The following is a 57,671-nucleotide window of genomic DNA, read 5'->3' as shown; positions in this document are numbered from 1 at the left end:
GCAACTCCAGAGGATGAGACAAACCGGAATTTGTTCTCTCCTTCGCTGAATGACACGACTGTACCGTCCGCCGCCACATCCATATGAGTTGAGGTGTGGCGGAAATCGGACCTGGATTTGATCCCTTCACTGTTGAAATAGAGGATCTCCTGATTTTTGTATAGCTGTGCTCCGGTATAGTGTTTCACCACCTGGGCGGAAAATTTTGGCGTAGAACCATCGAACTCCACATGAATACTTTGAATGTCTTTGTGGCTTCGAACCGTTTGATTAATGGATTCGAATACGGCGTCGAGATATTGGCGAAGCGAATTGGACGCAGCAGTGTTCTCAACGAAATTACCGGAAACCGGGTCATAAATCTGCAGCGTGACATTATTTGGATAACCGGCCCAGTCGAGCTTGATCAATTGGCCATCACTATTGGTCAGGTAGCGAATATAGTCTGTCATTTTGTAACTCCCGAATAACTAAAATGGTATTTCCGGGGGCTGTTGACGTTTCATGAGCATCATATGAAACGTCAACAGCCCCAAAGATCTTGTATTTATTTTTTGAAAACATTTAGATCCAAGCGCCAGCTATCATCGTTAAGATGCGACCTGCAAAGCCCAAAGCTTTGCGTATATACCTCCTTTATCCAGCAACATGTCGTGGGAACCCTGCTCAACAACCTCACCGTTCTCCAGCACCAGGATGCGATCCGCATGGCGGATGGTGTTGAGTCGATGAGCAATACTGATCACGGTTCGTCCTTTGGTTATGGCGTCCATATTGGACATCACTGCGGCCTCAGACTCGTAGTCCAGGGCACTGGTAGCTTCGTCCAGCAGCAATATGCCGGGTTGGGTGATAAGAGCTCTGGCCAGGGCGATTCGTTGACGCTGCCCGCCAGACAGTCGATTGCCGCGTTCTCCCACCTGGGTGTCATATCCCTGGGGGAGCTGAGAGATAAATTCAGTGGCGCCGGCCAGCTCAGCTGCAGTGAAAACTTCTTCATCAGACGCTTGCGGGCGGCATTGACGGATGTTGTCAGCTACCGTCCCGGAAAACAGATAGCTCTCCTGCAGCACCACACTCATATTGCGACGCAGTGCAACGGGATCTGCGATCGCCAGATCGATTCCATCGACCAGCACCTGCCCATGTTGCGGCGCATACAGTCGCTGTAACAGGCGGGTTAATGTGGACTTGCCGGAGCCAGAGGACCCGGTAATGCCGACGAATTCCCCTGGCTGGATCTCAACATTTAGATTGCGCAAAACTTCCGCATCATCTTCCCGGTAACGGAAGCGAACATTCCTGAACGACACTCCGCCCTGTAACGAAGGTACCGATGCCAGCCCTTCCGTACCGCATTCCGTCGGTTCATCAAGGATGTCGCCGATGCGGCGCAGAGAGATCAAGGTGTGTTGAAAGTCCTGCCAGATCTGCGCAAGTCTCAGGATAGGCTGGGTCACGTGGCCTGAAAGCATATTGAAGGCGACCAGACCACCAGGGCTCAATTCTCCTTTCATTACCAGATTGACGCCCCACCACAGCACCAGTGCCGAGGCAAGTTTCTGGATCAGCCCAATCCCCTGCCCCGCCCAAATACCCGTCACTTTGGCGCGAAAAGAGGCTCGCACGAAGTTCGCCAGTTGAAACTCCCAACGACGCAGGAATGATGACTCCACCGCATTGGTTTTAATGGTCTCAACGCCGGTGACCGCTTCCGTGAGAAAGGCGGTATTGTCAGCTCCCAACTCATATTCGCGAGTCACTTTTGCACGCAGTACCGGACCAACTGCCAGCCAGAACACGAAGTAACACACCAGAGAACCCAGCACGATCCAGGTGAGCAGCGGCGCGTAATAAAACATGACCGCCACGAACAAGAGTATGAATGCAAGATCAATCAGCATGGTGAGAGCCGAGCCGGTGAGAAACTGCCTGATCTGCTGCATCTCCCGGCATCTGGCAATAATTTCACCGGTTTGTCTTTGCTGGAAATAAGCCAGCGGCAATCCAATGAGATGCTGGTACAGACGAGTGGAAAGTTCTGAATTCACCTTTGAGGCTAAATTCGTAAACAGCCAGGAACGAATAAAACCGTAAAGAGGATCGAATATCGCTAATGCAAGCATTGCGATGCCCAACACCTGAAGACTGGAAACACTGCGGCTGGACAACACCTTGTCGATAACGTTTTCAAACAACATTGGCGTTACCAGTGCGATCAGTTGTATCACCAATGACACAGCGACCACTGTCCGAAACTGGGCCATATGTTTTCGAATCGAGGGCAAAAACCAACCGAAACCAAATTTCTGATTAATCGGAGGCTCATCTGTCACAGCCAACAGAATGGCCTCGCCGGACCAGTTTTGGTGAAACACCTCCAGGGGATATTCCCGATCAACACCTCTTACTGGGTGATAGAGCTTTGCCGTTGAATCCGTCACCCCCTCCAATACCAGCCAGCCCTGTTCTGTCGCGACCATAATCGGCATTGGCAAGGCACTCAGACGCGATATGTCTGACTGCACAGCTCTTGCACGTAATCCACTCCACTGCGCGCAACGACAAAGATCCAGGCTGTCGACTCTGCCTTCCACTTTGCCCAGCTTGTGTATTAATTGGGCGGTCTCCACAGCAATCTGAAACCCGGCCGCAGCCCGGCTTAACGCCTTCAATGACAGTTCGTTGTACGCTGCATCGGTAGAAATGATGGCCTCTTCATTGGCCGCCGGAATGACGGCGTCCTGGAGGTTTTCGCAAGGCCGGGTCACGGCAGTCATTATCTTTCCCTCAGCGCTTCAGATTTGTACTGCATGAGCGGGCTGAGGAGATAATCAATCACCCGACGTTTACCGGTATGAATTTCAGCGACCAGGCTCATTCCCGCTTGCAATGGCACCCGCTGGTCTTCAAGGTCAATATCGCTCCGGGATAATGCGACGCGGGCCGGAAACACCAAACCCAACTGTTCATTCTGAACCGCATCCCGGGAGATATGCTGAACTCGCCCCGAAATCGTGCCGTAACGCGTGTAGGGAAAGGCATCTACCTTCACTTCGACATTCTGGTCTGCCTGTACGAAACCCACGTCTTTGTTAAGAATCATGACTTCCGCTTCCAATAGTGCCCCTTCAGGCACGATCACCATTAACCCCTGAGCCGCCTCGACCACTCCGCCGATCGTGTGCACCGCCAGCTGTTGAACAACGCCGTTCACCGGCGCTCGTAGGGTCATTAGTCGCCGACGTTCCTTTACCTTGATCAGTCGTTGTTCCATGGCCGCGATTTCCACATCGGCAGCGGCAAGCTTGTCGTAGTATTCGCGCCTGATACCCGCCACGTAGCTATGCTTTTGGTCTTGCAGGTTTTGGTATCGGGTCTGAAGGACGGCCAGCTCGGCTTTTTGCCTATTCAGTGCCCGCTCCCCCTCCAATTGCTCCTTCAGCTGTTCCAGCAACTGCATTTTGGGATGGAGTTTCTCCGCCGCGAGAGTTTTCCAGGCAGAGAGACGTTCCTCAATATTGCTGGTCAGTTTCTCCATGGCGGTGATTTCTGTCTCCAGCGACTGCTGACTGGCCAGATTGATTTCCATGTCACTATCCAGCTTTCTCAGATTGGCCTGGGTTTCCTCCCACTCAATCACTAAATGCTGTAGCGCGGCGCCAGCCATCTCAGGGGGAATGTCAGCCGGTGGATCAAAGCGATTCATCGGTTGTTCTGTCAGCAAAGCTTGCATTCGCGCTCGCAGGAGACGCTGTGAACGAAGCTGACCTTCCAGTTCCGCTATTTCGGCATCCACACCGATGGGATTCAGGCTGATCAAGGGGTCGCCAGCTTCCACTCTCTGACCTTCTTTAACATGGATGGTTTTGATTTCACCGGCTTCTATGGATTGAATTTCCTTTGAATGACTGGAAACGATCAAACGCCCTGTGGCACCGGCATTAATATCCAGCCGGCCGAAAACAGACCATGCCAGGGCGATTAACAGAGTCAGCGTTAGAAGTGCCGCAATTCGTCTTGCCCAGGGTGCTGGCGGTCGATGGGCAATCTCCAGGTAACCAGGTTGGAATTCGTATTCCAGGCTTGAGCGTCCGACATGTGTCTCTTTGGTTTTCTGGTGATCTCTTGATTCAAGAATGGCTTTGACATGCTTCAGAAACATCAGGCGACCTCCCGACTCAAATCCTGCTGCAACCGCCAAAGCCGTGTGTAACTGCCATCCAGTGACAATAGCGCTTCATGGCTGCCGGATTCAGCAATCTTCCCCTGCTGCAGCACAATGATCTGGTCACACTGACGAACCGTTGAAAGACGGTGGGCAATTGTGATGACCGTTCTGCCTTGCGCTATTTTGGCCATATTGCTCTGAATCAACGCCTGGGATTCATCGTCCAGGGCACTGGTGGCTTCATCCAAAATAAGAATGCTTGGGTTTTGCATCAGGGCTCTGGCTATGGCAATACGCTGCCTTTGCCCACCGGAGAGAGAAGCGCCCCCTTCAGCCAGCACGGTGTCATATCCCCTGGAAAGCTTGAGAATAAATTCATGGGCGCCGGCGAGCTTTGCTGCTGCAATCACCTGATCCAGTGAGACGGTTGGATCTTTAATGGCAATATTGTCCCGAACACTGCGATTAAACAGGTAGTTTTCCTGCAGGACGACACCAATATGTTGACGAAGGTATCCGGGATCGACGTCCTGTAGCGGCTGCCCATCGATGAGTATTTCTCCACTGTCTGGAACATACAGCTTTTGCAGTAATTTGGTCAGCGTCGATTTTCCTGAGCCTGACGGCCCCACGATTCCCAGCGTCGTACCCGCCTCGATCTTAAGGTCAATTCCTTTCAACACAGGGTCCTGGTCGGGTTGATAGCTGAATACCAGCTGCTTTAATTCCAGCTCTCCGGTCATCTCATAGTCCAGCAGCAGGTCTCCATTCTCCTGTTCTGCCGGCAGGTTAAGCATGTCCCCCAGTTTGTCCACGGCAACTCTCGCCTGGACAAACTGTTGCCAGAGCTCAATTAATTTGGCGACCGGCTGGCTGATATGAGACGCCATCATATTAAAAGCAATGAGCTGGCCGATAGTCAGTTCAAGGGCCATGACGAGATTGGCGCCGACCCAGATAACCCCCACCCCAGTCAGTTTTTGCAGCAGCGTGACGCCATGATTCACCAGACTGTTGAGGGTCTGGGTAACGGAACACGGCCACCGACATATCCCGAGTCTGGGCCTCCCAGCGCCGCTGCATGCGAGGCTCGATCGCGAGACTTTTAACGGCTTCAGCACCACTGACAGATTCATTCAGGAAGGCGGTATTGACAGCCGATGTCTGAAACTGTTCTTCGATGCGGGATTGCAGCGGGGCCGTGGTGTATCGTGCCAACAGGAAGTAGAAAGGAAATGATGCCAGTACCAGCCACGTTAACAGTGGAGACAGCCAAAACATCACACCAATGAATACAAAAGAGAACAGCACATCAACGCACAAAGTGAGAATAGAGCCGGTCAGAAAATCCCGAATACTATCCAGCTCCTGCACCCGGGTAATGATGGCGCCGACCTGGCGATGCTTGAAATACAGCAAGGGAAGTCCGAGTAAATGTCGGAATAGCTTGATTCCCAGGGCAATATCAATCCGATTGGCGGTGTGGGCAAACAAGTAGTCCCTTAAGCCTCTCAGAACGACTTCAAACAATCCCACAATTACCAGGACAAAGACCAGGACGTCGAGTGTGGACAAAGCCTGATGTACCAAAACCTTGTCCATGACCACCTGGAAAAACAATGGCAGCATCAACGCCAGAAATTGCAGCATCAACGAGAACACCAGAACTTCGCCGATCAATTTCCGGTGACGCATAAATTCCGGAATAAACCAGGTAATATCGAATTTCAGTGCCGGTCCCTGAACCTGAACAATCCAATCGCCCCATTCCTGTTGAAATGCCTTGGTGCCGACCACCATCGGTGCGGGCTGATCATACTCCTGAATCAGCGCCTGCCCCTCGTTCATTTTTGCCAGTAATGCGTACCTTCCCTCTTGGTTTTTGAACACGAGAGGAAGCATATTTAGATTGAGTTTTTTCCAAGCCAGGCGCCTGAGTCTGAGCGTTACACCATGAGCGAGTCCCAGCGCTCTCACCCGCTGTTTATCAGATCGGTAATCCTGATCGAGAATAGCATCGGTGTTTTCCTTTCCTTCAGAACAGGAGGTTCCCGCCAGCTGCAACAGTAGACGGCAGCTACCAAGTAACGATTCACTGTCGGTCGATGTCGATTCGTGGCTTACGGTGTCTTTGGTCAAGCCTCTCTCCTGCAGCAGAAGTAAATCCATTAACGTTCGCTTCTTTACAGTCTGGATTTGCAACCATTATGCCACTCCGAAATACTCTTAACCTTTTGTTTTATATAGATAATATTTTCATGCGGAAGTTTAAGGGGTATAACCTGGGTTATGGCTTTTTTTCCCAAAAGTATCTTAGCGTTATGTTTTTCAAACACTTAGAGACGCATTATAAAAGTTATAACTATTCCAATAGTTATGGGCCTATAGAACACTTTAAGCGGGCTGATTGACTTGCGCTCACGCCGATAAATTTTTCTCCACATGCAAAAGCTATCGACTCAATCAATAACCTAAATTGGTCATTCATTCGTATCGAAGACTATAAATAAGGAACAGAAAGACACTCGTCTTGAGCACGAATGGAGATAGCACAATGTCTGAAAGTAAATGCCCTATGCACCACACTTCAGGTGGCGGAACCACCAACCGGGACTGGTGGCCTAATCAACTGCGTCTCGGCATCCTTCATCAGCACTCTTCGCTGTCCAACCCTATGGGAGAGGAATTTAATTATGCTGAGGAATTCAAGAAGCTGGATTACGACGCCCTCAAGGCAGACCTCACCGCATTAATGACAGATTCCAAAGAATGGTGGCCAGCAGACTTCGGACATTACGGGCCATTGTTTATTCGTATGGCCTGGCACAGTGCCGGCACTTATCGAACCGGCGACGGCCGCGGTGGTGGCGGAACAGGCAACCAACGATTCGCACCCCTTAACAGTTGGCCGGATAATGTTAATCTGGATAAGGCACGCCGACTTCTATGGCCAATCAAGCAAAAGTACGGGCGAAAGATTTCCTGGGCCGACCTGATGATTCTGACCGGCAATGTAGCGCTCGAATCCATGGGCTTCAAAACATTTGGTTTCGGAGGTGGACGCGAGGATATTTGGGAACCTGAAGAAGATGTCTACTGGGGTAAAGAGAAAACCTGGCTGGATGATGAACGCTACTCAGGAGACCGGGACCTTGAAGATCCTCTGGCGGCAGTGCAGATGGGGCTGATCTACGTCAACCCGGAAGGCCCTAACGGTAACCCTGACCCCCTTGCTGCGGCTAAAGACATTCGCGAAACTTTCGCACGCATGGCAATGGATGACGAAGAAACGGTAGCTCTCATTGCAGGTGGACATACCTTTGGTAAAACTCACGGTGCTGGCGATGCAGCCAATGTGGGGCCAGATCCCGAAGCCGCTGGAATCACTGAACAGGGCTTGGGTTGGAAGAGTCGTTACGGTTCAGGCAAGGCCGGTGATGCCATTACCAGCGGCCTGGAAGTCACCTGGACGACAACGCCGACAAAATGGAGCAACAATTTCTTTGAAAATCTGTTCGGATACGACTGGGAGTTGACCAAGAGTCCTGCCGGTGCCCACCAATGGGTTCCAAAAGGTGGTGCCGGAGCGGGACAAATTCCGGATGCGCACGATGCCTCCGCAAGTCATCAACCGACCATGTTAACGACAGACCTGTCGCTACGGTTTGATCCTGCCTATGAAAAGATTTCCAGAAGATTTTATGAGAATCCTGATCAGTTTGCCGACGCTTTTGCCCGCGCCTGGTACAAACTGACCCATCGGGATATGGGGCCTGTAGCTCGCTACCTAGGGCCGGAAGTGCCACAGGAAGAACTTATCTGGCAGGATCCGATTCCGGCAATCGATCACCCTCTGATCGACGATCAGGATATCGCTAATCTGAAGAGTAACATTCAGGCGACAGGGCTTTCAGTATCAGAGCTGGTGTCCACCGCTTGGGCATCTGCCTCGACCTTCAGAGGATCGGATATGCGTGGCGGCGCCAACGGGGCTCGTATCCGTCTTGCCCCCCAGAATGAATGGGAAGTTAACGAACCAGGGAAATTATCAAAAGTATTGAGAGCGCTGGAAGGCGTTCAAAGCAACTTTAACAACGCCCAGCCTGATGGCAAGAAAGTGTCTCTTGCAGACCTGATTGTGCTGGCTGGCGGTGTTGGTATTGAGATCGCCGCCAAAAACGCCGGCAGCAATATCTCTGTGCCTTTCACGCCGGGTCGGATGGATGCCTCCCAGGAGCAGACTGATGTTGACGCCTTCAATGTACTTGAACCAGTCGCTGATGGATTCCGTAATTACCAGAAGACCAAGTACTCGGTCTCAGCTGAAGCGTTACTAGTGGATCGCGCTCAGTTATTAACGCTGACCGCGCCGGAAATGACTGTGCTCATTGGCGGAATGCGGGTCCTGGATACTAATGTTGGTCATTCCAGTGACGGCGTCCTGACCAAACGCCCAGAGTCACTCACCAACGACTTTTTCGTCAACCTGTTGGATATGGGAACTAAATGGAAGCCGACTTCGAAAGATGAAGATACTTTCGAAGGCAGGGACCGAATTACCGGTGACCTGAAATGGACCGGAACCCGCGTTGACCTGATCTTCGGATCAAACTCTCAACTCCGGGCTTTGGCAGAAGTTTACGGCAGCACGGATGCCCAGGATAAGTTCCTGAAGGATTTTGTTGCTGCATGGACCAAAGTAATGACCCTGGATCGTTTCGATCTGGCCTGAGATAAAACAGGGCGTTGACCGACCCTCTCCGGGTCGGTCTTTTTTCGGGTATACAGATCGGAACCCTTAACGACTTCAGGATAACCACAGCCTCAGAGAATACCAATGATTTTGTCTTCCAGGGATGCCAGAGAACACTTCCTGGGAAGCCATGTCATTCTCAGGCTGTCCCCCTTGGTTCTCTTCAGTTTTGTGCCACGCCGGACAGGATAGCTCCACTTTTGATCATCCCGGCTATCAGCACCAGAAAAATGAACTCTCTTCACGAAATTCTCCTCTCTCACAACGTGGGCAAGTCTAAAAAAGGACTTCCTTGTCCCACTTACGAAGAAGACGAACGCTATTACGAGTTACCGTTGCCCCTGTTAAAAGCTATAGCGGGCTGAGTACATGACCCGGCTGGCGTCAGCTGAACCTGCACCGTAGAAGTCCGTCTCAAACCGTGCCAGCTCCACACCCATCATGACGTTATCCATGGGTTTCCATTGGTAGTTGATGAACATGTTGGTATTGGTTTCATGAGTACCGACGGCAACTCCGACATCGTTGTCGTAATCATCCAGATCCATGGTGGCCATGCCATAGGCAATATTCAGACTGCCTGAACCAATGCTGGTGGACACACCCAGCGTGCCGCCATATCCAGTGACGGTCTCCAGACTGCCATTGAACACGTACGCATCTATACCACCAAAATCATTTCCTGATCGATAAAGATAAGCGTTAGCTCCATCAGAGTAGTTAAAGGCGCCCTGAATACTGAATTCGCCAAGTTTCACTGAAGCGCCAGCGAAGGTGCCGTACCCCAGTGCCGACTCATCGGTCATTCCATCATCAAACGACAGTCTGCGCACCAGACCGGCAACCACAACATTTACGCTGTCACTGATAGATGATTCATAGCGGGCAGTAAAGGTGGGAACACTGGTCTTGGTGGATGAGGAGTAGTTGTCGATATTGGGGAAGTAGTCTTTTTCCGCCGATACTGAAAACGCTCCCCGGGTGTATCTCACCTGCTCGGTTCGATCCTGCACACCGGGACTCCCAGCCAGGGAATCAAAGTCCAGTGTTGGGGTCCATCCGGTCCAGCTGTTATAGTTCGACCAGGTCTTCCCTATAATCCAGTTATTGTAGCTTCCATAGGCATGTCGCAATCTGAGATTACTGGTTCTGAAGTCTCCCTCCACCACAGCTTTAACACCGTTTTTATGGGTCACCGAAACGCCAAGTCTTGACTGTAGTGCATCGGCGTCGAAATGCCCTTCCACATCATTGTCACCATCAGTCAGCGAGCCAAAGCTGCCGGCCTGGGTGGACGTTCCTATGTCTTCATTGATGTCATATACGGCATTGAGCTGCGCGTAGCCGTATATGCTTGCCTGGACATCCCCCGCGTCAATATCAAACGCGCTGCTCAACTGGGATGTTCCCGACAAAACGCCTACAGCGACTACCAGAATGGTTTTCTGCATGAAATATCTCCGTGTGTATATTTATTTTTGTTTGACTAGTTCACAGAACTAATTTGAATTGAAATATCGATCCGGAGTCTGGTCTTTCGACGTGACACCATCTCTTCATATTTCAGGGAACCACACTAAAGCTTATGCTGGTTAAGACTTATTCAATTGAGACAATGCTTTTCCTATAAGCGACAGAGTGTCACCATGAGTAGCGTTGAAACGCTTGTTTGGACGTGACTTCCATGTAACGTCACAAATCAGCGGAGAGAAGGGATTATTTATCAGCGGCTTTTCGCGCAGCTTCAAGCCAGGAATCGAAGGTGTCACGATGTTCTGCTATCCACTCCTGAGCATGGCGTTTGATATCCTTCACTGAGCTTTCGCCATTCTGCATACGTAGATTCTGAGCGCTTTCATCATCGGCAGTAATCTGCAGGTGAGACAGAAATGCCTGCGCCGATGGATGATCCTCGGCAAATTCACGATTCAGCACGGTCATGACCTTATCAACCGCAAATCCCAGATTGATCCCGTTGAAGGATGTATTCACATCGTTGTTACCGTCAGGCAGGCTGGTGAAAGGAACTTCCAGCCAGACAACATCTTTTCCGGGAACCAGAACACCGGAAATCCATTGTGGTACCCAGGTGTAGTAAAGTATTGGCTCTCCGGCTTTATAGCGTGCGATCGTATCGGCCATCAGTGCGAAATAGGAACCACGATTATGAGTTACCGTTTTCCCCAGATCGTATGCTTCAATATGATGATCAATCATCAGTTCACAACCCCAGCCAGGATTACAGCCGGTTAAATCAGCTTTACCATCGTCGTCAGCATCAAACAGCTTGGCGATTTCAGGCTTTTTCAGGTCAGCCAGCGTTTGAATGTTGTATTCTTCGGCGGTCTTTTTGTCGATCAGATAACCTTGCAATACGCCAGGAATGACCTGACCCACTTTTCTCAAGGCCTGGTCTCCGCCTGCTTTCTCATAAAAGGTCTGATGCAGGTGATCCCATAGATGCACACTGAAGTCCGCGTCGCCATAGGCCAATGCAAGCATCATGGTGGCATATTCGGTTTCCTTGGGTTCTTTCACTTCAAAGCCCAGTTCTTTCAAGCCCTCAATGGCAATCTCGCCGCGAAACCGTTCTTCAGCGATGGAGGGAAAAATTGGAGTGATCGTCTCTCCGTCCCCCGGCATTTCCTTTGCGTGAACGCTAGTCACAAGAGAAACACTGGCAGTTAAGGAAACACTGAAGATGAGTGATGCGCCAGTGAGAAAAGACGTCAAGAACCGCCCTGATGCGAGGCCGCTCTTCACTCGACTATTCAGATACGTCTTAAAAGTGGACATGATGTGGTTACTCCTGGGTTTGGTGTGATCTATTGTTGTTGTATGCTCTAAAAGAGCGTTTGACTGCTCCGGTCAGCGGCTGTTAGCCGCCTTACGGAACAAAGAATAGAAAAATCCAACGGGTCCTGTTTCATACCAATGACAAGTGATACCGGCTTCAGAACGTTGCCCCATGGCCTGGGTCAGACGATCAAGCAGGATCGCCAGCAATACCAGTCCGACACCACCTACTGTGGCCAATCCCATATCCAGACGCCCGATACCTCTCAAAACCATCTGACCCAGTCCCGCCACAGAGATCATGGAGGCAATGACCACCATCGACAGCGAGAGCATCAGGGTTTGATTCATTCCCGCCATAATGGTGGGCGTCGCCAGAGGTAACTGCACTTTGTAGAGCATTTGTTTCGGGGTGGCCCCAAAGGCTCTGCTGGCTTCTATCTTGTCTTCAGGTACTTGTCTGATACCGAGATTGGTCAGCCTCACCAGAGGTGGAAGTGCAAAGACAATGGTGACCAGAACCCCTGGTACGTCGCCGATACCGAACAGCATGACGACAGGAACCAGATATACAAAAGCCGGCAGTGTCTGCATCGCATCCAGTAAAGGACGAACCATCCTTTCCACTTTGTCACTTCTAGCACAAACAATACCCAGGGGAACGCCGAAAATTACGCAGAAAAATACAGACGTCAGTACCAGGGACAGTGTTGTCATGGATTCTGACCAGACGCCGATCAGACCCAGACAGAACATAACCACTGCACAGAATATCCCCATCCTGCGACCGGCAATCTGCCATCCGAACAGGGAGACCAGAACAATGATCACCATGGGAGGCATTGCATGTAGGGCGGAATCGATACCCGAGAGGACCTGATCTATTGGCCAGCGAATGGCCCGGAAGAAATCGCGAAAGTTCTGCACCAGATAATTCAGGGCACTTTCAACCCAGTCTCCCAAAGGGATACTCAGGAACTGGAAGGGATCTAGAAGATTGAAGTCTGACATGGGCTTTGCCTTCTATCTATGTCTTGTCAATATCAGGTTCGATAACCACCGGTGTTACTGATAACGGCCGGTATTACCGTTGCCGTATTTAGTTCCTTGATTAAGGGGGTTACCTGCTGAGCGTCTGTAGCAACTGACTTTTAGAGATCGCCCCTTTGAAGACACCTGCAGCATCAACAACAGGTACCGGATAAGGATTCTTCGCCACGATACCCAGAAGCTCGTTAAGGGATCTGCCACTTTCTATCGACTGGTAACCGGCGCACTGAGCGTCTTCCAATGCATCCGGGTTGGGGCTGCTGCCCATCCTGGTAAGCTCAAGTACACCTTTCAGGCAGCCATTTTCGTCCACCAGATACCCGTATTCATGATTGGCGGGATTATTGGGCATCTGAATTCGACCGTTAAGACGCACAATGCTGGAGGGATCTGGTGCCGCAATGTCACCAGCCTTCAGCACTTTCGACACATCCACACCTTTGAAGAATGAACGAACATAATCATCGGCGGGGTTCAGGAGAATATCGACGGGTTTGCCGACCTGAACGATGCGCCCCCCTTCCATGATCGCGATCCTGTCACCGATATGAATGGCTTCATCCAGATCATGGGAGATGAAAACAATCGTCCGTTGCTGTTCCCGCTGCAGCTTGATCAGCTCTTCCTGCATTTCTGTACGGATCAGGGGATCGAGGGCAGAGAAGGCTTCATCCATTAACAGAATGGTTGGATTACTGGTCAGTGCCCGCGCCAGTCCAACCCGCTGCTGCATGCCGCCGGAGAGTTGATGGGGAAAGCTTGAGGCATGTTCCCCCAGCCCGACCTGCTCAAGTGCGGCCATTGCCCTGCTCTCGCGTTCCTTTACCGGAGTACCGGCGATTTCAAGACCAAATGCCGCATTCCTCAAAACCGTCATATGCGGCATGAGGGCAAATGACTGGAATACCATGCTCATTTCCTTGCGGCGGACTTCCAGCAGATCCTGGTCAGCCAGGCTGGTGATATCCTTTCCGTTAAGCTCGATGGTATCTGAGGTGGGCTCTATAAGACGGTTCAGCAGTCTGACCAGCGTGGATTTTCCAGAACCGGAAAGCCCCATGATGACAAAGATCTCGCCTTTCTTTACTGAAAAAGAAGCATCCATGACACCAACGGTCTGATGGTTTTTTTCGAAGATTTCGTCCTTGTGCAGGCCATCTTTCAGCATCTGCATGGCCTCTTCCGGTTTATCGCCGAAAACCTTGTACAGGTTCCGGATACTAAGAATTTCGTTGGAGTCTGTCATGACACCCTCGGTTATTGTCTTTGTTCTTGCGTTATTCTTGCGCTCGTACCCGACTGAACATGTCTTTATGAGAGCATGCAGCGATGAGAAGGGAGTTTCATCGGTCTTTTGTATGTGACGTCTGATCTCCTCTACAGCTTTAATTCACTCTATTGAAACAACGAAAAACCGTCCAACGACATTTGGTGGCGTCAATTCATAACGAATAGTTATGATAAAAATGATAAAAACAGGTCGATAAAAGCACTAAAAACAAGACAACCATCTTCTGAACATGGCCCGAAAACCTCTCCGAGACCCCAGACGGAAAAGGTCGACATGGCAGTTGACTGACCGTCGCAGATGATAAGCACAAGTTATTCAACCGGAACGCCACAGTTCGCTGAATGAACACAGAATTCACATCGCTGATGGCGAAAAGAAGGAAAAGAGAAAAGAGAAAAGAGAAAAGCTGACTACCAGGTTCTGTCAGCAGTTTCTAAAAAATATATGCACAGAACCTGATGCGAGATTGATTATCCGCCTTTCACCTGCTTTTTCATGGTTTCGCAATACCAGTCAACAAACTGGCAGACACCATTTTCGGCGACTTCGGAGAAATATCCCGGCGTATAGGCCGGTGACCCCACCCCGATATAGGATTCCTCTACCAGCCGCCTGTCCTGATCATTGGTCGCCGGCCACACCTTGGTCAGGTGGTCCAGATCGTAATCCTTGCCTTCTTGTGCATCCTTGTGTATCAGCCACTTGGTCGTCACCAGCGTACTGTCGACACCAAGCGGTAATACCCTGAAAGTTACCGCGAAATCGCCCAGAAAATGATTCCAGGTGGATGGGTAGTGGAAATACAGCAACGCCCCGATGTTATCCACCCCGGACTTATCAAGTCGATGGTTGACCGCCGCCTTACCATTCATGGTATAGCTGACCGCCCCCTTGGAAAGCGGAATGCGGGTCATCCGGTATTGTCCGTCTTTATCCATCACCATATGGCTTGGTAACCCGCCTGCCTCGCATTTGTTCCAATGGTCCTGCAATTCAGGATCGACAGCTCCCGCCACGCCAGCCACTGACAGATTCTCAACAAAAGAATTGAGCAGCTCCGGGTGATTGCCGTTGCAGTGATAGCATTCCCGGTTATTCTCGAAGACCAGCTTCCAGTTCCCTTTTTCCACCAGGTTGGATTCATAGGCGACTTTGCAATCACGGAGATTGTGGGGGCTGATAAAGGGGGTTACAGCGTCGCGAAACTGGTTAAAGTCCGGAGGTGACTCAGCCACACAGATGTAGACATAAGTTTCCACCACCTGGCAGTGAACCGGTATCAGGCCATGTTCGTCACTTTTGAAACTGTCACCCATATTGGCGGCAAACAGCAGCTTGCCATCCAGATCAAACGTCCACTGATGATATGGGCAGACCAGTTTGGCCACTTTCCCCTTTTCCGCCGAGCAGATTCTGGATCCGCGGTGTCGACAGGAGTTATGGAATGCCCGCACTATATTGTTCTGATCTCTCACCACAATGACCGGGTACTTTCCCACTTGCAACGACAGGTACTGCCCTGGTTTTTCTATCTCGAATGTATGTCCGGCAAATATCCAGTTCTTATGCCATATCTGCTCCAGATCATCCTGATACACGTCGACATCGTGATAAAGCTTCCCGGATAACGCCTGCCGCGGCATTCTGGAATTTATGAGCTCCAGCGTTTTAGAGAATTCGGACATAAAACTTACACCTCTTATCGTATTGTTTTAAATTGCGTTCTATCGATTCCTTTTTATTCTGAAATAAGCCGGTTATGACATTCTCATCAGATTTAGCTTGAGTTTGACGGTGTTGTGAGCTGCTGATGACCGACCATAAAACTATTTCACGTCTAAAAACGTTATTTGCTAAAGTCTAGAATCTATTTGGCTGGCCAGAAAGTGACTTTTTCTGGCTAGTATGGACAACCGCAGGTTATGCATTCAGGATAATCTGTCCCCATGGCTTAGATCTGTCTGTGCCCCAGAACGCAGACTCGACAAGTGCCGCCACAATCTATAACGCCAGAATTGGTAATACGGAAAACTTATGGTTAAACAGGTAGAGCCGGACAAAATCCTGCTGAAAATGCCCTCTCTGAGAGCGGTAAAGTCGTTTGTGGCAGCGGCCAAGTACCAGAGCTTTACCAGAGCTGCCGAAGCACTCTGCGTTACTCAGGCTGCCATCAGTCGCCAGATTCGGGAACTGGAAGCCTCATTGGGTGTTGAGTTGTTTAAAAGGTCTGGCCGTGCGGTTGAACTCACTGAAGCCGGTACCACTTTCTATGATGCGGCTTACCTGTCTTTTGTGAACATTGCGCAGGCTGCGGACCGCATTCATGCCCAGAAAGCCAGTCGCCGGGTTCTTACAATCTGTTGCTCTCCCGCATTCTCTGCACTTTGGCTATCACGGCGCCTACCAGGATTCTTCGCAGCTCATCCGGACATTGATATCAATGTGGTGACCACAGAAAACTTCCTGCATATGGAGCCGGGGGTTTACCCGGATATCTATATCAATAAAGTCACAGAATCGCCTGATGGCTACTCCTCCATCACCCTGTTCCATGACGTCATCTATCCGGTGTGTTCTCCCGAATATCTGAGACACCACCCGGAAATTGCCACTCTGGACGGATTGACCAAGGGGGTTCTACTGAATCTCAGCCCTTATGGCCGTGGACAGATCGCGGAACATGTGGACTGGAGTGTCTGGTTTGCGTTTCAGGACATCGAACTTGATAAGCAGAGAGCCCCCCAGATCCATCAGTTTAATGCCAATGATTACAACATGCTGATTCAGATGGTCTTGAATCATCAGGGCATATCCCTGGGCTGGCATCACCTGGTGGATCCTCTGGTGGAATCAGGACAGTTAGTCAGGCCCGTCAGCGAAGAGGTGGTGTTTAAAGAGAAAGTCCATTATCTGACCTATGCCAATACCAAGGAGAACAACGAGGATTTCAATCACTTTAAGAATTGGCTCTTATCCTTTACCTGATTCTTTGATTCCCCTCTGCCTACTGAGTTCATGAAATCCTTAACATTTCTCAGCTTCCAGGCAAGACATCTCCACTGATTTACCGGCTGCCGTTTGCTGGAGATGCACTCTCCGGACGCGCGTCTGCCGCTTTCAGCGGCCTGTCGACTTTTGCTGATCACACCCATAGAGACGTTCCTGTCATTCGAATCAATAACCTCTCGTTATGTTTTTTGCGGACTAAATATCGCTGTGGTCCGTCACTCTTCCAAGATACTCTTTAAATGACTCGACACACTTTCAACCGATATTCGCCGGTAACCATGTGCAGGCTGAGAAGAAGACAGCCAATGGCGACATCAAGTAGCCGGTATTTATCATCGTTAAACAACAAACGTAGTGCAGGTGGTATAAATGCGATTCGATGGAATCTTCACGCCGATAATTACACCTTTCAATGATGACTATTCCATCAATTATGAGCTGTTCGACCAGATCGTTGACTACCTGGTTGGGTCTGGAGTCCAGGGTATTGTCGTAGGAGGCACAACGGGCGAGTACTATGTGGAGTCAGAACAGGAACGCCTGAATCTTTTACAACGAACCATGGAGCGGACCCAAGGAAAGACACCTGTTATCTTTGGTACCGGAGCCCTGGATCCCATCGCTTCCGTCAGACTTGCCGAGGCGGCCGCCAAACTGGAAGCTGACGCCATTCTGGTTGCCACACCTCCCTATTCATTGCCGACTGAACGGGAACTTGCCATACATGCGCTTACCGTCGACCGGGCAGCCAATCTTCCCGTCATGCTCTACAACTACCCGGACAGAATGGGCGTCATGATGGGAGCGGAGTTTCTCGATCGCGTGGGTCGCTCATCGAATTTTCAAGCCATCAAGGAGAGTTCTGGCGACATCAACCGGCTGCACCTGCTGGCCCGGGATTATCCGCATATTCAACTGACTTGCGGTATGGATGACCAGGCCCTTGAGTATTTTGCCTGGGGCGCTTCAGGATGGGTCTGTGCCGGCTCCAACTTCCTTCCTCAAGAGCATATTGCCTTATATGAAGCCTGTGCCGTGGAAGGAAACTTTACCAAGGGACGCCGAATCATGTCCGCCATGATGCCCCTGATGCGTGTACTGGAACAGGGCGGAAAATTCATTCAGTGCGTCAAGTATGGAGTCTCGATGCAAGGCTACCCGGCCGCCCTCACCCGAAGACCTCTGCACGGGCTGACCAAAGATGAAAAACGGTCTCTTGAGCAGGTGGTCAGAACCGTTAAAACAACCATTGCCAATATCCTCGCAGAAGACTCAGGAAAAGGGGAGTAAACATGTCAGATTTATTGACTCACCATGAATATCTTGCCATCGCCGAAAACCTGGATTTCCCCTCTAACAGCTTTGTGGACGGCGGTTTTCGTCCGTCGGTTACAGGAGAAACTCTGCCAACCATCAACCCTGCCAGTAAAGCCGTACTGACAGAAATTGCCGCGTGCAACGCTGAAGATGTGGATTTTGCTGTATCCAGGGCTAGAGAAGCCTTTGAAGACGGTCGCTGGAGAACTCAATCACCGGAATGTCGAAAAGATGTTCTGATTCGTCTTTGCAAGCTGATATCCCGCAACGCCAGAGAGCTTGCCGTGCTGGAAAGCCTGGATTCAGGAAAACCCATCCGGGATTGTGAACTCATTGATATTCCCGAAGTCATCCATACCCTTAAATGGCACGCCGAAGCGATCGACAAAATCTACGATCAGACGGCTCCCGTGGGGGATGGGGCTGTCGCCATGGTGGTGAGAGAGCCCATCGGTGTGGTCGGAGCTGTATTGCCATGGAATTTCCCGCTGCTGATGCTGGCCTGGAAAATTGCCCCTGCCCTGGCGGCAGGGTGCAGCATGATTATCAAACCCGCGGAGCAGACGTCCCTGACGGCATTGCGAGTGGCAGAGCTGGCCGTGGAAGCCGGTTTACCTCATGGGGTGCTGAACGTGCTGACCGGCACCGGTCCTAATGTCGGAGAGCCCTTGGGTCTGCACGCTGATGTGGATATGGTGACCTTCACTGGCTCCACCCAGACCGGTCGACGATTTCTTCATTACGCCGCCGACTCCAACCTTAAAAAAGTGGTACTTGAGTGTGGTGGCAAAAATCCCTGCATCGTGCTGGAGGATGCCGAGGATCTGGATTACGTCGCCTCCCAGGTGGTGGCAGCGGCTTTCTGGAATATGGGGGAAAACTGTTCCGCCGGATCCCGCCTGATAGTTCATTCTGCCATCAAAGCGGAGTTGCTTGAACGAATCGTTGCCCACTCCAGAGAGTGGCGCACCGGCGATCCTCTGGACCCAGCCAACCATCTTGGCGCCCTGATTGATGAGAACCACTTCCAGAAAGTGGCCAGCTATATCGATCATGGGAAAAGTCAGCAGCATACAGTCATTCTCGGTGGCAGTACCATCGACGGTATTTACGTGGAACCAACAATTTTTGATGATGTATCCCCTGATGACCGCCTGGCTCAGGAAGAGATTTTCGGGCCGGTACTGTCAGTGATTCCCGTCAACAGCTACGACGAAGCACTCACTGTGGCCAATAACTCCGACTACGGTTTGGCCGCGTCTGTTTTTACCGCAAATGCCAAACGGGCTATTCGTGCGGCCCAGGCCATCCGCGCCGGTACAGTTACCGTCAACTGTTTTGGTGAAGGTAATATCACCACTCCGTTTGGAGGTTATAAGCAATCCGGTTTCGGTGGCAGGGACAACTCTATCCATGCCCACGACCAGTACACCGAACTGAAAACCATCTGGATTGATCTCTCTGACAAAGAAGATCAGGCCAACGCTGAGTAAATTCCGGAGTCGCAGTGAAAAGCCGTCATTCAGAGACCGCTCCCCCGTCTTCCAGCTTTAACCGACAGGCCGGAGCGGATAGCCTGTTCAACAAGGACCGACCGGCTCACCATGGGTCGCCGTCCACGCACAGGAAACCGGCAGGTATCATCAAAACGGTACAGGTTAATAAGGTTCCCCGGGATCCGGGACCTGCCGCCTGGAACCAAATCATTGGCCCGGCCCGGCCCTATCCGGAACTGGAACACAATATTACGGCCGATTACCTGATCGTCGGTGGCGGAATGACGGGGCTCGCAGCCGCCAAGCGCCTGACGCAACTGGCTCCGGGAGCCAGAATCGTGCTGCTTGAAGCCCGACGACTGGCCCAGGGACCAGCTGGCAGAAACAGTGGCTTCATGATTGATCTGCCCCATGACCTGAACTCGAAAACTTATGCAGGCGGACGGGATCAGGACATCCGGCAAATTAGGTTCAACCGCACTGCGATTCAGTATGTCCGTGATATCGCCGCTGAGCTGGATATGCCAAAGCAGGTCTTTGATGCCTGCGGCAAATACACAGGAGCAGCTTCTGCCAGAGGCCAAAAGCATATCGCCAGCTACATCAAGCATCTGGACGCATTGGGTGAGGAATACCGTCTGCTGGATCAGAAGGAAATGAAGCGACTAACCGGTACCGACTATTACCTGGGTGGTTTGTACACCGCTGGTGCAGCGATGATTCAACCGGCAGCCTATGTGCGACGATTGGCCGAAGACTTGTTACCCTCCGTCAGCATCTATGAGAACAGCCCGGTAGTGGAAATGGTGACCACCGACAATGCGGTAACGATTGTGAAAACGCCCCGAGGGGGAGTAACAGCGCCCAAGGTCATCCTGGCGGTTAACGGCCACGTTCAGTCTTTCGGTTACTTTAAACGGACGCTCATGCATGTGTTCACCTACGCATCCATGACCAGAGCGTTAACGTCTGCAGAGTGTCAACAACTAGGTGGTGAGAAAGACTGGGGGCTGCTGCCGGCAGACCCGATGGGCACTACAGTGCGCCGTACTTCAGAGTACAGTGGCAGCGGTGACCGAATTACTATCCGCAATCACTTTACCCTGAATCAGTCCATGGAAGTTTCTGAAAAACGCCTGTGGTCTTTCAGCAAATATCATGACCAATCGTTCAAGGCCCGGTTTCCCATGCTTGATGGTGTTCCTATGGAGTATCGGTGGGGAGGCCGTCTTTGCCTCACCTTGAATTCGGTACCTGCTTTTGGCGAAGTGGAGCCCGGCGTGATCTCAGCGGCCTGCCAGAACGGTTTGGGGACCGTCAAGGGCACCATGTCCGGGCTGATGGCAGCCGAACTAGCTACGGGTCAGAAATCCCCGATGCTGGATGCCTTTATGGCTTATGACAAACCCAGCCTGCTGCCGCCGGAGCCATTTCTCTCTCTCGGCGCCAATGCAACAATGCAATTCAAGGAGTGGCTGGCAGGCGTTGAGCTTTGAGTCTGAACTCTGCACGGACAATCAGAGAGTCTTTAACAATAACAAAGATCAAGTCACCTGGGGCATTGGATAACTTTCCTGCCTGCAAGTGGCAACCCGGAGGTAACCATGAACACCCTGGCCTTTCACATAGACAAGAGCGTTCACTCATCTGCAGCACGCCTGAATACAGGGCAGCCGGGTAATGCGTCTTTACAAAACAGCCTGACAAAACAAGGCCGGGGATCATCCAGCCCGCGAGCCAAAAAAGTCGGCTTTATTCTCTTCAACCATTTTTCAATGGTTACCTACACTGCCGCTATCGACACTCTGGTAACCGCAAACCTGGTGACCGGAGACCCGCTATTTGAGATCACCAGCTATGGTGTGGCCTCCACGGATGTTACCTGTGATCTGGGTGTCACCGTTTCAACGGATGGCAATCTTCGGGATCTGCATACCGAAAGTCTCGATATGATTCTGGTGTGCGGAGGATATCGTTCAAGCCTGACGGAACAACCCCTATTGTCCAAAAAACTGCGGATGGCCAAATGGCAGGGTAAGATTCTGGGAGGCCTGTGGAATGGGGTCATTGCACTCGCCTATGCCGGCGTGACAGGCAGCGGCGTCATTGCTCTTCACCCCAGTAGCCTCAGTTTTATGGCGGAAAGGTTCAAGGATATTAAAACTTCCGGACGAGGTTTTCAGATTGACGAGCAAATTATGACCTGCTCTGGTCCTAACAGTGCCATTGACATGCTGCTCTACGTAATAAAAAAGAACCTTAATTCCAGAGTTTCCAGGGAAATCACCCGCATCCTCCTTTCCGACTGTCTTCCGGAGATTGAGCCCGCTCTTGAAAGCCGCGATGATCGTTCGTTATTGCCCGAATCCCTGAAGACCATGATTCAACTCATGCACAGCAATATCGAAGAACCGCTGACCCTTGATGAACTGGTGGCCTACTGTCATACCTGTAAACGAAAAATACAGAGACAGTTTCAGAAATATCTGAATACTTCTCCCTGCAATTATTACATTCAGGTACGACTGGAACACGCAAGACAACTGCTGATGCACAGCAATTACTCAATCACCATGGTGGGTATGGCAAGTGGCTTTACCAGCCCGTCACACTTCAGTCGCAGGTTTAAACAGATGTTCGGCATCTCTCCGGCCGAGGTTCGCAAGAAATATCTGCTGGAACTGAGTGAACAACCTCATGAACAGAATTACCCCAGACTCAGCTTCAATGACGCCAGAATTCCGGTGGAAACCGCAGTCTGACCCCCAATCCTCTCGGTTGGGTATTCTTTGCCCCAGGATCCCCGGGGCTTTTTTTAAATTCCTTTAACGATCCGAACCTACGGGGATGACAGGACACACGGAAAATGCATCACGATAAAAGTTATTACCTCAATACCTCCGGTCAGAACGTACCATTGCAGAATCCGGTGTCCCCGGCAACCGAAAACAAAGTGCGACACTACCGGCTTGAGCGGGTTCGCCAACAATTGAGATCCTCAGGTACCACCGCCATTCTACTTTACGATCCGGTCAACATCCGTTATGCCACGGATGCCAGCAATATGACGATCTGGACCACCCATACGCCCTGCCGATATCTCCTGGTCGTAGCTGACGGTCCCGTCATCTTGTGGGAGTTCCATAACTGTAGCCACCTCGTTGAACATTTGCCTACGATTGATGATATTCGTACTGCCATCGACTGGACTTATTTTGGCGCTGGTGATCGTGCCGGGGAGAAAGTCGTCCTTTGGGCGCAGGACCTGTCCGAGACCCTTCAGGATCTGGGCCTGGCAAACGAAATACTGGCGGTCGATAAGCTGGAACCGGTGGGTGTATTTCAGCTTCAGCAACAAGGCATCCGGATCACCAGCGGCCAGTCGCTGATGGAAACTGCCCGTGCCATCAAATCACAAGAAGAGCTGTCACTGATTCAATGGACAGTGGAGGTGTGCGACAAAGCCATCGCTCGAATGTACCGGGAAATGACTCCTGGAATGACAGAGCGGGAACTTTGGGCTTATCTGCATTTTGAGAATATCCGCCATGGCGGCGAATGGATCGAGACCAGGTTACTGAGCAGTGGTCCGCGCACCAATCCCTGGATGCAGGAATGCGGTCACCGGGTTATGGAAAAAGGCGATATGATGGCATTTGATACCGACATGATCGGCCCCTACGGCTATTGCGCCGACATTTCCCGAACCTGGACGGTCGGACACACAACGCCGACGGCAAGCCAACGTCATTTATATCAACAGGCCTACGAACAGATCCAGCATAATATCAGTCTCATTCGCGCAGACCGCACTTTCGAAGACTTTACCCGCCAGGCATGGCCCATTCCAAAGCACTACCATAAGAACAAATACGGTTGTACGATTCACGGTGTCGGTATGGCCGATGAATACCCATATCTCTGTCATCTCAGTGACTGGGACCGGAATGGCTTCGACGGTCGGCTTCAGGAAAATATGGTGGTCTGCGTAGAAAGCTATATAGGGGAGGAAGGCGGCATTGAAGGTGTGAAGCTTGAAGAGATGGTGGTGATCACCAGGGATGGCTGCCGGCCCTTGAGTAAAACTCCATTTGAGCAGCATTGGTTTTGATTGCAGGTATCTTTTCCGTCAGTTTGCCAGATAATGGCCCGATCAGGCATCCAAGTGCGAGTGGTAAGAGGCCTGACTGCACGGAATCTGTTGTGAAAGTCACAGACACAGCTGCTGGCTACAAGAGAATATGCGCAGAGGAAGCAGATAAGAGGTCCCGGTCCACCTTATGACAGAGTCGCAGAATCCGCCCCTTGGTCCCCAGAAAGTCGCGATTATTCTGATTCCCGGCTTTGCGCTGACCTCTTTCTCTCTGGCAGTGGAAGCGCTCAGTGTGGCGAATCTTCTCGGCAATGCGGAGTTGTATGATTACCGAATCTATGCGGGGACCAACAACACAACAGACCTTAAGGCGCAGGGAGAGGTGCACAGCTCCAATAATGTACCGGTCAAAACATCCGGGAATTTCCGGGAAATTGAAAACGCCGATATCATTTGTCTGTGCGCCTACCAGAATGCGCCTCTCCATAACGACCCGCATCTGTTCAAAATTCTGACAAAGCACTACAAACAGGGCAGCCGCCTGATCTCACTATCCAGTGGCAGTTTTCTGCTTGCCAGAGCAGGACTGCTGTCAGGCCTGAGCTGTACTGTGACGGCTGAACAGGCTTCTGTATTTCGGGAACTCTATCCCCAGATACCGCTCCAGGAAAACCTGTATTCCATTTCTGGACGCATCTTTACCTGCGGAGGCGGAGCCACGGCACTGGATCTGATGTTGTACATCATTGGTAAAGACTATGGCCGCGACTTTGCCTTCCAGGTATCTGAACGGTTTCAGCTGGACCGGGTCCGCAGCCATGAGGAAATCCAGGCCAGTCACAAGTATCTCAGGCTTCGCATGAAGTCGGCCACGCTTGGCGCTGCCATTGAGATCATGGAAAACAATATTGAGCATCCCTACAGTATCGAACAGCTCGCCAACAGGATTGGCTCCACCACCCGGCGACTGGAAATCGCCTTCCGCAAGCATCTCAACACCTCACCAAACAAATATTACCTCAAACTACGCCTGGAATTTGCCAGAAAACTGATTGAAGAAACCTCTCTGTCCATGGCAGCCGTTGCACAGGCTGCCGGCTTTACGTCGCAAAGTTATCTGGCCAGATGTTTCAGGCAACAATTCAATGTCAGTCCATCATCCTTCAGAGTTTCTGACAGAAACGTCTGAAAAGTACTAAAACTCTTCGCTTCTGTTATATCTGGAGATCGGCCCACTCCCGGATACTTAGCCTCACAAACAAACGTTCCACTTAATCTACTTGACCAAGAGGCAGTCGATGGGTCTAACAACAAATCTACACGGCTATCTGAATGCGAAAGAAATTTCATTCAACGAAATCCCCATAATCGACATCGGTCCACTGTTGGACGGTACGGACCCTGAAGGAGTCGCAGAACGGATAGGTAAAATCTGCGAGGATATCGGATTCCTCTATATCATCAACCATGGCATTGACGGTAATCTGATCGCGAAAGTCAGGAACCTGACAGAACAATTTTTTGCCCTGCCCCTGGAAGAGAAGCAACGGCTGAATATCGTCAACAGCGGTCCTACTCTACGCGGTTATATTCCAATGTATGGGGAAAATGTCGATCCGAAACACACCAGGGACTTTAAAGAATGTTTCGATTACGCGGCACATGAAAACGAAGTTTCCCCGTTTTTCGGACCGAATCTGATGCCGGAGGGTCTCCCCGAGTTCAAAGAAGTGATGGAGCAATATCATCAGGCCATGGTGACGCTGGCCCATCATCTGATCGGCGCTATTGCCTTGAGCCTGGGTCTGCCGAATGACTTCTTTTATCAACGCCAGCGGCACCCGATCTCAATACAGCGACTTCTCCACTATCCGCCTCAATCGGGCGATATCAATCGCAATGAGATAGGTATCGGCGAGCATACCGACTATGGTTTTCTGACCATTCTGGCGCAGGATGAAGTGGGCGGACTGCAGGTTAAAAATCGCAACGGCGAATGGGTCAGTGCGCCACCGGTAAAAGACAGCTTTATCGTGAATATCGGAGATCTCGTACAGACCTTCACCAATGACCGTTATATCTCAACCCTGCATCGGGTGATAAATATAAGCGGAAAAGAACGATATTCACTCCCGTTTTTCATGGATATGGATTTTGATGCTGTCGTGGAGCCTCTGGAATGCTGTATCACTGAGGATAATCCTGCCAAATACATTCGTTATACCTGCGGACAACACAAATATCGCCGATTTCTGGATAGCTATACCCACCTGCAGGAACTGGACAGCAGTGGGAGGAAAAAGATTAAGGCAAGTGGTGAGAGTTAAAAGCCGTATCCAACTGACAGAAGTCAGAAAAGGGGCTCAATCAAAGGGCAAGCCGTAAATAACCTATTGCCCGGTATATTGCCCGAACCGTTTCAGAATCTCGGTTTCGGTTCCGTCTGACTGAATGCTCAAAAGCCCCTGGTTAAAGCGTTCAATCAGCTCGGAGCCCTTTTCTCTATTATGGGAAATGGTGACGAAAAGTTCATAGGTTTTGAAAGGAGGCAATACCACTTCGAACGCGCCCTGGAGGCCTTGCAAGGCCGGTTCATTCTGAATTTGAAACAGAAATTTCTGACGGCTCATAACCACCAGGTCCACCCGAAACTTTTCAAGCATCTTCAGGCTGGAGATATCATCATTATTCACCACAACATCAAAGCCCGCAGCTCTTAAGTCACCGGCTTGTGCACCTCCGCGCAAAGTAGCGATGATATAGCTCTTAAGATCATCAAGGGAGGTATAGTGGATATTCCGCCCGGCATTCTGGATAAAGACTTCTTCAGCCTTCCCTATCGGATGACTGTAATAGAAGGATCTGGCCCGATCTTCGTTGTAGTAAGCCCCCAATAAACCGTCATATTTGCCGCTACGGGCCATTTCCAAGGCTCGCTTCCAGGGTAGAAAGGTCACTTCAAGCTGATAATCTTCCCGCTTAAACGCCTCTCTGACGATTGCTGTAATAAACCCTTGCTCTGACAGGCTTTCCGCATAATAAGGCGCCCAGTCCACGGTCGCCAGTGCCACTGTTTCGGAAAACGATCGCGAAGAATGCAGGGTCAGAATCCCAACCATTAGCCAAAGTACAAAACCACGCATACTGAGCCCTCCTGAAGGCTCTTAGCCCTCCTCACTTCTGAACAGTATGACACTTTTTTGAAAAATGTCCTGAGCAGAACTGAAACTAAGAACCCGTGTGCGGTGAAAAATTGCTGGCCAGGAAGTTCCTCCACCTATCCAAGTGAGACCTGTTTGGCCTGATTCTGTACAAAAAACGACAAAAAATTACTGGTCAATTGTCAGCCATCCCATGACCAAGTAATAATCCGCCCATTGTAGTCAGGCTTGGCCCCTTATCCCTCATTTGGGTCGTCAATGCCCGCTCTTTAATGGTCTTCCTTTTGGAGGTCATATGAGAAAGATTCGGCAGCAAAAACTACCGCCAACTGATTGTTCTGATCAAACAGATGTTGCCTTAAGTACGTGCCTGTATCCCAAGCTCAAGTTGCTCTCCAAACCGTTACATCTATTTCCTTGAAAGGAGATGAAATGAAAGGTACAAGCATTGCCTTCGTGGTGCTGGCAGCACTCTTCTGGGGATTGTCAGGCGGTATCGGCGGGATTCTGATGGCTGACGGGTGGGATCCATATGTCGTATCTTTTTACCGGGGAGCCATTGGCCTGGTGTTTGTCCTCATCTGGTTAGTCGCGCGCTCCAGCGGTAGCGGATTGAGAAGCCGGGCATTATGGTTCTGGTCTGCTGTAGCGAGTTTAGGAGTGGCAGGAAACTTCGCATTCTATTTTGTCAGCATCTCGGAAGGCAGTGTCGCCGTGGCAGCAACGTTGATGTACAGCGCACCGGTATTTGTCTATCTCGTCTCCTTTATACTCAAACTGGAAAAACCCACTCTCGTAAAGTGGATGGCCATGGCCATGGTGGTTTTGGGCGTGGTTCTACTCACACGTATTTACGATGTCAGTGCGGGCAGCGTCACTCTGCTTGGCATTGTCGCCGGGCTGCTTGCGGGAGTGTCTTATGCCGTATTTATATTCGGTTTTAAATATGCGGCGCCCCACGGAAGCCCTCAGGCAATTCTGGCAATTGCATTCGCGGTTCTTCTATTCGTCCTCATCTGGCCAAGCGATACTGATCAGATGGTGTCCGCCCTGACCTCACCAAGCTGGCCTCTGTTCGCTGCACTGGGAGTATTAGGGGCAGGATTCTCATTCATCCTCTATATCATCGGCCTGAACAAGACTGCCCCGGCCATCGCCTCGGTTGTCGCTATGGTTGAGCCTGTCACCGCCTCGCTATTCGGGTTTGTCGTATTGAACCAAAGCCTGGTCATCTCACAGATTGCGGGTATGGCGCTGATCCTGATAACCGTGACGGGATTAAGTGTGTATTCAAGTCGGCAGCAAGTGCCTGCGGGGTCAGCTCCCGCCTGAAATTGTGACTTTTCGGGCCGTAGGAAACGTCCATTCATGTCGATTTATGATTGACTTAGTTTCCTATGGCCAGAACTCTTAAGTTAGTATGCATTTCGTACCTCCCTGGCGGTAAGATAGACGACGCAGCTTAGTGCAAACCTGTTTCTTAGCAACTATTGAGCTGCACCAAAGAAATAGATGGCATAAATTGAGTCCTTAATTTTATTTTGAAAAGCTCAACAGCTTTTGGATATGTATAGCATTTCAAGTGGCCTTCCTTTTAATAATACGATGCCCAGCCAATAATGATAAAACTCTCCATAACCATCTTTCTGGTGTTGTTGATAACAGGATGCCAGGCAGTCAACACTAATGTCGGGTCCCTGGATAAGCGTCACTACTACCATATGGATGGCTCTGATTTTAAATTTCAACTCGACTGGAATCTCAAAGAGATTCCACAATTACCTGGCCATTCACTACCAGATGTTTATTTGGGAAATACGAAGTCTGGCGGAAATCGTGTTCTCTCTGTCGCCAAGGTCCGTCATAACTCAGTAGATTGGAAAAATCTGGTCGGCTCAGATATTGATAACCACTCAGAAGGTACAATTGAAATTGGAGGCCGTAAATTCCGACAAATATTTCAATTCTCACGTAACAAGGAACGGTCTTTCCGCTTTACCGGCGCCTGTTCCATGGACAAGCACTTCGTCCACCCTGCTGACGATATGGATTCTGACACTATTTGGATTCGTTACTCCGAAGGTACTTATTGCAGCGTGATCAAAGGTTACAACCGGGATATGGTTCTAGCTGACTTCGAGGAGGCTTCTCTTGCGGCTATTGGGCTTATCAGATACGACGGACAAACGTACTCTTACAAACAAGTTCAACAAATGGTCGAAAACGATGAGGTCATAGGTCACTATCTGCTGGGCAGGCTTTATCATCAGGGTCTGATCGTCATAGAGGACTCAACCAAAGCTAAAACCTATCTACTAAAAGCCGCTCACCAGAATCACAATGATTCAGCATATACCTACGGGTTGGCGATTGCTGACGATAGTCCAAAAGAATCCCTGTATTGGCTGGAAAAGGCTGCCTCAGCAAAAAATACCTCAGCACTATTTGAACTGGGTCTTCTGTATGAAATCGGCCGTTCAATTACCCAGGACAAATTCAAGGCATTCGAATATTACAAAAGAGCGGCAGACCTGGGTCATCTCGAATCAATGTACGTAGTTGCTAAGTATTACTACGCCGGGCGTTACACTGAAAAAGCTCCCATGAAAGCTTTCCAGATTATGCTGGATGCCGCCCAACAAGATCATCTAAGTGCGATATCCTGGATTGCACATGCCTATGAACAGGGAATGGTTGTCGACGTAAATTTTGAGGAATCCTACAAGTGGTATCTGCGATTGTGGGACTTGGGACTGGATACCGGACGATTTGCCATTGATCGCCTTTGCACTAGGCCAGAGCCGAGAAAAGTACTGCAGGATCATTGTACAGGATGAAAAAACTCCGACCTTAAGTGTGGGCCAGCTTGCCTACCGATGTAGAACGTTCCGCAATTTCGGTATTGATACATAGCTCGAAACCGAAACTCATTAAGTATGATCGTGCAATGCGCGATCTCTTTCTGTATCTGTGTTGTCTTTCATTTTTGAAAGATTTTCCAGTGCGCCAATAAAGTCGTCCCATCTCTTGTCCGGAAGCCACCGGTCTTTATCCTGGTGGCCATCGGAAATATCGTAAATTTTCTCACTACACTCGCAGTTTATATGCATCTCTATACTCTCATTTTTTTTGGCCCCTTTTCCTGCACGAAATACTTCTGAGCTCTTTGCCAGCTTTTCAAAGGTCCTAACTTCATTCACTTGAACCCTGTCGTTCGAACAGCAATCATCAGATCAGAAACCTGTTTTGATTCAGCCCATTCCGTCTTTCACCGCAAAAAACCGGCACCAGGTTGTTGATCGCCTGCTCTGTTAAGGTTATAAAGCGTTTCGTTTTGAGGGACGCCGGGCAACGTTGGCCGGAAGCAAGACATAAATACCGTCGATATACCTATTCTCCCCTTTTCCATTGGTTTCTTAGGCTATCCCTTCCCCCCCCACAGATTTAGCTAATTGATAATTTAATGATCAAAAGAATTCTCGACAATCAGGCAAAATTAAACCAAACCAGGCTATGGATCACGACTGGTTTGGTTATCTCTCTTATTACGTTTTACTTTTCACTGCCTGAAGCAAACCTCCTTGCCGGTGTGATGATCGCCTCGATCATTTTTACGGTCTTTGTGATCCTCATGGCATTCGTTGACGGAATCAAACAATACCTACTATGGATACCTCCATTTACCATTCTTCATTTCATCAATAAATACACTGCCAACGAACCCATAGATACCATTCAACTATCCGCCATGACTATATTGGGGATGGCCAGTTTCACGGTTCTTGTATTGCGATTTTGTCGTTTTATAAACCTGAAGAGAAACCACCCGAGACATCTTGATCAGTCGATAATCCCATCTCTATTGTTTCCAAGTTATAGCCGAGGATATGGTGGTAATACTCTCGCTCACGAAGCAATCAGAAATATTCTGCAAATCAGGAAGGGTCATCATGAGGCGGCTAATTATTTTTCGAAACTGGCATTTAATATCAGGAACAGAGATACAACAAACCGACTGTTAACACTTAGCAGACTCAGAGAAATCGCCACAAGCTCTAATTTGAATATCTCAAAACGGGAGTTTGACCATTTATTCGACTATTATCCAAACAGCGTCACTAACCGTATTCTGAACAAACTTATAAACAACCATACTGCTGATAGATCAACCGAGAAGCTTAAAAAAGGCGACAGAGTCATATACCCCTATAGGAAAATATGGGGAGTTGGTGAAATACTGGTCTACGGGGACAGAGTTGCCTGGATATACTTCGCCGATTCAGGCTTAAAGACACTGGGTTTGGAGCACGTGAACCTAGTTAGGGTATCAGGGAAGAAGTCAGAGCATCCAAACCTTGTAAACCTGAATTTCAGCAAAGCAGAACTTGGAATCGAAGAATACTTCGGGTTTGAAAAATACGTTGAAAAGCACTCCCGGCCAGCTTTACTGCTATCAAAAACCTATAACTCAACAGATTCCCTGACTTATTTTGGTGGCAAACCTATCGCACCCAAAGGTTTCAAGTGGCCGAAAAGCGATGTTTATGGCAAGCAGCAATGCATGCAATTCTTAGCTCAGATTGATTTAAGAGATCCGCATTTAGCGAATTTTGAGGGCATGCCAACCGGAGGTATCCTGTATTTTTTCCTGGATGAAAACGTCTATGAAGGCGATGACAGCACGACTCAGTCAGTCTTCTATATCAATGATCATTTAGAGGAAATGCAACCGGTCGAACCTCTCGGTGAGCCCTCCTCCATCATTGGTCGGGAGTCGTACTATGGCGAGCAGACTTATACTTACAGTGGTGATTCATCACATACCATATTTCCCGCCAGATTATTCCCTAAGTTTGAGGTCTGTACCGAGCCCTTCAACGACATCAGATCCCCATATAGTGTTTATTGTCATTACATGTTTGAGATCGGAAGGGAAAATTATGATGACTTGAATAAATCTGTACGCGAACAAGAGGCTAGCAACCTCCTTCACGCCTTGAGCAAAATACACGGCGAAGAATCCGCTCAAAAACGCTTTTCAGATATGGAATTCAGGTCTGCAAGACTGATGGATCCTGACGTGATAACCAAGGATATTATTATCAGTGACCGCGAACCGGGAGTTTCCCCTTTGTTTGAACGGTGGCCGCAATCCTGGCTTCACGTCGGGCTGTGGTTAAGCAAAGCGAGATATTTTTGCCCTACAAGGGGCTATTTTGCCGCACTTCCAGATGTACCGTTAAAGAAAAAGTTCCTGGAAGGCTGTGAAAAGATGGTCCTTAAAGCTAAGCAAAAAGGACCATTTACCCCATTAACAGAAAATGAACGTCGGTCTATCATAAAATGGTCATCTGATATTTTCCTGAAAAGTTTAGAAGTCTGGCATTCTAAAGATAATAAAGATAAAGCTGAGCGGGACGTAGCCTACAAAATCTGGAACTTCTTGCTGTATGAGGTAGAAGGTTCTGCATTGGAAGCAACCTCCCGCTGCCTTGACCTGGAGCAGTCTAACAGAGCCCTGCTGAACACGGCCGAAAAAGATGATTTCCTGAGATGGTTCGAAGGACTGGCGCCTAACAGCACTTTCCACAGGCATCAAATGTTTGGTTATGGCGTTAACGTACAGAATGCGGCAGAAGAAAACATCGATAAAGTGTTATTGCTTCAATTGTACACGGATGGCCCAATGTCCTGGATGTTTGCTGATGTTGGCGCTGTTCAATATTGGATCAGCAAAGATGACCTGAAAAACCGACGTTTCGACAAGGTCACTGTCACCATGGAAGGCGGTTAAATCGCCCTCCACATAAACCGCAGTTTATGTAGTGTCATTTGTTGGCTCCTTTTTTATTCCCAGCATTAACACCAATCCGCCCGGAATTGCCATGACACTGGTAGATAACAAAGTCAAAAGAAAAGCGCTCAGCTGCTTTAAAATGCCTGAATTGTGAGTGGTTATACCCACAATTAACGACAATATCAGGCACGTAATACCAATCACCTTTACGATTGAGTGCCTTTCTCTTCCCTTATTTCTGTATGAGTAGAAAGTAAGGAGCCAATAGTATAGAAACAAGATAAAAAATAGCGGAATAACCATTGACGTAAGAACGATTACGGCAGCTCTCTCAGCACTATCATCTATTATTCCATCAGGTCTCAATACAGGTTCATTAAAGAATTCCCAAAGACAAAATAGAATTGGAAAAAGTAAAGAAGCCAGCGCAGCTCCTACCGCTAGCAATACAATTTTTGACTGCTTGTTACTCATTCGTCATTTTATATCCAGGTTACCAGGAGGGAGGAAATTGTTATCGATACAGAGTAGTTAAATCTCATTTACCATTATTCCTTCCAACTTCGGCCAGATCTCCAGCCACCGCTTACCTGCAACACGCTGTTTAAACTCCTTCGGTTTCATCCTCTTTGAGTTCAGTGTGATGGTATTGGCAAACAACCTCTCTACCCCAAAGGGGGCGATCAGTTCTATTTCGCCATAACTGGACAGTTTGGCCCCAATAGCTGTCTCCAGTTCGACCCAGTGGCTCATCGCATCTTCGGTGGAGCAATATGGTAGATCGTGATTGCGAATATGCATACGCGCCTGGTTTTTTACCGACCAGGGAAGATCTGAGATCAATTTCAGGCGCTCTTCAATCGAAAGGTCCTGCTCCTTGGTGATGTTTGTCTCATCAAAGTAGATAAGATCAATGTCGTTTACAGGTGTGAACTCTGGGTAATCGTGCAACTTGTCCCAGACCAGATTCCTGACGAAACCTGCCCCGATAGACCAGTCATTCAACTTCAGGGATTCTGCTATACGCAAAGCCTCCATACGCATCCGATCCTGCCGAAGCCAGGTTATGATTTGATATCTTAATTTCATATCTCAGAATATGATTTAAAAATAGCGATATGCGATAAAAGAGTGTGTCAAATCTAGGTCAATTCTGCACACACCTTAAATCTGTATGGGGCATCAGGATAGGCAAAACCAGCAAATAGCATAGATGGGATGAATTCCTCTTCAAGCTTTTTGATAATTGCAGGATTGAATATAATCTTTGGTCGAAAGCTGATTAAATTTTTGATCATCACATGACCTTTAATCAACCGGTTCTTCTTACGATACCTCCCTACAACCTTGACGGTTTCTCCCATCCCCCAATGACCATCATAAATATATACCAATTGACCAGCTGAAAAACTGTTGGTCGAGTTCACAACATTGGCCGCCACTAACGGTAAAGATTCCTCGGCCCCCTTTACAGTCAACCATCTCTCCATGGGATAAAAATGGCTGTATATCTCAAACGCTTTTTCCTTGGCCCTTTGGAGATTCATTGGCGCATTCGGTGAATTGTTCACAAGCACATCACTATTACACATACCATACATCCAGGTTCAACTACCTCTTCCAAACCTGACGCCCCAATAATAGAGGAAGGCCAGTTAACACAACCAAAGCGAAATCAAATAGAAAAAGCGTGCTCAACGTATTCAGCGCAACCACCCCTATAGCTAACCTGGGCTTTCTAACCAGGAATAAGATCGTACTGATAAGACTGGCAGCAGCAGATACAAGAGTGCCAATAAAAAAAATTGAACCCGGAGTTGAGGGTGTCAATGCATAAATAGCGTCCTGCTTTGCAGATTCAAATACACTAGCGCAATCACATTGCACACTAAACAGAAATACATACCATATAGCCAGAACAGCTATAAAGTTCAATAATGATAGCAAAGCTGGGAACTTCCCACTTTTTACAATATCCACGGTGATCACTACGGCCATAAATCTAATACTCAGAGTCTTAGCAACTCCCCCCAGAGCTTATCAAATCCCTTAAAGATGTCCCGACATAATGAGTGTCGAGAAGATAATCAAATAGACGCCAAAGCAGATTGACAGAATATAGTTCCAGGAAGGAATATCCATGACGTCCTTTCTCTCATAATGGTGTTTTGCTATCAGTAATGCCCCATATATCCACCCCATAACGACGTAAGTGACGAAGCTTGCATACAGAATGGTTTCCTGCAGTGACAGGTTGCTCTGCGTTAACATATAACCGGAAACAAACACCCAGATAAATTCCAGCGAACTGGCAATCCAGTCGAATTGCCGGCTGCCCAGCGAGTACAAAGCCCTGACCGCTTCGACTATCAACAGCAGTCCCAGGGAAGCCGTCAGGCCCAATATAATTTGATGGAGTATCATCGGAACATCTCAATCCGCTTAAAAAGACAATCCGCAAGGCTACCGATCATTCAAACCTATTCCACTCAAAATCTGATCGACACATTTATCGACTCTCGATAAACGTGTCTTGGATTGTTTCGGGGCAGAAAAATGTAGCAGATAGCCGCGCTGTCGCCCGGGAGTCAGCGCTTCAAATGCCTTCTTCAGATCCGGCATTTCATTCAGTTTCAACTGCAACTCTTCTGGAAATTCGAATTCAGAGGTATCTTTGAAATCAACCTTCAACCCACTCTCTTCAACCTCGATGGCTTCCAGAATATAGGATTTCAGAATGGATTCTTTCCCTGTAATGTCCTCTAAACCAGTAAAAGGAATCCGCCGTGCGGCCTGTGTATTATCTCCCGGCTTTTCCAGAATATTTCCCGGATCTTTCAAAAGCGCCCCTTTGGGAAACAGCAACGCACAGAACTCCTTGAATCCCTGCAAAATTAGGACATTATTATTCTGGTAGGTATAACATGGCTTTCCCCATTTGAGTTCTTCAGTCAGTTGGCAATCCAGAGCTATTCCCCTCAATTTGGACAACGTTTCCTGCCATTGACCGGCTCTATCCAGAAATGCATCAACCTTCGGATTAATTGGATTGACGACGTCTTGGTTCATGAGGACCTCCATATCAGAATGGGTCGAAGTTGACGATCAATAATGCCCTATAGCGCCCTCATTTTACAGACCTTGTTACGGGTTCGGATGGCTGCTTTTTATCCTTGTAATTCTTACATTCGCTCTATTCATTTTTCAGTAATCAAGTATCCATGAGTGTTTTTTACACAACAGCTCAACCTATATTTTACTTTAATTATATCCTTTATATTACTGTTTTATATAGTCTTAGTCGGTTATAGAAATCATCATCTTGTGTCTGGCACGATATTCGCCTCAGCAGGATCAGGAATTAATGTCAGGCCATCATCCGCCATTGATTCGACAGGGATTGACGTAATCAATCCCTAGTAATGAGACAAAATAGGATGATTAAAAAAGGAGAAAGCCATGAATACTACTCATTTTAACAAGCGCGTTTTAGTCACCGTTATTTCTGCCCTATCACTGTCATTAGCCGGCGCAGCCTCTATCGCCGCTGATAAAGAAGGCGATACCGTTTCCAGTCAGATCGAGAGCTCCTGGAAAGAAACCAAGCGTGATGCCAAAACTTACTGGAAAGAATTCAAACAAGATAGCGAACAAACCTGGGACTCCACTCAAGCTGCATTCCGTGATGGCTGGATCGAGGGAAAGCTTGAAACCGCTTTGATGATGAGTGAACACCTCAGCCCACTGGATATCAATATCGAGGTGTCCGATGACACTGCCTATCTGACAGGTGCGGTCGACAGTGAAATCAAAAAAGAGCTGGCAGAGGAAATCGCCCTTGGCGTTGAAGGTATCGATAACGTCGACAACGAATTAGCCGTGAAGGCCTCCCCTGGCAAAACCACGGCAAACAAGGAAGAGGAGCGCAATTCCTTCAGTCAGTTTGTCGATGATGCCGTACTGACAGCAGAGCTGAAAACGGACCTGATCAGCTCTGATAACGTGAAAGCTCTGGACGTCGATATTGATGTTGAAGGTCACAATATCACCTTGAAAGGGAAAGTGAAGTCCGAAGAACAGAAAGACCTTGTCGAGAAAATCGTCGACAATCATCCGGATGTTCACTATATCGACAACCAACTTAAAGTGACTTCATAAGCGCTCATAATAGGTCAATAAGCGACCAACCTACAGGCTCAATTGTCGGCCCTCCTGGAGGGTCGACAATTCTCGCTGCGGCCAGATTAACGCCCCGACCAGAAAAAACTCACTGCAACCTTCTACAGAGAAAGAAAAGCAATGAGTCATTCTCGATCCCCCCCTCTAATTTTACTTTAGCTAAAAACACTCTAGCTCAAGACAGCGAACTAAACGCCTATCTTTTTTATATACATTGTATATACTCTTTTTATCTTCAGAGATCTGAGGTTTCTATGGCAACAAATGACGCTGGTGATAAATCCACTAAGCGAAACAAGAAAAAAGCGGGGAAGAAAGATGCCCAGCTTCTCATCCGCATCAATGGTGATGAGCGTGATGAGTTTATCGCTTTGTGCGAAGAGCAGGACACGAGTGCAGCAAGGGAAATCCGGAGGTTTATCCGTCGATTTATTCAGGATAATAAGAACGACTGAAGATTAATCAGAAACGATCCGTCAATTGCATTGAGGAGATATCACTATGTCTAAGAAAGCTTCCAAAAAAGTAGTCAGCCTGAAAAAAGAAATCAAAGCCCGTAAGGCGAAAGTGGCGAAGCACGAAGGCAAGCTGAAGAAGCTTAAGAAAAAGCTGAAAAAAGCCGCCTGATCAGGCTCAGCCCGGTTTAGGGCTGTCATATCGGTCAGGGCACCGCCCGGCCTGCAAAAGCCCCGCATTTTTGGGGCTTTTTGATGTCAAAGCCAAATTAGCGTCTGGCTAACTTTACCTGAAACTCAGCCCCTGGAGATTGTTTGATCACATCCACTTCGCCTCCCATGGCCCGGGTTAACTGGCGAACAAGCGCCAGTCCAATGCCGGTTCCAATGGTTTCTCGTGTCAGCTCACTTCCTGAGCGATAGAATAACTGAAAAATCTTCTTCATCTGTGATTTGGCGATACCAGGACCGTAATCCCGAACACTCCAGACAACACCCTTGCCCCCTCGCCCCACAGCCCGAATATCGATCTTTCTGATGTCGGCCTGGGAAGAAAATTTTATACCGTTATCCACCAGATTGATGATGATCTGTGTAAATGCGTCCGGATCAATCAGGAGCTCCAGATCCTCTATGCCTGTTTCAATATCATAACTACATTCGAAACCGGCACGCTCCACCTGGCTGTGAATTTTCGACTTCACCATATCCATCAATGATCTGACTGAATAGGGTTTCAGTTCGAGATTCAGATCATTACGTTCCATTCTGGCCAGTTGCAGCACATTGGCGATCAGGCGGGACAGGCGTTCACTCTCATCATGGATAAAATCGTAGTACTCCAATTTCTTCTCGTCACTGACCCACCCTTCACGCAGCATTTCACCGTACATGCGTATGGATGTCAGCGGCGTCTTGAGCTCATGACTGACGGATGACACAAAATCCTGCTGTTGTCGGGTCATCAGAATCTGTTTCATGCCCAGACGATACAGAACCCAGAAACCGACAATCAACACAGCAAAGAGTATCAACGAAGCCCAGGCCACGACAGTTGCACCGGGGCCTGCTGGCAATCGTTTGATGCTCCAAAGCAGCTGGAACTCTCCAAATGGGGAAGATAGTCGCACCTGATGCAGTAATGTCCCAGACAACTCGCTGGAACTGCGCATGCGATACCCTGCTTCCGTTCCTGCAATCACATTCAGAACATTTCCCTGGTAAGCGACAACCAGATCACTCATCTGAGAGAGCGCAGTCTCCAGAAACATCTCGCCCATAAGGCCTTCGATCAGAGCTCCCTGCTCAATAATGGTTCCCTGTATCAGTCTCTCCCCATCACGCCATACCTTACGGAACAGAACAAACTCACCACTTTCCAGAAGTGCGAGCTCAAAAGGATCAATCTCACTTTCAAATATCCGGATTTTATCCTCTGGCGTAGCATTGCCAGTTCCGTAGGGAAAGGTATTACTCTCCAATAATGCTGTTTGCTCTTTTCGGGAAGCTCGAGGTGCCGTCTGAAAACCGCCTGCCTCAGCAGGTGCTTCACGTTGTTTACGCTCCTCTGCCACCGTTTGTTTTTTCTGCTGATATTCTTTCGCCGCCATCTCTTCAGACTGTATAAAAGCCTCTCTCTTGAGTTTCAGGTCCTCGACCCTGGCCTTTGTCTGTGATTTCGGAGAAGACACTAACGATTCCGCTGCACTGAGCTTGTCAAAGACCTGCTGAGAATAGTTGGAGGTCTCGGGGGCAGGAGCAGCCTCGGCTTCCGGACTCTCCATCCTCTGTGCAATGGCTGCTGGTTCTGTAACCTCGTAGGATGAGGAGATTTCGTCGCCTTCGTCATCGTTTTGAATAGCGATCTGTGGTGATCCCTGATCCGCATCTGACAGAACTACCATGCGGTCCCTCTCAGGGCTTCGCTGTCTTGGCACCAGTTGGTTCTGACTTAATACATCCAGTAAACGATCACGCAGTTCACTGCGCTCAGTGATTTCATCAGCCGATAAACCCAGGGTATCGGTCGATGTCAGATCTACCGGCAATAACGGTGTAGTGAACGTGCCATCAGCGTCAACCTGGAAATAACCAATGACGCCCGGTATTTCAGAGGTTACAGGGTACCTGGCCAATGGTGAACGTTCGACAAAGCTGGAAGTGACCGGATCTCCGGCCAGCACCAGAAACTGATAATCCGCATAACTGTGGGCTTCCTCTCTGGCTATGGCCTTCTGCAATTCGCTATCAATCCGGCCCGCCAGCTCTTCTGCCAGAAGGCGATATTGATGAAAGGCCTCCCATTTGATCTGTCTTTGCGTTTGCCAGATCAGGACGGCTGAGGGAATAACCAGGGCCAGAAACAACAAACTCAATACCAGGCGCAGCCGCCAAGGTGTCAGGCCGTGACGTAAATGACGTCTCATCCGGCGCTCACCATTAATTTATAACCACCACCTCTGACGGTCGTCAGATAGCAGGGATTCTTCGGGTCCGGTTCCATTTTGCGCCGAAGCTTAGCGATATGAATGTCCACCGTCCGGGTTTCGATATCCAGATCCCGAGCGTAGCCCCACACTTTATGCAACAGCTCCTCTCGGGATACAGGCCGTTCACGATGCTCATAGAGATATTGAAGAATGTCCATTTCCCGACGTGTGAAAGTGATGTCCTTTGACTCAAACCGGCCGCTCAGATTCAGTGTGTCTATCTCTGCCTGGTCACTTAGCGTCAGGGTGGCCTCATCCAGCTCGTTCACCCTGGCCCTTCGGAGCACTGCCTGAACCCTCAGAACCAGTTGCGCCACTGAGAAAGGTTTGGCCACATAATCGTCGGCCCCAAGTGAAAGTCCCTGAATAATATCCTCGTCATTGGATTTGGCCGTGAGCATAATCACCGGTTGATAACGATCTTTGGTCCTGATGGCTTCACAGATTTCGTAGCCATTATGACCCGGCAGCATCACGTCCAGAATCACCAGATCATACTGGCCGCTCAGAGATTTGCTCATTCCCTCGTGGCCGTCTACAGCGAAATCCACGTCATAACCATGAAATACAAACACATCCACAAGCCCGGTCCGGATCGCAGCCTCATCTTCCACAATTAACAAGCGTGATTTTCGTTGCATCTCTAATCCTGATTCTCTTTACTCTTGATCTATGGTGATCAATTTTCTGGCCAGTATACACCGCCAGGCTACGGTACTGTCTGGTCGGCTGCTTGCTCTGTTATTTCCTCACACCGGGCCAGGCAGTCACCAGGACACACCGAGCCTTCAATCCATGCTCACACTCCTGATTATTTAAAGTCTAACAACATTGCCCGAGGCCACATGTAAATTCTATGTAAATTTCGGGCGATAGGTTTTACATAACCCTGTCTACATCTGCCCTGACCTCCTTTTTACACTGATTCCATCAATCAGACATGAAATACCCGGAGGACTCAATGGCATTATTTAACCGCTTTATACGCCTTTTCAAGGCAGATATGCACGCAGTGATGGATCATTTGGAAGAGCCTGATGTCCTGCTTCGCCAAGCCATCAGAGAGATGGAAGAGGAAGTGGATCAAGGCGCGAGGCAATTGAAAGCCCGCCAGATCGAGCAACAACAGATTCAAAGTCGAATCAGTACTCTGCAGGAATCCGTCGACAACATACAGGATCAGCTCAACCTCTGTTTTGAGGCTGACAACGACCTCCTGGCCAAAACCCTGTTGCGGCGTCGACTGGAGAGCGATCGCTTAATCAAACAGCTGAAGCAACAGGATCATCGGCTATCCGAGGAAATCAGGACGCTTACCAAAACTCAGGAAGACCAGCATCACAGGCTGGAAGCCATGCAGCAAAAGGCTGCCGTATTCGACACAGCAGATGACTCCCCTCACAAAGAGTCCGCCTGGAATGAAGCCCTCAACGGGATGGACCGGATAACCGATGAGGATGTGGAAGTTGCCTTTCTGCAGGAGCAACAAAAACGGGGCAGGAACAAACGAAAAGGAGAAGATCATGAACACGCTTAACTTCTGGCGGGGAGCCGGCGTCGCTCTGATTCTGAGTCTGCTCGGCGCAACGGCATTCAGTGTTTTCTCACCCCTCTTCGGTACTGCGATAAGCGCTCGGGTCATCATTGAAAGCCTGAGTTTAATTTATCTGCTAGTGCTGCTTTACCAGACAAGTGCACGCAGTGGTCGGTTGTTGTCCCTGGCCTCCTGGTTACTGATGAGTGCTTTGTTGTTCCTGTTCAACCCCACAATTCTTATCTGGCTCACGGCTCAGGTTGGCCTGATATGGCTAATCCGCTGCCTTTATCGTTATGGAAATCTCTGGACAGCGGCCACAGACGCAATACTCAACGGATTGGCTCTGATGCTGTCACTGGCAACCGCAATGCATACCCACAGCGTCTTTTTGAGCCTGTGGTGTTTCTTCCTGATGCAGGCACTTTATGTCTATATCCCCGGTAAATGCTCACAAAGATGCCAACTGACAGACACGACTGCAAACACTCAAGCGGGAAGCGACAATTTCGAACGCGCCTATCGTACCGCCGAAGCGGCATTCAAGCGTCTCTCAGCGCGTTCTTAAAACTGATTTAACTGAATACTGATTAACCCGGAGGAATCCCTGATGGCCACCTCAATCAAAGCCAAACTCTTAGCCTTGACCCTTTTTGCTTCAACCGCGTCGGTCATTGCGCTCTACCCCATTTACCAAAGTAATGCTGCCCTCACCCCGATTAAACCCGCGGTACAACCGTTTAAACCTGTCGCCCAGTTGCCCACTACTCAGCTACCAGTGATTCAGGAGAAACCAAAGGTCGAGGTGGTTTTTGTACTGGACACCACAGGCAGCATGAGCGGACTGATTCAGGCCGCCAAAGAGAACATCTGGTCAATTGCCACCACCATGGCCTCTGCAGAACCGGCGCCGGAGATCAAAATAGGTCTGGTGGCCTACCGTGACCGGCAGGATGCTTACGTCACTCAGGTGACGGACCTCTCCACAGACCTGGACTCCATGTATGCCAGGTTAATGGACTTTCAGGCAGATGGTGGAGGCGATACGCCAGAAAGCGTCAACCAGGCGCTCTATGACGCGGTACACAAGATATCCTGGAGCCAAGATGAAAACAGCTATAAGGTCATTTTCCTGGTTGGCGATGCGCCGGCCCATATGGACTACCAGGATGAGGTGAAATATCCGGAGACTTTAAAAATTGCAGGACAACGAGGAATCGTCATCAATACCATCCAGGCAGGTTCCGCCCCAATGACGCGCCAGGAATGGATGCACATTGCCCATTTGAACCAGGGCGAGTACTTCCAGGTTGCGCAATCCGGTAATGCTGTGGCCGTCGCAACGCCCTTTGATGATCAGATCGCCGGTTTATCCAGAGAGCTGGATGACACCCGCCTGTTTTACGGTTCACAGGAACAACGAGCCATACTTGAAAAGAAAAAAGCAGCAACGGACAAGTTACATGCCGCCAGCTCCCCCGCGTCTCAAGCCAAGAGAGCCATGTTTAATACTTCCGCCGCAGGTGCCGGTAACTTTCTCGGTGATAGCGAACTGGTCGAAGATGTGGCCAGTGGCAAAGTCGAGCTGGACAGTATTGATGAATCCTACCTTCCTGAACCTATGAAAACACTCAGCAAGGAAGAGCAAGCTCAACTGATTAAACAAAAATCTGCAGAAAGAGAATCCTTGCGTGCTCAGATTGCCGATCTCACGAGGCACCGACAGGCGTTTATCGAAGCCGAGCTGAAAGCGTCCGGTGAGGAAGAAGAATCCCTGGATTATAAAATCTATAGCGCGGTTAAAGAACAGGCAGCTGAAAGAGGTTTGAGTTACGAGGCTGCACCGGCTTATTGAGCATTGTTTATACCCATAACCAATAACCAATAACTCAGCACCCTGCCCAATGTCCTTTCTTCAAGCGAAGAAAACCTTGGGCTGGGTGCAATCTCGCCTTCCAGACCGAAAGATAGACGACTTTGGCTCAGTCACGGACATCCACTCCGGTTGATGTTTTTTTCATAAGCTTGGTTATAACATTTTATCTCTTACCTAAGTCTGGTTATCCTACTTCTCCATTAGCCTAACCGTGTCTTTCCGCAACCAAAGCTATAAAGCCAGAAAAGGAATCGCTACCGATTAGTGCGCCCGTTATCCACCAATACAGGGAGATTGAGTCGTCATGGTTGATCCGGCAGCTCATTTCAAACCAAACCAGCAGGTTAGCTTTCAGGTTCTCGAAAAAAGCATTGGACAGACCATGGGAAGCAATCTGGCAACTGTGCGCCGTTGGCAAGGAATGAGATCCAAAGACGCTGCGCTGAAGCTGGGGTTACACCCAAGCACATACCATAGCTATGAAACCGGACAGGCCATGCTGCCTAACCATGTGGTAGCCAGGTGGTCAGCGGTCATGGGAATTCCTCCTCATTTTCTATTGAAGAACACTCGTTACAGTTCGAACATCCCCCTGGAGGAGAGAGGCAAACTGATTGAAAAAATTCAGCCATTTATAGGGCTGCAAACTGAAATGGAATTTGAAGTGTTTGTTCGGGATATTTGTCTGTTTACCAAACAGCCTCTTCCCGACTTCCAAGAAGTCGAACTCCGGAGCCGCATGCTTGATCAAAATTTTCCCAACACCGTTTCTGAAGAAGTAAATGACGATTTGTATGGCTACGTGGCCGAAAATCTACGCTCTATGCGCCAAAAGATACAACTTAGCCAACAGAAAATGTCGGAATTGCTGCAAATCTCCGATCATATTTACCGCAGGATTGAAAACCTTTCGAAGCCCACCAAATTCCAATTTATCCTATCGCCCCGGTGGTGGATGGCAACCGGGATACACCCTGTTCACTTAATCGAACATAGCCACTATAGCGACCTCCGCCGTTATCAAAGTGCCAGACTGGCAATACTCAACCGCGTTTTAACGTCAGTGAATCTCCAGGCGTACCCTGAAATTGTCCAGTATGCCAAAGCGATGTCTGCCTTAAGGCAGTCTCTGGAGAGCATTGGCTGATAGTACCTGAACGCTCTGGCTTTCTTTCCTCTATTTTTTCGTATTTTAGTCATAAATAAACACGAAAATCTGATCTGCTCTCTGGTTGTTCTCCCCACTACTATTCCGCCCGCTTTTCAAAAAACGACTATTCGGGGCGTTTTAACGGGAAAAGCGTTTAAAGTATAAGGAGAAATCATGAAACGATCATTCACTCCGCTGATCGCACTGTTACTGGCGGGGAAGACTCTTGCCAGTGATTCAGCGCTGGAGCAGTTCAATGACCATATAATGCTGGGAGCAGCGGTCAATACTCAGAAGCAGGAAGTCAGCAGCCTGATTTGTGTCACAGAACGCGGCGCCATTCGTTCTTTACCTCCAAGAGAGGCAAAATTCGAAGACCGCTCCGATCTGAGCTACACCTCATTAGAAAAGGAACTTGGGGTATCAGGAAGCTTTTCCTATGACGGCTACGTCAACCTTGATGTATCAGGTGGTTTTTTAAAGGCCGCCGCGAAAGGAGAACTCGAAAAAACCCACGTTAAGCGCTTCACCATTTATGGTAAATCGAGAACATTTACGGGAGGCAACGACGTTCTTATCTCCGACAAGTGTCAAGAATACAGTGAAAAATACCAACATGCGCCCGCGAAGCTGGCGAGCCGGGTTGGCGACGCATTTGTCAGTAAAATTCATTACGGCGCTTCTTTCTATTCAGCACTAAAAGTGAAGTTTGCCACTCGCTGGGACTACAAAAAATACAGCGGTGATGTCAGTTTTAATGGTGGCAAAGTTAAACTTTCCTCTAAGCTGATGAGTGCGAACAAAGATATCAAGCGGCGCACCAGTGTGACATTCACCGTCCATCAGTCAGGAGGTGCAGCGGATAGCAATATACTCTCAACACTGCCTGCACACTCCGTGAGTTGTACGGTAGAAAACCTGCAACGATGCACTGACTTTATGAACGAGGTGGCAGAATATGTGTCCACTGAGTTTTTAGGCAACGAGCAACCTGATTCATTCTATAACGTACTTGGATACGCCATAACCTCCTATTCTTCCTACGGCTTGACGGACCTGGTAGCGCCCGAAGGAAATATTCTGGTTGCCAACGAAGTGAAGGTTGCACGGCAGAATCTGGAAGCTCGCCTGAAGGTAGAGCGTGAGGCGGGTGATCGTGCCGCCAATATTCTGAAATATGCAACGGCGTCACTCAGTAATGAAGATGCAAGTCACCTGAGAGATGTTGTACGTGGAGCGCAAAAAAATACCGTGATGATTGGCAGCATACTGAAATCATGTCAGGACGATCCGTACCGTAAAACAGAAGGCGGACTCAATTACTGCTCAGAGCTGTATCGGGTTGCCTCCGGACTTTCACCACTGCCCGCAGAATCTTCAGCCGAGTACGCGCATTTTCGCCGATTCGACGACTATTACAATAATCACAAGCCGCTGATTTCTGCCGTGGTACGTAACGGCAACCAGTTTGATCTGCAGTCGATTGGTTTCCATTTCACTCGAGGAAGGGTTAGCTCAGTTGATATGGTTGCACACTTTCAATCTGACTCGCCAACATTGAGAGTTACAGTAACAGGAACCAATCTGGCCACCTGTGAGCTTTACCCATTTGGACCGGTCATTAAAAACGAAAAAAATTCCTGGGAGCATAAGTTAGGCGAAATATTGTATCCCGCCAACAATCGTCCCCGTACCTTTGAAGTGGATATGTCGAAGATGACGTTTGCGCCAAGACAAAGTGCGTTTAACCTCTGGTGCTTTGACCTGAATGGTGCGCATGCCATCTCTTCCAGGGAAGACATGTTTCAATTTGCCGCAAAACTAGAGGAAAGCGGCACCTCTGGAAAGCGAAGGTCCCACAATAAAAAAGAGTATGCCGTTAGCTTATACAATCCATCAAAAGTGAGAGTGGCATACCACTCAAGCAGTTTCGCTGGATGGAGAAGTAAGATGGTAGGTAAAAACCACCGTCGCTGCTACCACCGACAAAATATCACAGACACCCTCTATGACACTAAAGGTGATCAGGTCCATAAAGTCACCAGAAGAAACTTTGAAAACGGTATCTCCGCAGATGTGAAATGGCGTTGGTATGAATCATCCCATAAGTGTTCGTGGAAGTGGGCCAATAAGTATGAGCCTTATCGAAACCCACCCTATATCCCAGCGTACAAACTGGTCAAGCAATATCAAAATCAACAATAGTGGGAATAAGGCATGAAAACTCAATTTATATCAGCATTGGCCTTCGCAGTTGCTTTGCCGACTTCCGCAGAGCATCGCTATCCGGCCCCTCAAATGGCAGAGATGAACCAGAATAACGCTGTACAAGTCGGTTATGGCTACGACAGCGTCAAAGGCGAACTCAAACCCAGATTGCTCGTAGAAGGACAAACCCTTGAGCTCGGAAACAGAGAGCAATCGTTTACCCTCACCCTGGATACAGATCAAGACACACTGGACAGGCTGACTTCTGGAGCGTCAAGCCTTTCAGCCTCTGGCTGGGGAATTGATTTCAACATCCGGGGCAACTTCTCGAAGCATCATGTCAGCGACGAGTTCAGCCAGACGTTAACGCTGGTCTATAAAATCACCGAAAAGGATGATGTATTGGCGCCTGAATTGAATAACTGGACACCTTATCAGTCAGGTGAACAGATTCAGGACACCAGCGGAGCGTTCCGACTGACCCAATTCGGTGCTGCGCAGGCTCATCAGGACAGCTTGACCCGAAAGCGTGTATTTGGCAATGAAGTTGTAAATGCTATCCACTACGGAGCCTATCTCCTGGCGACATTCAAGGTTAAGTATAAAACCCGGGAAGATAAAAGCACTGCCATGTCAAAGGCATCCGTTAGTGGCTATGGCGCTGAAGCCGTCGCTGAATACATCAAAAAGAGTGGCTTGACGTCAAACAGTGTCAATATGGAAATTACCATTAAGCAGGTCGGCGGCAATGGGCTAAAGTTGGCTCAGGCTGCTGCCTATCTCGGCGGCATGAAGCGAGGCAGTGGCGGCGAGTTTGCTAAAGACTGCGGCAAAAATGCAAACGATTGTGCGACGACCATGGAGCGTATACTACGCTACGCCAGTGGCAAGCAATTGCCTGATAACCTGACAAGCTTCCGTGATCAGCTTTCCTGTAATAACAAGCAAGACTGCTTCGCTCCTATCGGTTTCAGTACCAAAAAGTGGTCAACCTCAGGACACGCGGAAATCATGCCTGATAGTGGTGAGTGGACGCTGCCCCTGCTGACGGTAGAAGTGGTCAATATCGTTAAGCATCAATATGCGATCAATCGTATGGACAACGATAAAGCGGCACTGATCCCTGACAATCAGATAGTCGCCATCACCAATCGCAATATGGCAACGTTGCTGCGAATCGCCGATACCTGCCGGGAAGATCCTTACGGCAACGCCTGTGGTCAATACTATAAACAAGAGTCTTCAAAGCTTGAGGACTACGACCGTGCAGCTTTGAACAGGTAGTACCTGCCAGGTGAAGACAAGGGAATGTCTTCACCTCATCCACAAAGTGACATCAAAGTTCTTTACTAACCAAGTCCTAATACTATGAATAAACTTATACTACTGGGTGCCGTTACGTTCACCCTTATCGCTTGCGAACCAATCGGCTCCGTTGGTGAGACTCAACCAGCCTCGACAGAAGAACCGTCACCAACCCGAAAGACAACAACCTACGCTCAGGACAGGGATCCGCAATACGAAGAAGCCTTGGGGGGGTCTCATACGACTGAGCTAAGCGCAGAAGAACGCTACGCCTACCTTTCTCAAATCGCCAAGCTGTTTGCCCGGCAGTCTGAAAATATGCAGCACCTGGAGAAACTGCTGCAGGAGCTCAACAGGTTAACCTCAGATCCAGACTTTCAACTCCGAGATACTTTCTTCATGAAACTGCTGGAACGCAATCAAACCTGGCTGACAGACAAAGGCATTAGCCCCTCCACCAGGGATTTTCTTACCTCTATACTGGCGTCAGAAAAATACCAGGATGTGATGAAGAAGGTTCGAGGGCTAAAGTTCGAGGTTGTGCTACCTGGCGGCGAAGCTTTCGATCAAAATCAACCAATATCCGAACTCTGGTACATGGCGACACCTACCACAAAGGCTCAAACACTCAGGCTCTATAGTAGTGAAGGAATTCAAATGGAGCTTGCCCTGGATTCAGCTCAGCCTGAGTTCCCCATTCTACTCGTTAGCGATACAACAACGGCCCAACTATAGTGCCTAGCGAGCTACCATCAATGAAATAGCGGACATTAAGAAAAGAGAAAGAGGCAACTCTGCCTCTTTCAGCTCTGAATGGCAGCCATACTGAATGACAGCTATAGCGTCGGATAGAGCGTCAGCAGCCGATTGATATCAAATTCCCCGGCTTTGCCTAATTCGAGTTCCAGGTGCGCGCGCATTTTAGCCGCTACGTCATCTTCCACTCCGGGATTGCCGGCCACGCCATGAGCTACCCAGCCAGTGAAGCGCTCATCGCTGTCAATAGCATGGTTCGCCCGAAACAGCAGTCCCTGTTTATAGCGATACACCATGGACTTAAGCTGATTTTCAGCAGCGATTCGGGCTTCACTGTTCAGCCGTTGAGTCATCACCTGATCGGATTCCAGGTTTGCAGGTTTACCGACCAGGCCGATGGTTGGATGGTCCGTGTAGTGGTCATCTTCCGAAGCCACTTCCAGCGGCACTTCCCGGCGTTGTCCGTCAATGTTAAGGACCAACGTGGAAACAGCCGTTTTTCTCATAATGTAGCGGGTATAGTGGTAGTCCGATATGACATCCTCCCACACGGTCGGTGGAATATGATTGAAACCAATGAGCAAATCTTCCAACGCGTGCTCGGCATGATCAACATCCCGACGCTGTTGATCGATTTTATCCTTGGCCCACCTGATTCGATCATTCAGTCTTGAGATTTCTGACTGCAGGTCATCCCGCTCCCGTTTTTTCTGTTGATACTCCGGAGTGCCGGGATCAAGCTTGCTGAGTTTGTTCTCTACAACTCGAAGATCTTTTTCTACACTACGACGTTCTCTACTGAGGTCTTTTTTATTGTGTCGATAGGTGACCAACTGATCGCGTTTATCTTCCACGCGATATCGCTGCAAGGAAACCTCCTGTTTTAGATCTGCATACTCAGGATTTTCTACTGATACCTGCCCGCTGACATATTGCCCTACCTCTGGAGATTCTGTTTCCTGATAATGAAAGCGAATACCGCTACATGTGTACTCTGGAGGTCTCCGAAGTCACACTCTTCTTACTACTAACAAGAGTCAGGCCGTTGATTTCCTGGCCCAACCCATTACCGAATAGGTAAGGATCCGCCTCCACTTGCATGTACAACTGGTGATTGGCTGCCATCTGCCGGTGTATTTCGTTGTATCTGGCTAATGCCGCAGGGTCCTGTGTGGCATCGGCAATCTTGCCATACAGCATCATGGCTTTGCCCTGTTGGCTCTGGGAATAGGCTGCATCCGCCACTTGGCGGACGTTTGCAAGCCATTGATCGAAGTGGTCGCGGCTTTGATAAAACCGGTCCATGGTTTCCTGATCATCGGGTTCCAGCTTGAGCGCTTTCTGGTAGGCCTGCATTGCCAGTTCATAGCGCCCCTGGGAAGTATACTCCTCCCCGGCCTCCATCAGATTGTGATGGGCGCATCCGGAAACGGTAGCGACCATTAACACTGACATCAATACCCGTGATAGTTTGATTAACTGCATCTTCCTGTAACTTCTTTTCCAATTGATTGGGGGGTGGGTAATTTATACAGATTAATGGCTTAACCCAAACTGAACGTGATATTTATTTGAGCTTTCCGAGGGAATTGTGTGATCTGGTTCAAATCGTACCGGAATACACCTGATTTCTTCCAAGCTCCTTGGCTTTATAGAGCATATGATCCGCTTGCCTGAGAAGATCTTCATATCGGTCTGAGTCGGGAATCATTGAGGATAATCCGGCACTGATCGTCACATAACGCTCAGTGGAAGAGGCATCATGACTGATATTAAGACCACGAACTGCCTGACAGCATCTCTCAGCCATTTCCTGCGCCTCACGCTTATCCATTTCGGGTAACAGTATGGCAAACTCCTCACCGCCATAACGTGCGACCACATCTGAAGACCTGGACACGACTTGTCTGAGAGCCTTTGCCACCTTCTGGAGACAGTGGTCCCCCATTTGATGTCCATAATGATCGTTGTATTTCTTGAAATAATCGATATCCATCAGAATCAGCGACAAAGGTAGATTGTTACGCTTCATTCGGCGCCATTCCCTTTCAATCGTTGTGTCGAACATTCTGCGGTTTGCGACGCCTGTCAGACCGTCCTCGTATGACATCCGCTCCAGGTCACGCCGCATTTTTTCCAGAATTTGCTCAGTGACTTTTTGTTCCGTCACGTCCCGGACAAAGGCTGAGACACCAATCGCCTCACCAGATGCATCACGTATCAGCGATAGAGTAACACTCACGTAAATCTGTTGCTGATTCTCGCCCAGGAAGGCGATTTCATTCTCTGAATGTTCCGGTCCACTGGAGGTGATTGTTTTATACAGCTTCTCCAGGCGAGCTGGCCACTCTTCTCCAGCCACCTGAAACACAGACTGCCCGAAAGCATGTTCGGTGCTGACACCAAAGAGCTCATGGGCCGCACGATTCCATTTCACGATAGTTCCGTCACAAGTGGTAGCGATAATGGCATCATGGGCATGATCAAAAATGTGAGCGAGATATCTCAACGATACTGAATAACGCTGCAGCTCCGAAACCTTGGGCTTTTGTGACTCCTGGATTTTATTCTGCAGACCGGCAATGGTGGTTCTGAACTTTTTCCGTTTAAGAAACGCACTCAAGGCTTTTGATAGATTTCTGGCAAAATGCTCCGAGGTAAGCATCATTACCTCCCAATGGCTCCCCACCCCCGCAATTGGAGACTGAAGCTCGGCGACCAACGCAGGATTTTCGTCTCTGGTCAGGAACACAAAGTGCATTTCCGGTGAGGTTTTACGAATTCTGCGAACAGTCTGCAAAGGGTTTTCCATTGCCGGACCGATCAACGCCAGGAAAACATTAGTGCCGTTGCAAGAATGCTGTTCAAGGTAATTCAGTGAATCTTCGATATCTGCGCAATCATGCAGCCTGATATCAAATTCCTGCAGAATATCTGCCAGGCTGCCCCGAAGTTCATCCGAAGACCTCCTGCTATCGATGTACAGCGCGATATCAGCCATTGCCCTTTCTAATCTCAGATGATGGGAAGGCCAAGCATCAGTCTTCCTGTCCAGACTTTCAGAATATCCGTTGTCGGTGACATCACATGACTGGCGCGAGCATCCCGAAGCAATCGGGACAGTTCGCTGTTTTCCCGATAGGCAATCCCACCACAACAGCTCATCGCCTCGTTGGTGATATACACCGCCAGCTCTGCGGCATCCGCCTTGGCCATCATGATATTGGCGATGGCCAGAGGATCGCCGATGTCTCCCTTGTAAGCAGCTTGGTAAAGCAACCCCCTGCTCTTTTCCACTGCTGTGCACATGTTGGCAATGCGGTATTGCATAGTCTGAATGTCAGCCAGTGAATCACCGGAATGGTCATAACGACGACCCTTGAGATGCTGGATGGCGATGTCTAACGCTCTCTGGGCGACACCAACATAGGTGCCCGCCATGGCCATTAGAAAGTAAGGGGCAACCACTTCGAAGGTATACCAGATTTGATCTCCTTCCTGTCCCAATAGATTAGCCGAGGGGACATGTACCTTATCCAGTCGCATTGCCCTCGAGGCATTCCCCCTCATTCCCAGGCCTTGCCAGGGATCAAGCCAGCTAATCCCCTTCATATTCCGATCCAGGATCAAGCAACTGAAGTCCCCCTCACCCGCTTCCTGACTGCTCGCCGTGGTAGAGATCACGTAGGAGTCTGCAAAATTGCCGTTGGTAACGAACTGCTTGCAGCCTTCTACAATATATTCATTATTCTGAAAAGTTAGCTGGGTCTGGGGAAGATAAAAGTGGGCTCCGGTGCCACGCTCAGATAACGCCAGGGTCGTGATATGACGGTTTTCGGCTATGGGCTTCAGGTATTTTTCGTCATGGTGGGTCGTTGCTTTAGCGGCAATAACGGCTGTGCCAACGCAGTGCATTGCGAAACACAGAGCAGATGACGTGCAGCTTTGTGCGATAGTTTCACCGATCACTGCCAACGCCAGCAATCCCTGTTCATGACCTCCCAGGCGTTTGGGGGCGTGCAGCCCCAACAACCCGACATCAGCTAGACCCCGCATGGAATCCTCAGGCCATGATGCCTTGGCATCCACCTCTTCAGCCCTGGGTGCGATCTCCTGTCGACATACATCCTGCACCAGACTGCGTAGCCTGATAATGGGATCTGACAGAAGCTCATCCATCTTGTTCGTTCCGGAAATAAGTCAATATAGCAGTATCTCGAATTACTGACTTATTAAGATTAGTTCAAGGTGATGAGCCTATCAATGCGCTACTCTGGATGTCCCCGAATCATCTAAACTTGGCCTGGTTATTCGTGCACTTTCCTTGGTTATTGTATAGAGGCCATACTCTAGCTACTCGCATCAATATAAACGATTCTGGCTCGCCGCAAACGTCTATTCGGAACCCTTTCATTCAGATTGGCCTGACAGTTTAGTTTACTTGGAAGTCTACATACCAATCCGATACCAAATGTCTCCCCTGGATACATCAGTTGTCTTAAAACGACATTCTCTTTGCCGTTTTAAGACATCAGCGACGGACTAGTCCTTTATGCCGAGCAACAATTACTTAGTTTTGTGGCAAGCTGATATTTGCTACCTTCCATGTGGTAGATAGTTAAATTTTCAACCAGGAGGTGAGACAAGAGTTTCTGACTCGGGTCATCTCTATGAATTGCGTTTTCTGCCGAGGTATTTCCGGAGGACAGATAATCGCGCATTCTGCATTAAACAAGGAGAAAAGTAATGCCTGGCGATTTGATTTCGTATGAAGATTGGATGAAACGGACTGCCGTGACCGGCAAACCCCGAAGTCGTCTGCTCAAGGAAGTGGACAAACAAATCCAGTCCTTCGAGAAATTTGGCGGCGCCGCTTCAAGGTGGAACCTTAAGCAGAAACTGGATGCATGGAAGAAAAGCAAAGGCTCAGGTGAGGAATGGCGTAAGAGCATTCGTAACCGGCATGGTGCGGTTGAAGAGCTCGTCAAGGGACTCGCAGGACAAGGCCCCGAATACAACGATATCAAAAAACAGTATCGCAAAGACTTGGACCATGCCCGCCTTGGCGTTGTCTACCTCTGGTCCCACACTCACATTCATGACACCGTTTTCAGCGCCTTCGTCGGTGGAGCGGTTGATATTGCCTCCGCCGGTATGCGAATGCATTCCTCAATCCTTACAGCAAACGGAAACAGCGACGCCGCCAAAGAGCTGACCAAGAAACGTCTGGATATGGGCTATGCCATGCTCCCTGGGCAAAAGGTCAGTAAAGCGATTGAAGGCTCAGGCTATCTGGCCGATTCAGGAACCACCCGTAATATCTTCTATAAAGCGCTCCATTGGATTGAAGACTACTGCAAGCAATTGGTCGAAGCGCTCAAGGCCAAGTTCAGTGATAAAGTCGCATTATCGGCAACAGCGATCAAGACCGCCGTTAAAGCGCTCGTTTGGAAATTCGCCGCTTCGGTGGCTCCTTATGTTTCCGGCAGTATTGATGTCTTCAAAGGACTGGTTAATGCCACTGATGCCACTGTCACCGCCGTCACGACCTGGTGGCGCGGACGCGGCGTCGACATTCTCGAAGGCCATCCGCAAATTATTTGTGAATCACTGCGGACTCAGATGATGAAAGGGATTGGCGCGGGTCTGTATGACATCGTCAAAGGCGCTTTTGCTGCTTCCACCTTTATCGTTGGCGGCATCGGGGGCGCAGCAATGAATCTGGTGTATACACTGATTGAAACGGTGACTCTTTTCATCCTGCGCTTGCGTGAAGTAGCCCACATCAGGCACTTCTGCAAAGAAGCCCGCAATCATTGGGAAGTATATACCGGCTCCGGCAAAACCCGTGGCGTTCATCAGAATTCGATCCGCTTCAAAGACTGGTTTGAAGGCTACGTGGATAAATCCGCATTGATTCCCGCGCTTACACTCAATTCCGGTATTTGCGGTGACAAAATGCATTTTCTGAACATGTTCCGCAATAACGGCCATGTCATCTCTCAATACGAGTTCGACCGCGGCGTGAAATATGTGGATACACTGAAGACCTTTGCCGCGGAGTATATCGGAAAACAAAGTTACCTGTTCCACTCCAGTGACAAGATGGTCAATGCCCTACTCGACAACGCCAAGAGCTTTGATAACGGAGATCACGGCAAATTCCGCGAAAATCTTCTCAAGATCGCAAACGCCTGACCTATCCGCTCAAAGGCCGGTAACTCTACCGGCCTTTCACACATCTACAGCTTTCTATTTCCCTAAATATGCCATTATTAAGAAATTTCTTAAATATTAGCGAGGCTGCCAATTTTTGACGCAACAATGATACTTCAATAAAGCTCTCTAACTCTTACTCAAGCTTTTTTTTCACATTCACTCTCTTAGCTCAATTTACGCCATTCCCTCTGAAATTTTTATTCTTTAATTGATTATCTATCAGACCAATAACGTAACAACATATTCACTAATATAATATATTCATCTGGCAACTGGATCAGAACTACTTTCATCTGATAAGATGATTTCGATTTTTAATTTTCTTAATATGACTTTTCGCCTTTGTTTTACTTATAATACGGAGGCATTGATATATCATAATTTCGCCTATTCACAGGGAGATGCAAGATGGTTAAGTTTGGATATGCCATTACATATGTAGACGATGTTAAGAGCACCGTAGAGTTCTTTGAAAAAGCCTTCGACATGAAAAGACGATTCATACATGAAGGTGGCGATTATGGCGAATTGGATACCGGAGAAACCGTGCTTGCTTTTGCCAGCCACTCGTTGGGTGAGGCCAACCTGCCACATGGTTATATCAATGCCACCACATCAGACAAGCCGCTGGGTACAGAAATAGCCCTGGTTACCGATGACGTAAAAGAGACCCATCAGGCGGCAATCAGGAACGGTGGTTCGGAAATTAAAGCCCCGGAAGAAAAACCCTGGGGGCAAACCGTATCTTATGTCAGAACGCCATCGGGTATTCTCCTGGAACTTTGCAGCCCAATGTAAACATGGTTCCAGACGTCCAGGTCCGGGTCTTCAATTTCATTCCTGGTGAACTTGAAGACCTTGCTTCCAGCGTACTCAGATCCAAGACTCCGGAGACTGTACTCCCAGCTTCGGACTTTGCCCAATTAGCCCGCTACCGCACAACGGAAACTCAGGCTCAGTACATTTTAAGTCGTCGCTTTCTTAGAGATCTGTTGGTCGAGTTAAGCGATGATCCACAATATCTTCATGCCCCTATTACCCGAACACCTGAGGGCAAGCCTGAGCTCACTGATAACTCTATTTTCTTTAATCTGTCTCATACGGAAAATGCCATTGCAGTAATCGCCAGTTTAAAAGGTCATTGTGGTATTGATGTCCAATCCACCGACAAAAAACTGAGCTACGATAAGCTCGCGGCAAAATTACTATCCAAGCAAGAGTTAGAGATATACGCCAAGCAACCTTTCCAATTAAGGGAAAGCCTTTTCCTTAGGCTTTTCACACTCAAAGAAGCCTATTCCAAACTTCAGGGTAAAGGGCTCGCTATGAAGTTTTCCACCATTGACTTTTCAAATAGGCTTACCGATGTTGCACGACATGCTCATGGTGAACTTCCGGCAGGAAATCAATATAAAATATATTACCGATGGGAAAGGGTTAATTTGGCTTTTTTATGCCAAAAAAATTTAAATGTAAATTATAAAGAACTATCCGCACAAGAATATTTACATCAAAAAATTATTTTAAATAAAATCGTTCAATAAAAATTAGTACTATTGTGATCAGATCATATAATCATTACCCGTGAGCAGACAACCATCAACAGAATGCTAGTATATTTGATAGATTCAGGTTGCAGCTTTTGACAAGGTATTTTATGTATGAATCCAATTTATCATCTAGCGCTATCAGAATAAACAAGGTGTTAAGGCTTTTCATCAATGATTAGTAAGGAATGTTATGACACAGAATAATCCCGACCTTATCCACCAATTCCTGGAGGATATCGAAAGCGTTAACGCTGATTTCCATCAGGTTCTTCTAAAACTTCGCCGGCACTTTCTCTCCTTTGGCCCTGACCTGGAAGAAGGCATCAAGTACGGAGGGCTGGTATTCTCAAGAGATGGTAAGCTTGTTGGTGGAATTTACGTCTACAAAAATCACCTCTCCATAGAGTTCAGTCAGGGTGCCGAATTTGATGACCCGAATGGCTTGCTTGAAGGAACCGGAAAATTTCGCCGCCATCTGAAGTTCAACTCTGAAAAAGATATTGAAGCCAATCAATCGGAATTCTTCATTAAACAGGCATGCCACCTCAAATCCGACTGCCCAGCCTGAATTCAGGTCTCGTTTTATGGCTTCACCTGCCCTGAATGATTCAGAATCAACTCAGGGCATTCATCCAAATCAACTGAACATTTTGGATAGTCGCAAAAACCTGGACACTTCCGCTTCGTTGTATTTATTCACCCTCAGTTGTGCAATCTGACGTGGTCAACTGATTTGTGACAATCCAGTTAAGCAACTTCTCGTAATTCTTTCCAGGCCGTTTCATATTGATTCGGGCTTTGGTAATCCAAATATGAATGTAGCCGAAAGCTGTTGTAGAACATCGTGATGTAATGCAACACATCTTGCTGTGCTTCTCGTCGAGTCTGGTAGTGGTGCCATTGAATCCGTTCTTGCTTCAGGCTACCGAAGAAGCTCTCCACTACCGCGTTATCCCAGCAGTTCCCCTTTCGACTCATGCTGCCAACAAAGCCATGGGCTTTTATCAACTGACGAT

General features: G+C 48.8%; 51 protein-coding genes (1 of these 51 running past the window's edge). 26 read left to right on the top strand and 25 right to left on the bottom strand.

Annotation, left to right across the window (positions count from 1 at the left end):
- From F566_RS0115170 to F566_RS37940, 5 genes are all read right to left on the bottom strand, one after another.
- Positions 1-452: the start of an AvrE-family type 3 secretion system effector gene (locus tag F566_RS0115170; RefSeq protein WP_020407856.1), read on the bottom strand. 14,488 nt of this gene lie to the left of the window's left edge; 452 of the gene's 14,940 nt are visible here — the first part of the coding sequence; its start codon is at positions 450-452; its stop codon lies off the left edge, out of view.
- A gap of 138 nt (positions 453-590) precedes the next feature.
- A complete protein-coding gene (locus F566_RS0115165; protein ID WP_020407855.1) occupies positions 591-2,780 on the bottom strand; it encodes a type I secretion system permease/ATPase in 2,190 nt (729 codons plus the stop codon).
- Positions 2,780-4,165, bottom strand: a complete 1,386-nt coding sequence (locus F566_RS0115160) for an HlyD family type I secretion periplasmic adaptor subunit (RefSeq protein ID WP_020407854.1) — start codon at positions 4,163-4,165, stop codon at positions 2,780-2,782. The genes F566_RS0115165 and F566_RS0115160 overlap by 1 nt, the downstream gene beginning before the upstream one ends.
- Positions 4,165-5,106 (bottom strand): peptidase domain-containing ABC transporter, encoded by a 942-nt coding sequence (locus F566_RS37945; RefSeq protein ID WP_281169109.1) that lies wholly within the window; start codon positions 5,104-5,106, stop codon positions 4,165-4,167. Before F566_RS37945 ends, F566_RS0115160 begins: the two co-directional genes overlap by 1 nt.
- Positions 5,096-6,340, bottom strand: coding sequence for an ABC transporter transmembrane domain-containing protein (locus F566_RS37940; RefSeq protein ID WP_281169108.1), 1,245 nt, complete (start codon positions 6,338-6,340; stop codon positions 5,096-5,098). Before F566_RS37940 ends, F566_RS37945 begins: the two co-directional genes overlap by 11 nt.
- A 385-nt stretch (positions 6,341-6,725) precedes the next feature.
- Between F566_RS37940 and katG the strand changes: the two genes are divergently transcribed.
- A complete protein-coding gene (katG, locus tag F566_RS0115145; RefSeq protein WP_020407852.1) occupies positions 6,726-8,903 on the top strand; it encodes a catalase/peroxidase HPI in 2,178 nt (725 codons plus the stop codon).
- A gap of 92 nt (positions 8,904-8,995) precedes the next feature.
- On the opposite strand, the gene F566_RS36935 is transcribed toward katG, so the two are convergent.
- From F566_RS36935 to F566_RS0115115, 6 genes are all read right to left on the bottom strand, one after another.
- A complete protein-coding gene (locus F566_RS36935) occupies positions 8,996-9,169 on the bottom strand; it encodes a hypothetical protein (RefSeq protein WP_020407851.1) in 174 nt (57 codons plus the stop codon).
- 99 nt (positions 9,170-9,268) lie between these two features.
- The gene (locus tag F566_RS0115135; protein WP_020407850.1) at positions 9,269-10,375 is read right to left on the bottom strand and encodes a DcaP family trimeric outer membrane transporter; all 1,107 of its coding nucleotides are present in this window, start codon (positions 10,373-10,375) and stop codon (positions 9,269-9,271) included.
- A 265-nt stretch (positions 10,376-10,640) separates the two neighbouring features.
- A complete protein-coding gene (proX, locus tag F566_RS0115130) occupies positions 10,641-11,720 on the bottom strand; it encodes a glycine betaine/L-proline ABC transporter substrate-binding protein ProX (RefSeq protein ID WP_083921097.1) in 1,080 nt (359 codons plus the stop codon).
- Between the two features lie 72 nt (positions 11,721-11,792).
- Positions 11,793-12,731, bottom strand: coding sequence for a glycine betaine/L-proline ABC transporter permease ProW (gene proW, locus F566_RS0115125; protein WP_020407847.1), 939 nt, complete (start codon positions 12,729-12,731; stop codon positions 11,793-11,795).
- Positions 12,732-12,840: 109 nt separating this feature from the next.
- On the bottom strand, positions 12,841-14,016 hold the full coding sequence (gene proV, locus F566_RS0115120; RefSeq protein WP_020407846.1) for a glycine betaine/L-proline ABC transporter ATP-binding protein ProV: 1,176 nt from the start codon (positions 14,014-14,016) through the stop codon (positions 12,841-12,843).
- Between the two features lie 515 nt (positions 14,017-14,531).
- Complete coding sequence (locus F566_RS0115115; RefSeq protein WP_020407845.1) at positions 14,532-15,746, bottom strand: aromatic ring-hydroxylating oxygenase subunit alpha; 1,215 nt, start codon at positions 15,744-15,746, stop codon at positions 14,532-14,534.
- Between the two features lie 349 nt (positions 15,747-16,095).
- Here F566_RS0115115 and F566_RS0115110 point away from each other — a divergent pair, with 349 nt between their 5' ends.
- The 8 genes from F566_RS0115110 to F566_RS0115075 all read left to right on the top strand — a co-directional run bounded on the left by F566_RS0115110 (position 16,096) and on the right by F566_RS0115075 (position 26,303).
- Positions 16,096-17,046: a LysR family transcriptional regulator gene (locus F566_RS0115110; protein WP_020407844.1), complete on the top strand. Its 951-nt coding sequence runs from the start codon at positions 16,096-16,098 to the stop codon at positions 17,044-17,046.
- A 393-nt stretch (positions 17,047-17,439) separates the two neighbouring features.
- Positions 17,440-18,360 carry a dihydrodipicolinate synthase family protein gene (locus tag F566_RS0115105; RefSeq protein ID WP_020407843.1) on the top strand — a complete coding sequence of 307 codons (921 nt, stop codon included), beginning with the start codon at positions 17,440-17,442 and terminating at the stop codon, positions 18,358-18,360.
- Between the two features lie 2 nt (positions 18,361-18,362).
- Positions 18,363-19,880, top strand: a complete 1,518-nt coding sequence (locus tag F566_RS0115100; RefSeq protein WP_020407842.1) for an aldehyde dehydrogenase — start codon at positions 18,363-18,365, stop codon at positions 19,878-19,880.
- A 14-nt stretch (positions 19,881-19,894) separates the two neighbouring features.
- Complete coding sequence (locus F566_RS0115095; RefSeq protein ID WP_020407841.1) at positions 19,895-21,379, top strand: NAD(P)/FAD-dependent oxidoreductase; 1,485 nt, start codon at positions 19,895-19,897, stop codon at positions 21,377-21,379.
- Positions 21,380-21,487: 108 nt separating this feature from the next.
- Complete coding sequence (locus F566_RS33020) at positions 21,488-22,645, top strand: GlxA family transcriptional regulator (protein WP_020407840.1); 1,158 nt, start codon at positions 21,488-21,490, stop codon at positions 22,643-22,645.
- 104 nt (positions 22,646-22,749) lie between these two features.
- A complete protein-coding gene (locus F566_RS0115085; protein WP_020407839.1) occupies positions 22,750-23,994 on the top strand; it encodes a M24 family metallopeptidase in 1,245 nt (414 codons plus the stop codon).
- Positions 23,995-24,163: 169 nt separating this feature from the next.
- Complete coding sequence (locus F566_RS0115080) at positions 24,164-25,165, top strand: GlxA family transcriptional regulator (RefSeq protein ID WP_020407838.1); 1,002 nt, start codon at positions 24,164-24,166, stop codon at positions 25,163-25,165.
- A gap of 109 nt (positions 25,166-25,274) precedes the next feature.
- Positions 25,275-26,303, top strand: a complete 1,029-nt coding sequence (locus F566_RS0115075; RefSeq protein ID WP_020407837.1) for an isopenicillin N synthase family dioxygenase — start codon at positions 25,275-25,277, stop codon at positions 26,301-26,303.
- A gap of 63 nt (positions 26,304-26,366) precedes the next feature.
- Here the strand turns inward: F566_RS0115075 and F566_RS0115070 are convergent, their stop codons facing one another.
- Positions 26,367-27,119, bottom strand: coding sequence for a substrate-binding periplasmic protein (locus F566_RS0115070; RefSeq protein WP_020407836.1), 753 nt, complete (start codon positions 27,117-27,119; stop codon positions 26,367-26,369).
- 450 nt (positions 27,120-27,569) lie between these two features.
- On the opposite strand from F566_RS0115070, the gene F566_RS0115065 reads away from it, so the two are divergent.
- Positions 27,570-28,469 carry a DMT family transporter gene (locus tag F566_RS0115065; protein WP_020407835.1) on the top strand — a complete coding sequence of 300 codons (900 nt, stop codon included), beginning with the start codon at positions 27,570-27,572 and terminating at the stop codon, positions 28,467-28,469.
- Between the two features lie 287 nt (positions 28,470-28,756).
- A complete protein-coding gene (locus F566_RS0115060) occupies positions 28,757-29,974 on the top strand; it encodes a tetratricopeptide repeat protein (protein WP_020407834.1) in 1,218 nt (405 codons plus the stop codon).
- 93 nt (positions 29,975-30,067) lie between these two features.
- Here the strand turns inward: F566_RS0115060 and F566_RS0115055 are convergent, their stop codons facing one another.
- Positions 30,068-30,337, bottom strand: a complete 270-nt coding sequence (locus F566_RS0115055) for a hypothetical protein (RefSeq protein WP_020407833.1) — start codon at positions 30,335-30,337, stop codon at positions 30,068-30,070.
- A 263-nt stretch (positions 30,338-30,600) separates the two neighbouring features.
- On the opposite strand from F566_RS0115055, the gene F566_RS0115050 reads away from it, so the two are divergent.
- Positions 30,601-32,931: a DUF1963 domain-containing protein gene (locus F566_RS0115050; protein ID WP_020407832.1), complete on the top strand. Its 2,331-nt coding sequence runs from the start codon at positions 30,601-30,603 to the stop codon at positions 32,929-32,931.
- A gap of 24 nt (positions 32,932-32,955) precedes the next feature.
- Here F566_RS0115050 and F566_RS0115045 read toward each other — a convergent pair whose 3' ends face one another.
- From F566_RS0115045 to F566_RS0115020, 5 genes are all read right to left on the bottom strand, one after another.
- Positions 32,956-33,408 (bottom strand): hypothetical protein, encoded by a 453-nt coding sequence (locus tag F566_RS0115045; RefSeq protein ID WP_020407831.1) that lies wholly within the window; start codon positions 33,406-33,408, stop codon positions 32,956-32,958.
- 57 nt (positions 33,409-33,465) lie between these two features.
- Positions 33,466-33,972, bottom strand: coding sequence for a nucleotidyltransferase family protein (locus F566_RS0115040; protein WP_020407830.1), 507 nt, complete (start codon positions 33,970-33,972; stop codon positions 33,466-33,468).
- A 104-nt stretch (positions 33,973-34,076) separates the two neighbouring features.
- Positions 34,077-34,526: a hypothetical protein gene (locus F566_RS0115035; protein WP_020407829.1), complete on the bottom strand. Its 450-nt coding sequence runs from the start codon at positions 34,524-34,526 to the stop codon at positions 34,077-34,079.
- A gap of 457 nt (positions 34,527-34,983) precedes the next feature.
- The gene (locus tag F566_RS0115025; protein ID WP_020407827.1) at positions 34,984-35,358 is read right to left on the bottom strand and encodes a hypothetical protein; all 375 of its coding nucleotides are present in this window, start codon (positions 35,356-35,358) and stop codon (positions 34,984-34,986) included.
- Positions 35,359-35,397: 39 nt separating this feature from the next.
- The gene (locus tag F566_RS0115020; RefSeq protein WP_020407826.1) at positions 35,398-36,003 is read right to left on the bottom strand and encodes a YdeI/OmpD-associated family protein; all 606 of its coding nucleotides are present in this window, start codon (positions 36,001-36,003) and stop codon (positions 35,398-35,400) included.
- A gap of 390 nt (positions 36,004-36,393) precedes the next feature.
- On the opposite strand from F566_RS0115020, the gene F566_RS0115015 reads away from it, so the two are divergent.
- The 3 genes from F566_RS0115015 (at position 36,394) to F566_RS37935 (ending at position 37,740) form a co-directional block, all read left to right on the top strand.
- A complete protein-coding gene (locus tag F566_RS0115015) occupies positions 36,394-37,092 on the top strand; it encodes a BON domain-containing protein (protein WP_020407825.1) in 699 nt (232 codons plus the stop codon).
- Positions 37,093-37,367: 275 nt separating this feature from the next.
- Positions 37,368-37,568: a hypothetical protein gene (locus tag F566_RS0115010; protein WP_020407824.1), complete on the top strand. Its 201-nt coding sequence runs from the start codon at positions 37,368-37,370 to the stop codon at positions 37,566-37,568.
- 46 nt (positions 37,569-37,614) lie between these two features.
- Positions 37,615-37,740, top strand: a complete 126-nt coding sequence (locus F566_RS37935) for a hypothetical protein (RefSeq protein ID WP_020407823.1) — start codon at positions 37,615-37,617, stop codon at positions 37,738-37,740.
- A gap of 97 nt (positions 37,741-37,837) precedes the next feature.
- Here F566_RS37935 and F566_RS0115000 read toward each other — a convergent pair whose 3' ends face one another.
- Together F566_RS0115000 and F566_RS0114995 are read right to left on the bottom strand one after the other, a co-directional pair.
- A complete protein-coding gene (locus tag F566_RS0115000; protein WP_020407822.1) occupies positions 37,838-39,994 on the bottom strand; it encodes a sensor histidine kinase in 2,157 nt (718 codons plus the stop codon).
- Complete coding sequence (locus tag F566_RS0114995; protein ID WP_020407821.1) at positions 39,991-40,698, bottom strand: response regulator transcription factor; 708 nt, start codon at positions 40,696-40,698, stop codon at positions 39,991-39,993. The genes F566_RS0115000 and F566_RS0114995 overlap by 4 nt, the downstream gene beginning before the upstream one ends.
- A 320-nt stretch (positions 40,699-41,018) precedes the next feature.
- On the opposite strand from F566_RS0114995, the gene F566_RS0114985 reads away from it, so the two are divergent.
- From F566_RS0114985 to F566_RS0114955, 7 genes are all read left to right on the top strand, one after another.
- Positions 41,019-41,594 carry a PspA/IM30 family protein gene (locus F566_RS0114985; protein WP_020407820.1) on the top strand — a complete coding sequence of 192 codons (576 nt, stop codon included), beginning with the start codon at positions 41,019-41,021 and terminating at the stop codon, positions 41,592-41,594.
- Positions 41,581-42,159: a hypothetical protein gene (locus F566_RS0114980; protein ID WP_020407819.1), complete on the top strand. Its 579-nt coding sequence runs from the start codon at positions 41,581-41,583 to the stop codon at positions 42,157-42,159. The genes F566_RS0114985 and F566_RS0114980 overlap by 14 nt, the downstream gene beginning before the upstream one ends.
- A 42-nt stretch (positions 42,160-42,201) precedes the next feature.
- Positions 42,202-43,446: a vWA domain-containing protein gene (locus F566_RS0114975; protein WP_020407818.1), complete on the top strand. Its 1,245-nt coding sequence runs from the start codon at positions 42,202-42,204 to the stop codon at positions 43,444-43,446.
- A gap of 325 nt (positions 43,447-43,771) precedes the next feature.
- Positions 43,772-44,614, top strand: coding sequence for a helix-turn-helix transcriptional regulator (locus tag F566_RS0114970; RefSeq protein WP_020407817.1), 843 nt, complete (start codon positions 43,772-43,774; stop codon positions 44,612-44,614).
- A gap of 177 nt (positions 44,615-44,791) precedes the next feature.
- Positions 44,792-46,822: a hypothetical protein gene (locus F566_RS0114965; protein WP_020407816.1), complete on the top strand. Its 2,031-nt coding sequence runs from the start codon at positions 44,792-44,794 to the stop codon at positions 46,820-46,822.
- A gap of 12 nt (positions 46,823-46,834) precedes the next feature.
- Complete coding sequence (locus tag F566_RS0114960) at positions 46,835-48,109, top strand: hypothetical protein (protein WP_020407815.1); 1,275 nt, start codon at positions 46,835-46,837, stop codon at positions 48,107-48,109.
- Between the two features lie 84 nt (positions 48,110-48,193).
- Entirely contained in the window at positions 48,194-48,865 is a 672-nt protein-coding gene (locus tag F566_RS0114955; RefSeq protein ID WP_020407814.1) for a hypothetical protein, read from the top strand.
- A 101-nt stretch (positions 48,866-48,966) separates the two neighbouring features.
- Here F566_RS0114955 and F566_RS0114950 read toward each other — a convergent pair whose 3' ends face one another.
- From F566_RS0114950 to F566_RS0114935, 4 genes are all read right to left on the bottom strand, one after another.
- Entirely contained in the window at positions 48,967-49,755 is a 789-nt protein-coding gene (locus tag F566_RS0114950; RefSeq protein WP_020407813.1) for a hypothetical protein, read from the bottom strand.
- 112 nt (positions 49,756-49,867) lie between these two features.
- Positions 49,868-50,371, bottom strand: coding sequence for a tetratricopeptide repeat protein (locus tag F566_RS0114945; RefSeq protein WP_020407812.1), 504 nt, complete (start codon positions 50,369-50,371; stop codon positions 49,868-49,870).
- A gap of 118 nt (positions 50,372-50,489) precedes the next feature.
- On the bottom strand, positions 50,490-51,887 hold the full coding sequence (locus F566_RS35510) for a sensor domain-containing diguanylate cyclase (protein WP_020407811.1): 1,398 nt from the start codon (positions 51,885-51,887) through the stop codon (positions 50,490-50,492).
- 14 nt (positions 51,888-51,901) lie between these two features.
- The gene (locus F566_RS0114935) at positions 51,902-53,065 is read right to left on the bottom strand and encodes an acyl-CoA dehydrogenase family protein (RefSeq protein ID WP_020407810.1); all 1,164 of its coding nucleotides are present in this window, start codon (positions 53,063-53,065) and stop codon (positions 51,902-51,904) included.
- 567 nt (positions 53,066-53,632) lie between these two features.
- Between F566_RS0114935 and F566_RS0114930 the strand changes: the two genes are divergently transcribed.
- The 4 genes from F566_RS0114930 (at position 53,633) to F566_RS0114915 (ending at position 57,223) form a co-directional block, all read left to right on the top strand.
- Positions 53,633-55,084, top strand: coding sequence for a hypothetical protein (locus F566_RS0114930; RefSeq protein WP_020407809.1), 1,452 nt, complete (start codon positions 53,633-53,635; stop codon positions 55,082-55,084).
- 429 nt (positions 55,085-55,513) lie between these two features.
- Positions 55,514-55,903, top strand: a complete 390-nt coding sequence (locus F566_RS0114925) for a VOC family protein (RefSeq protein ID WP_020407808.1) — start codon at positions 55,514-55,516, stop codon at positions 55,901-55,903.
- Positions 55,904-55,905: 2 nt separating this feature from the next.
- On the top strand, positions 55,906-56,649 hold the full coding sequence (locus F566_RS0114920) for a 4'-phosphopantetheinyl transferase family protein (protein ID WP_020407807.1): 744 nt from the start codon (positions 55,906-55,908) through the stop codon (positions 56,647-56,649).
- Between the two features lie 196 nt (positions 56,650-56,845).
- Complete coding sequence (locus F566_RS0114915; protein ID WP_020407806.1) at positions 56,846-57,223, top strand: DUF1801 domain-containing protein; 378 nt, start codon at positions 56,846-56,848, stop codon at positions 57,221-57,223.
- Between the two features lie 179 nt (positions 57,224-57,402).
- On the opposite strand, the gene F566_RS33010 is transcribed toward F566_RS0114915, so the two are convergent.
- Positions 57,403-57,671 (bottom strand): IS3 family transposase (locus tag F566_RS33010; RefSeq protein ID WP_020407804.1); only part of this gene is annotated, 269 nt, incomplete at its 5' end.

Origin of the sequence: Hahella ganghwensis DSM 17046, from assembly GCF_000376785.1 — a bacterium.
In the GTDB taxonomy this organism is placed as follows: domain Bacteria; phylum Pseudomonadota; class Gammaproteobacteria; order Pseudomonadales; family Oleiphilaceae; genus Hahella; species Hahella ganghwensis.
Note: the sequence above shows the minus strand (reverse complement) of the source record. Positions and strands in the feature narration are given on the sequence as shown.

Excerpts from the sequence above, each read along its gene's own strand:
- F566_RS0114935 (WP_020407810.1), bottom strand. The coding sequence starts at position 53,065 with ATGGATGAGCTTCTGTCAGATCCCATTATCAGGCTACGCAGTCTGGTG.
- F566_RS0114945 (WP_020407812.1), bottom strand. The coding sequence starts at position 50,371 with ATGCAGTTAATCAAACTATCACGGGTATTGATGTCAGTGTTAATGGTC.
- F566_RS0115065 (WP_020407835.1), top strand. The coding sequence starts at position 27,570 with ATGAAAGGTACAAGCATTGCCTTCGTGGTGCTGGCAGCACTCTTCTGG.
- F566_RS0114970 (WP_020407817.1), top strand. The coding sequence starts at position 43,772 with ATGGTTGATCCGGCAGCTCATTTCAAACCAAACCAGCAGGTTAGCTTT.
- F566_RS0115015 (WP_020407825.1), top strand. The coding sequence starts at position 36,394 with ATGAATACTACTCATTTTAACAAGCGCGTTTTAGTCACCGTTATTTCT.
- F566_RS0114965 (WP_020407816.1), top strand. The coding sequence starts at position 44,792 with ATGAAACGATCATTCACTCCGCTGATCGCACTGTTACTGGCGGGGAAG.
- F566_RS0115000 (WP_020407822.1), bottom strand. The coding sequence starts at position 39,994 with ATGAGACGTCATTTACGTCACGGCCTGACACCTTGGCGGCTGCGCCTG.
- F566_RS33020 (WP_020407840.1), top strand. The coding sequence starts at position 21,488 with ATGAACACCCTGGCCTTTCACATAGACAAGAGCGTTCACTCATCTGCA.
- F566_RS37935 (WP_020407823.1), top strand. The coding sequence starts at position 37,615 with ATGTCTAAGAAAGCTTCCAAAAAAGTAGTCAGCCTGAAAAAAGAAATC.
- F566_RS0114985 (WP_020407820.1), top strand. The coding sequence starts at position 41,019 with ATGGCATTATTTAACCGCTTTATACGCCTTTTCAAGGCAGATATGCAC.
- F566_RS0115075 (WP_020407837.1), top strand. The coding sequence starts at position 25,275 with ATGGGTCTAACAACAAATCTACACGGCTATCTGAATGCGAAAGAAATT.
- proW (WP_020407847.1), bottom strand. The coding sequence starts at position 12,731 with ATGTCAGACTTCAATCTTCTAGATCCCTTCCAGTTCCTGAGTATCCCT.
- F566_RS0115085 (WP_020407839.1), top strand. The coding sequence starts at position 22,750 with ATGCATCACGATAAAAGTTATTACCTCAATACCTCCGGTCAGAACGTA.
- F566_RS0115110 (WP_020407844.1), top strand. The coding sequence starts at position 16,096 with ATGGTTAAACAGGTAGAGCCGGACAAAATCCTGCTGAAAATGCCCTCT.
- F566_RS0115070 (WP_020407836.1), bottom strand. The coding sequence starts at position 27,119 with ATGCGTGGTTTTGTACTTTGGCTAATGGTTGGGATTCTGACCCTGCAT.
- F566_RS0115050 (WP_020407832.1), top strand. The coding sequence starts at position 30,601 with ATGATCAAAAGAATTCTCGACAATCAGGCAAAATTAAACCAAACCAGG.
- F566_RS0115045 (WP_020407831.1), bottom strand. The coding sequence starts at position 33,408 with ATGAGTAACAAGCAGTCAAAAATTGTATTGCTAGCGGTAGGAGCTGCG.
- katG (WP_020407852.1), top strand. The coding sequence starts at position 6,726 with ATGTCTGAAAGTAAATGCCCTATGCACCACACTTCAGGTGGCGGAACC.
- F566_RS0114980 (WP_020407819.1), top strand. The coding sequence starts at position 41,581 with ATGAACACGCTTAACTTCTGGCGGGGAGCCGGCGTCGCTCTGATTCTG.
- F566_RS35510 (WP_020407811.1), bottom strand. The coding sequence starts at position 51,887 with ATGGCTGATATCGCGCTGTACATCGATAGCAGGAGGTCTTCGGATGAA.
- F566_RS0115020 (WP_020407826.1), bottom strand. The coding sequence starts at position 36,003 with ATGAACCAAGACGTCGTCAATCCAATTAATCCGAAGGTTGATGCATTT.
- F566_RS0115100 (WP_020407842.1), top strand. The coding sequence starts at position 18,363 with ATGTCAGATTTATTGACTCACCATGAATATCTTGCCATCGCCGAAAAC.
- F566_RS0114920 (WP_020407807.1), top strand. The coding sequence starts at position 55,906 with ATGGTTCCAGACGTCCAGGTCCGGGTCTTCAATTTCATTCCTGGTGAA.
- F566_RS0115060 (WP_020407834.1), top strand. The coding sequence starts at position 28,757 with ATGATAAAACTCTCCATAACCATCTTTCTGGTGTTGTTGATAACAGGA.
- proX (WP_083921097.1), bottom strand. The coding sequence starts at position 11,720 with ATGTCCACTTTTAAGACGTATCTGAATAGTCGAGTGAAGAGCGGCCTC.
- F566_RS0115160 (WP_020407854.1), bottom strand. The coding sequence starts at position 4,165 with ATGTTTCTGAAGCATGTCAAAGCCATTCTTGAATCAAGAGATCACCAG.
- F566_RS37940 (WP_281169108.1), bottom strand. The coding sequence starts at position 6,340 with ATGGATTTACTTCTGCTGCAGGAGAGAGGCTTGACCAAAGACACCGTA.
- F566_RS37945 (WP_281169109.1), bottom strand. The coding sequence starts at position 5,106 with ATGGCCCTTGAACTGACTATCGGCCAGCTCATTGCTTTTAATATGATG.
- proV (WP_020407846.1), bottom strand. The coding sequence starts at position 14,016 with ATGACAGACTCCAACGAAATTCTTAGTATCCGGAACCTGTACAAGGTT.
- F566_RS0115135 (WP_020407850.1), bottom strand. The coding sequence starts at position 10,375 with ATGCAGAAAACCATTCTGGTAGTCGCTGTAGGCGTTTTGTCGGGAACA.
- F566_RS0114915 (WP_020407806.1), top strand. The coding sequence starts at position 56,846 with ATGACACAGAATAATCCCGACCTTATCCACCAATTCCTGGAGGATATC.
- F566_RS0114955 (WP_020407814.1), top strand. The coding sequence starts at position 48,194 with ATGAATAAACTTATACTACTGGGTGCCGTTACGTTCACCCTTATCGCT.
- F566_RS0115010 (WP_020407824.1), top strand. The coding sequence starts at position 37,368 with ATGGCAACAAATGACGCTGGTGATAAATCCACTAAGCGAAACAAGAAA.
- F566_RS0115025 (WP_020407827.1), bottom strand. The coding sequence starts at position 35,358 with ATGATACTCCATCAAATTATATTGGGCCTGACGGCTTCCCTGGGACTG.
- F566_RS0114960 (WP_020407815.1), top strand. The coding sequence starts at position 46,835 with ATGAAAACTCAATTTATATCAGCATTGGCCTTCGCAGTTGCTTTGCCG.
- F566_RS0114925 (WP_020407808.1), top strand. The coding sequence starts at position 55,514 with ATGGTTAAGTTTGGATATGCCATTACATATGTAGACGATGTTAAGAGC.
- F566_RS0114995 (WP_020407821.1), bottom strand. The coding sequence starts at position 40,698 with ATGCAACGAAAATCACGCTTGTTAATTGTGGAAGATGAGGCTGCGATC.
- F566_RS0115040 (WP_020407830.1), bottom strand. The coding sequence starts at position 33,972 with ATGGAGGCTTTGCGTATAGCAGAATCCCTGAAGTTGAATGACTGGTCT.
- F566_RS0115035 (WP_020407829.1), bottom strand. The coding sequence starts at position 34,526 with ATGTGTAATAGTGATGTGCTTGTGAACAATTCACCGAATGCGCCAATG.
- F566_RS0114975 (WP_020407818.1), top strand. The coding sequence starts at position 42,202 with ATGGCCACCTCAATCAAAGCCAAACTCTTAGCCTTGACCCTTTTTGCT.
- F566_RS0115115 (WP_020407845.1), bottom strand. The coding sequence starts at position 15,746 with ATGTCCGAATTCTCTAAAACGCTGGAGCTCATAAATTCCAGAATGCCG.
- F566_RS0115165 (WP_020407855.1), bottom strand. The coding sequence starts at position 2,780 with ATGACTGCCGTGACCCGGCCTTGCGAAAACCTCCAGGACGCCGTCATT.
- F566_RS0114930 (WP_020407809.1), top strand. The coding sequence starts at position 53,633 with ATGCCTGGCGATTTGATTTCGTATGAAGATTGGATGAAACGGACTGCC.
- F566_RS0115105 (WP_020407843.1), top strand. The coding sequence starts at position 17,440 with ATGCGATTCGATGGAATCTTCACGCCGATAATTACACCTTTCAATGAT.
- F566_RS0115080 (WP_020407838.1), top strand. The coding sequence starts at position 24,164 with ATGACAGAGTCGCAGAATCCGCCCCTTGGTCCCCAGAAAGTCGCGATT.